58 protein-coding genes, 1 tRNA gene and 2 pseudogenes (1 of these 61 running past the window's edge) are annotated in these 57671 nt (G+C 42.6%); 14 read left to right on the forward strand and 47 right to left on the reverse strand.

All coding sequences use genetic code 11. The annotated features are described in order from the left end of the window. Window positions 1-163: 163 nt before the first annotated feature. Complete coding sequence (locus HZA10_04780) at window positions 164-1132, forward strand: hypothetical protein (GenBank protein MBI5195615.1); 969 nt, start codon at window positions 164-166, stop codon at window positions 1130-1132. Between the two features lie 22 nt (window positions 1133-1154). On the opposite strand, the gene HZA10_04785 is transcribed toward HZA10_04780, so the two are convergent. Beyond that, on the reverse strand, window positions 1155-1916 hold the full coding sequence (locus tag HZA10_04785; GenBank protein ID MBI5195616.1) for a hypothetical protein: 762 nt from the start codon (window positions 1914-1916) through the stop codon (window positions 1155-1157). Window positions 1917-2169: 253 nt separating this feature from the next. Here HZA10_04785 and mtaB point away from each other — a divergent pair, with 253 nt between their 5' ends. Further along, complete coding sequence (gene mtaB / locus HZA10_04790) at window positions 2170-3459, forward strand: tRNA (N(6)-L-threonylcarbamoyladenosine(37)-C(2))-methylthiotransferase MtaB (GenBank protein ID MBI5195617.1); 1290 nt, start codon at window positions 2170-2172, stop codon at window positions 3457-3459. 355 nt (window positions 3460-3814) lie between these two features. Here mtaB and HZA10_04795 read toward each other — a convergent pair whose 3' ends face one another. Together HZA10_04795 and HZA10_04800 are read right to left on the reverse strand one after the other, a co-directional pair. Then, window positions 3815-4174, reverse strand: a complete 360-nt coding sequence (locus tag HZA10_04795) for a DUF5615 family PIN-like protein (protein ID MBI5195618.1) — start codon at window positions 4172-4174, stop codon at window positions 3815-3817. Continuing rightward, complete coding sequence (locus HZA10_04800; protein MBI5195619.1) at window positions 4171-4398, reverse strand: DUF433 domain-containing protein; 228 nt, start codon at window positions 4396-4398, stop codon at window positions 4171-4173. The genes HZA10_04795 and HZA10_04800 overlap by 4 nt, the downstream gene beginning before the upstream one ends. Window positions 4399-4863: 465 nt before the next feature. Here HZA10_04800 and HZA10_04805 point away from each other — a divergent pair, with 465 nt between their 5' ends. Beyond that, complete coding sequence (locus HZA10_04805; GenBank protein MBI5195620.1) at window positions 4864-5514, forward strand: hypothetical protein; 651 nt, start codon at window positions 4864-4866, stop codon at window positions 5512-5514. Window positions 5515-5960: 446 nt separating this feature from the next. Then, window positions 5961-7208, forward strand: coding sequence for an FRG domain-containing protein (locus tag HZA10_04810; GenBank protein MBI5195621.1), 1248 nt, complete (start codon window positions 5961-5963; stop codon window positions 7206-7208). A gap of 527 nt (window positions 7209-7735) precedes the next feature. On the opposite strand, the gene HZA10_04815 is transcribed toward HZA10_04810, so the two are convergent. The 8 genes from HZA10_04815 to thrS form a co-directional block, all read right to left on the reverse strand. Next, window positions 7736-9292, reverse strand: a complete 1557-nt coding sequence (locus tag HZA10_04815; protein MBI5195622.1) for a GAF domain-containing protein — start codon at window positions 9290-9292, stop codon at window positions 7736-7738. A 170-nt stretch (window positions 9293-9462) separates the two neighbouring features. Beyond that, the gene (locus HZA10_04820; protein ID MBI5195623.1) at window positions 9463-10665 is read right to left on the reverse strand and encodes a CCA tRNA nucleotidyltransferase; all 1203 of its coding nucleotides are present in this window, start codon (window positions 10663-10665) and stop codon (window positions 9463-9465) included. Window positions 10666-10809: 144 nt separating this feature from the next. Continuing rightward, window positions 10810-12861 (reverse strand): phenylalanine--tRNA ligase subunit beta, encoded by a 2052-nt coding sequence (locus HZA10_04825; protein ID MBI5195624.1) that lies wholly within the window; start codon window positions 12859-12861, stop codon window positions 10810-10812. Between the two features lie 102 nt (window positions 12862-12963). Continuing rightward, window positions 12964-13980 (reverse strand): phenylalanine--tRNA ligase subunit alpha, encoded by a 1017-nt coding sequence (pheS, locus tag HZA10_04830; protein ID MBI5195625.1) that lies wholly within the window; start codon window positions 13978-13980, stop codon window positions 12964-12966. 91 nt (window positions 13981-14071) lie between these two features. After that, window positions 14072-14422: a 50S ribosomal protein L20 gene (rplT, locus tag HZA10_04835; GenBank protein ID MBI5195626.1), complete on the reverse strand. Its 351-nt coding sequence runs from the start codon at window positions 14420-14422 to the stop codon at window positions 14072-14074. Window positions 14423-14515: 93 nt separating this feature from the next. Further along, window positions 14516-14713 (reverse strand): 50S ribosomal protein L35, encoded by a 198-nt coding sequence (gene rpmI / locus HZA10_04840; GenBank protein MBI5195627.1) that lies wholly within the window; start codon window positions 14711-14713, stop codon window positions 14516-14518. A 36-nt stretch (window positions 14714-14749) separates the two neighbouring features. Continuing rightward, window positions 14750-15250, reverse strand: coding sequence for a translation initiation factor IF-3 (locus HZA10_04845; GenBank protein ID MBI5195628.1), 501 nt, complete (start codon window positions 15248-15250; stop codon window positions 14750-14752). A 3-nt stretch (window positions 15251-15253) separates the two neighbouring features. Further along, entirely contained in the window at window positions 15254-16996 is a 1743-nt protein-coding gene (thrS, locus tag HZA10_04850; protein MBI5195629.1) for a threonine--tRNA ligase, read from the reverse strand. Window positions 16997-17136: 140 nt separating this feature from the next. On the opposite strand from thrS, the gene HZA10_04855 reads away from it, so the two are divergent. After that, window positions 17137-17775: a hypothetical protein gene (locus HZA10_04855; GenBank protein MBI5195630.1), complete on the forward strand. Its 639-nt coding sequence runs from the start codon at window positions 17137-17139 to the stop codon at window positions 17773-17775. A 38-nt stretch (window positions 17776-17813) separates the two neighbouring features. Here the strand turns inward: HZA10_04855 and HZA10_04860 are convergent, their stop codons facing one another. Beyond that, window positions 17814-18122 (reverse strand): hypothetical protein, encoded by a 309-nt coding sequence (locus HZA10_04860; protein MBI5195631.1) that lies wholly within the window; start codon window positions 18120-18122, stop codon window positions 17814-17816. A 385-nt stretch (window positions 18123-18507) separates the two neighbouring features. Between HZA10_04860 and HZA10_04865 the strand changes: the two are divergent. After that, window positions 18508-18672 (forward strand): annotated as a pseudogene (locus tag HZA10_04865) (type II toxin-antitoxin system RelE/ParE family toxin). Window positions 18673-18742: 70 nt separating this feature from the next. On the opposite strand, the gene HZA10_04870 reads toward HZA10_04865, so the two are convergent. The 6 genes from HZA10_04870 to HZA10_04895 all read right to left on the reverse strand — a co-directional run bounded on the left by HZA10_04870 (window position 18743) and on the right by HZA10_04895 (window position 23051). Then, a tRNA-Val gene (locus HZA10_04870) sits at window positions 18743-18817 on the reverse strand. A gap of 200 nt (window positions 18818-19017) precedes the next feature. Continuing rightward, the gene (locus tag HZA10_04875) at window positions 19018-19626 is read right to left on the reverse strand and encodes a hypothetical protein (protein ID MBI5195632.1); all 609 of its coding nucleotides are present in this window, start codon (window positions 19624-19626) and stop codon (window positions 19018-19020) included. Window positions 19627-19832: 206 nt separating this feature from the next. After that, the gene (locus HZA10_04880) at window positions 19833-20756 is read right to left on the reverse strand and encodes a diacylglycerol kinase family lipid kinase (protein MBI5195633.1); all 924 of its coding nucleotides are present in this window, start codon (window positions 20754-20756) and stop codon (window positions 19833-19835) included. Beyond that, window positions 20753-21541 carry a 6-carboxyhexanoate--CoA ligase gene (locus HZA10_04885; protein MBI5195634.1) on the reverse strand — a complete coding sequence of 263 codons (789 nt, stop codon included), beginning with the start codon at window positions 21539-21541 and terminating at the stop codon, window positions 20753-20755. Before HZA10_04885 ends, HZA10_04880 begins: the two co-directional genes overlap by 4 nt. Beyond that, the gene (gene bioB / locus HZA10_04890) at window positions 21538-22506 is read right to left on the reverse strand and encodes a biotin synthase BioB (GenBank protein ID MBI5195635.1); all 969 of its coding nucleotides are present in this window, start codon (window positions 22504-22506) and stop codon (window positions 21538-21540) included. The genes HZA10_04885 and bioB overlap by 4 nt, the downstream gene beginning before the upstream one ends. A 257-nt stretch (window positions 22507-22763) precedes the next feature. Beyond that, the gene (locus HZA10_04895; protein MBI5195636.1) at window positions 22764-23051 is read right to left on the reverse strand and encodes an acylphosphatase; all 288 of its coding nucleotides are present in this window, start codon (window positions 23049-23051) and stop codon (window positions 22764-22766) included. 298 nt (window positions 23052-23349) lie between these two features. Here HZA10_04895 and HZA10_04900 point away from each other — a divergent pair, with 298 nt between their 5' ends. From HZA10_04900 to HZA10_04920, 5 genes are all read left to right on the forward strand, one after another. Beyond that, the gene (locus HZA10_04900; protein MBI5195637.1) at window positions 23350-24564 is read left to right on the forward strand and encodes an FprA family A-type flavoprotein; all 1215 of its coding nucleotides are present in this window, start codon (window positions 23350-23352) and stop codon (window positions 24562-24564) included. 265 nt (window positions 24565-24829) lie between these two features. After that, window positions 24830-24961 carry a rubredoxin gene (locus HZA10_04905; GenBank protein MBI5195638.1) on the forward strand — a complete coding sequence of 44 codons (132 nt, stop codon included), beginning with the start codon at window positions 24830-24832 and terminating at the stop codon, window positions 24959-24961. Window positions 24962-25033: 72 nt separating this feature from the next. Beyond that, window positions 25034-25261, forward strand: coding sequence for a hypothetical protein (locus HZA10_04910; GenBank protein MBI5195639.1), 228 nt, complete (start codon window positions 25034-25036; stop codon window positions 25259-25261). Window positions 25262-25299: 38 nt separating this feature from the next. Beyond that, a complete protein-coding gene (locus HZA10_04915) occupies window positions 25300-25884 on the forward strand; it encodes a rubrerythrin family protein (GenBank protein ID MBI5195640.1) in 585 nt (194 codons plus the stop codon). Window positions 25885-26133: 249 nt separating this feature from the next. Then, window positions 26134-27333, forward strand: coding sequence for an NAD(P)/FAD-dependent oxidoreductase (locus HZA10_04920; GenBank protein ID MBI5195641.1), 1200 nt, complete (start codon window positions 26134-26136; stop codon window positions 27331-27333). Window positions 27334-27341: 8 nt separating this feature from the next. Here the strand turns inward: HZA10_04920 and HZA10_04925 are convergent, their stop codons facing one another. From HZA10_04925 to HZA10_04950, 6 genes are all read right to left on the reverse strand, one after another. Next, complete coding sequence (locus tag HZA10_04925) at window positions 27342-27716, reverse strand: response regulator (GenBank protein MBI5195642.1); 375 nt, start codon at window positions 27714-27716, stop codon at window positions 27342-27344. A gap of 7 nt (window positions 27717-27723) precedes the next feature. After that, entirely contained in the window at window positions 27724-29931 is a 2208-nt protein-coding gene (locus HZA10_04930; protein MBI5195643.1) for a PAS domain S-box protein, read from the reverse strand. Between the two features lie 7 nt (window positions 29932-29938). Next, window positions 29939-30562, reverse strand: a complete 624-nt coding sequence (locus HZA10_04935) for a nitroreductase family protein (GenBank protein ID MBI5195644.1) — start codon at window positions 30560-30562, stop codon at window positions 29939-29941. 119 nt (window positions 30563-30681) lie between these two features. Further along, complete coding sequence (locus HZA10_04940) at window positions 30682-31185, reverse strand: ferritin family protein (protein MBI5195645.1); 504 nt, start codon at window positions 31183-31185, stop codon at window positions 30682-30684. A gap of 145 nt (window positions 31186-31330) precedes the next feature. Then, entirely contained in the window at window positions 31331-31909 is a 579-nt protein-coding gene (locus HZA10_04945; protein ID MBI5195646.1) for a superoxide dismutase, read from the reverse strand. A gap of 82 nt (window positions 31910-31991) precedes the next feature. After that, complete coding sequence (locus tag HZA10_04950) at window positions 31992-32432, reverse strand: FixH family protein (GenBank protein ID MBI5195647.1); 441 nt, start codon at window positions 32430-32432, stop codon at window positions 31992-31994. Window positions 32433-32573: 141 nt separating this feature from the next. Here HZA10_04950 and HZA10_04955 point away from each other — a divergent pair, with 141 nt between their 5' ends. Beyond that, a complete protein-coding gene (locus HZA10_04955; protein MBI5195648.1) occupies window positions 32574-33386 on the forward strand; it encodes a ZIP family metal transporter in 813 nt (270 codons plus the stop codon). A gap of 15 nt (window positions 33387-33401) precedes the next feature. Here HZA10_04955 and HZA10_04960 read toward each other — a convergent pair whose 3' ends face one another. The 23 genes and pseudogenes from HZA10_04960 to HZA10_05070 form a co-directional block, all read right to left on the reverse strand. Continuing rightward, entirely contained in the window at window positions 33402-34253 is an 852-nt protein-coding gene (locus tag HZA10_04960) for a 2-oxoacid:ferredoxin oxidoreductase subunit beta (GenBank protein ID MBI5195649.1), read from the reverse strand. Window positions 34254-34347: 94 nt separating this feature from the next. Beyond that, window positions 34348-36207, reverse strand: coding sequence for a 2-oxoacid:acceptor oxidoreductase subunit alpha (locus HZA10_04965; protein MBI5195650.1), 1860 nt, complete (start codon window positions 36205-36207; stop codon window positions 34348-34350). Between the two features lie 113 nt (window positions 36208-36320). Next, window positions 36321-36512 (reverse strand): ferredoxin, encoded by a 192-nt coding sequence (locus HZA10_04970; protein ID MBI5195651.1) that lies wholly within the window; start codon window positions 36510-36512, stop codon window positions 36321-36323. Between the two features lie 124 nt (window positions 36513-36636). Next, entirely contained in the window at window positions 36637-40629 is a 3993-nt protein-coding gene (locus tag HZA10_04975; protein MBI5195652.1) for a GAF domain-containing protein, read from the reverse strand. A gap of 496 nt (window positions 40630-41125) precedes the next feature. Next, entirely contained in the window at window positions 41126-42340 is a 1215-nt protein-coding gene (locus HZA10_04980; protein ID MBI5195653.1) for a hypothetical protein, read from the reverse strand. Window positions 42341-42350: 10 nt separating this feature from the next. Next, window positions 42351-42497 carry a hypothetical protein gene (locus HZA10_04985; GenBank protein MBI5195654.1) on the reverse strand — a complete coding sequence of 49 codons (147 nt, stop codon included), beginning with the start codon at window positions 42495-42497 and terminating at the stop codon, window positions 42351-42353. 151 nt (window positions 42498-42648) lie between these two features. Continuing rightward, complete coding sequence (locus tag HZA10_04990; GenBank protein ID MBI5195655.1) at window positions 42649-43386, reverse strand: cytochrome ubiquinol oxidase subunit I; 738 nt, start codon at window positions 43384-43386, stop codon at window positions 42649-42651. A 51-nt stretch (window positions 43387-43437) separates the two neighbouring features. After that, the gene (locus HZA10_04995) at window positions 43438-43836 is read right to left on the reverse strand and encodes an Rrf2 family transcriptional regulator (GenBank protein MBI5195656.1); all 399 of its coding nucleotides are present in this window, start codon (window positions 43834-43836) and stop codon (window positions 43438-43440) included. Between the two features lie 3 nt (window positions 43837-43839). Continuing rightward, window positions 43840-44259 (reverse strand): rubrerythrin family protein, encoded by a 420-nt coding sequence (locus tag HZA10_05000; GenBank protein MBI5195657.1) that lies wholly within the window; start codon window positions 44257-44259, stop codon window positions 43840-43842. An 89-nt stretch (window positions 44260-44348) separates the two neighbouring features. Then, entirely contained in the window at window positions 44349-45077 is a 729-nt protein-coding gene (locus tag HZA10_05005; GenBank protein MBI5195658.1) for an ABC transporter ATP-binding protein, read from the reverse strand. Further along, window positions 45077-45841 carry an ABC transporter ATP-binding protein gene (locus HZA10_05010; protein ID MBI5195659.1) on the reverse strand — a complete coding sequence of 255 codons (765 nt, stop codon included), beginning with the start codon at window positions 45839-45841 and terminating at the stop codon, window positions 45077-45079. The genes HZA10_05005 and HZA10_05010 overlap by 1 nt, the downstream gene beginning before the upstream one ends. A 137-nt stretch (window positions 45842-45978) precedes the next feature. Further along, window positions 45979-47055, reverse strand: coding sequence for a branched-chain amino acid ABC transporter permease (locus HZA10_05015; GenBank protein MBI5195660.1), 1077 nt, complete (start codon window positions 47053-47055; stop codon window positions 45979-45981). Continuing rightward, the gene (locus tag HZA10_05020; protein MBI5195661.1) at window positions 47055-47942 is read right to left on the reverse strand and encodes a branched-chain amino acid ABC transporter permease; all 888 of its coding nucleotides are present in this window, start codon (window positions 47940-47942) and stop codon (window positions 47055-47057) included. The genes HZA10_05015 and HZA10_05020 overlap by 1 nt, the downstream gene beginning before the upstream one ends. 125 nt (window positions 47943-48067) lie before the next feature. Then, complete coding sequence (locus tag HZA10_05025) at window positions 48068-48991, reverse strand: HD domain-containing protein (protein ID MBI5195662.1); 924 nt, start codon at window positions 48989-48991, stop codon at window positions 48068-48070. A 4-nt stretch (window positions 48992-48995) separates the two neighbouring features. Then, window positions 48996-49436: a hypothetical protein gene (locus HZA10_05030; protein ID MBI5195663.1), complete on the reverse strand. Its 441-nt coding sequence runs from the start codon at window positions 49434-49436 to the stop codon at window positions 48996-48998. Between the two features lie 235 nt (window positions 49437-49671). After that, window positions 49672-51714: a primosomal protein N' gene (gene priA, locus HZA10_05035; protein MBI5195664.1), complete on the reverse strand. Its 2043-nt coding sequence runs from the start codon at window positions 51712-51714 to the stop codon at window positions 49672-49674. Window positions 51715-51854: 140 nt separating this feature from the next. Continuing rightward, the gene (locus tag HZA10_05040) at window positions 51855-52160 is read right to left on the reverse strand and encodes a UPF0175 family protein (GenBank protein ID MBI5195665.1); all 306 of its coding nucleotides are present in this window, start codon (window positions 52158-52160) and stop codon (window positions 51855-51857) included. Further along, the gene (locus HZA10_05045; GenBank protein ID MBI5195666.1) at window positions 52147-52668 is read right to left on the reverse strand and encodes a hypothetical protein; all 522 of its coding nucleotides are present in this window, start codon (window positions 52666-52668) and stop codon (window positions 52147-52149) included. Before HZA10_05045 ends, HZA10_05040 begins: the two co-directional genes overlap by 14 nt. 99 nt (window positions 52669-52767) lie before the next feature. Next, window positions 52768-52917, reverse strand: coding sequence for a tyrosine-type recombinase/integrase (locus tag HZA10_05050; GenBank protein MBI5195667.1), 150 nt, complete (start codon window positions 52915-52917; stop codon window positions 52768-52770). A 66-nt stretch (window positions 52918-52983) separates the two neighbouring features. Further along, entirely contained in the window at window positions 52984-53409 is a 426-nt protein-coding gene (locus tag HZA10_05055) for a putative toxin-antitoxin system toxin component, PIN family (protein ID MBI5195668.1), read from the reverse strand. Continuing rightward, entirely contained in the window at window positions 53385-53624 is a 240-nt protein-coding gene (locus HZA10_05060; GenBank protein ID MBI5195669.1) for an AbrB/MazE/SpoVT family DNA-binding domain-containing protein, read from the reverse strand. The genes HZA10_05055 and HZA10_05060 overlap by 25 nt, the downstream gene beginning before the upstream one ends. A gap of 130 nt (window positions 53625-53754) precedes the next feature. After that, window positions 53755-53850, reverse strand: coding sequence for a hypothetical protein (locus tag HZA10_05065; protein ID MBI5195670.1), 96 nt, complete (start codon window positions 53848-53850; stop codon window positions 53755-53757). Between the two features lie 23 nt (window positions 53851-53873). Continuing rightward, window positions 53874-54266 (reverse strand): annotated as a pseudogene (locus tag HZA10_05070) (hypothetical protein). Between the two features lie 293 nt (window positions 54267-54559). Here HZA10_05070 and HZA10_05075 point away from each other — a divergent pair. Both HZA10_05075 and mfd read left to right on the forward strand, forming a co-directional pair. After that, a complete protein-coding gene (locus HZA10_05075; GenBank protein MBI5195671.1) occupies window positions 54560-55432 on the forward strand; it encodes a HAMP domain-containing protein in 873 nt (290 codons plus the stop codon). A 44-nt stretch (window positions 55433-55476) separates the two neighbouring features. Continuing rightward, on the forward strand, window positions 55477-57671 hold part of the coding region annotated (gene mfd / locus HZA10_05080; GenBank protein ID MBI5195672.1) for a transcription-repair coupling factor (this coding region is incomplete at its 3' end). 906 nt of the annotated region lie beyond the right edge of the window; 2195 of 3101 annotated nt are visible.

Genomic DNA, 57671 nt, shown 5'->3' on the forward strand with positions numbered 1-57671 from the left:
AAGGTAAATCCGCTTGATGCAGAAACCAAGGCAGTAGTTTCAAAACTTTTAAGAAATATGCCGACCGGACCTGTCATGACAGGAGGCGGCAGAAGGGTTGTCCCTATAGGCTATTAACTGATTTATTTAAAAAATAAATATAAAAATTTAAGGAGAAGATGAAATGCTTAAACAAATAAGTGGACTGATGATTACTGTTTTGTTCGCCGTAAACTTAAGCGGCTGCGCAGCAACTATAAGCGGTTCAGTGAAAGATGACACTACCGTAACTGACGCCTCAAAGGAATTACAGCAGACAGAGAAAGATGTGCAGGCATATAAAGGTCCGAAACTGAGGGTCGGTGTTGTCAATTTTCAAAACAAGACTCCGTCCAGAGTTATGGGCATTGGCGAGTCGGCGGCGGATATACTTGGGACAATCCTTCAAAAAACAAGCCGTTTTATCGTTGTCCCGACGCAGGACCTTCAGTCTGTGCTTGAACAGCAGAAATTCGGCGCTTCAGGCTTGGTAAACCCTGATACTGCAGCAAAAATGGGACAAATACTTGGCTTGAATGCACTTGTTACAGGTGCCATAACCGCTTATTCCGAGGCAGAAGAGGGGAAAGACTTTGTACTTTATCAGCAGAAAGAACAAATAGCCCGCGTGACGGTTGATTACAGGGTAGTTGATACAACTACCGGTGTACAGATAATGGCAGACTCAGGCGCGGGTATTTATAGAAAGACGACCAGTCAGGTGGCAGGAATGGGTTCAAAATCAACATATGATACTGACCTGCGTGATGGAGCGCTCAGGGATGCCCTGACAAAGGCAATGATTAATATGATGAAACAGCTCGGAACGAGAAAATGGGCAGGCCGGATAGCGCATGCAAAGGGCGACCAGATATTCATTAACGCCGGGCAGAAATCCGGCATAAATACCGGAGACAAGCTTCAAGTTTACAGGCCGGGTGAAGAAATAATAGACCCTGTAACCAAAATAAAACTCGGTGTTACGGAAACCAAGATAGGAGAGCTTGTAATCACAAGGAATGATATGGGCGATAATAATGATTTATCGCTTGCAAGCCCCTCCTCAGGCAGGGGTTTCCAGGTTGGCGATATAGTGAAGCTTAAGGAAGATTGATGCGGCTGGAATTTTGAATCAGCTATTGCCTTGAAATAAGATTGCTGAAGGGATATCTAATAGATTTTACTGTCTTATTTTCGTGTCTGATTGGTTTAAAATAGTCTGCAGGAATTGCTGTATTCAGAATCGGATTTTTTATAGTTATTTCCAGCACGGATGACGGATGAAAAACTATCCTCATTTTTCCGGGAATTTTTCCCGAGAAATCTGAAAATCTCATCTCCATGTATTGCATTCCGCCCATATAAGTATAAATAGCAGTATTTAAAAGCGTGTTTTTATCAAAGGAATACTTGCTTGCAAGTTCAACAACTCCGTCATCTGTTTTAAATACGTAAAGGATATATTTGCCTTCCGACTCTTCAAATCTGTAAATATGACCCTCCTCAGGGAGGTCATTAAGCGAAACAATGGGGAGTTTTCCCTCAAAAAGGATATTTGTATGCGGAACATATGCCTGAACAATTCCGTTTGACATTGTTGTTTCCATTAAATTATTACCCTTAGAGCTGAAAATGCGTAAATTTAATGCATCGGGAGACATAAAGGCAAGTATGCCGTCAAACCTGCCAATAAGCTCATTGTCTTTGAAGGTCCTTACGGCAACTTCAGACCTCAGCGTCTTGATATCCTTGAAAACAATAGCATCCCTAAGAGTTTCAACAGATACAGGTCTGCCGGGAAAATTATTTTCTGATTGCTTTTGCGGCTGCGAAGAAGCGCAGGAAATGATACACAAGATTATGAGAATGACACCTGTTTTTATTGAGGTGTTTCTCATGACGGCGGACACTTATGACCCCCCCGTTTACCAATTAAACACATTAATAAAAATATTATGCATTGATTAAATTTAAGATATTATATATTATGATTTTTAAAAAGTAAATATATTTTTATGACTGTGCTTGTCATTCCCGCAAGCGAAGCGCGTCGGGAATCGTTTAGGAAAGATTCCGGACAAGCCGGAATGACGAGTTAGATACCTCGCCCCGAAATGTCGGAACTGCGAGGTAGTTCATTGGAAAAATCTCATGAAAATTTCCATTTCAACATTGGGATGCAAGGTAAATCAGGCTGAGAGCGCCTCAATTGAAGGTATACTGAGAGGGCAGGGGCATGAAGTCGTCCAGCCCTTTCAGTACCTAAGCCCGGATGTATGCATAATCAACACCTGTACAGTTACTGCAAAGAGTGATTATCAGTCAAGACAGTTGATCAGAAGGGCGGTCAGAACCGGGGCCAAGGTAATTGCCACAGGCTGTTACGCACAGTTACGACATGATGAGTTGTCCGGGATAGCAGGTGTAAGCCTGATACTTGGAAATTCATTAAAAGAAAAACTGCCTGAATACATTGATAAGTTGTCAGCAGGTGTAAATACGCCGGCGCTGTCAGATAATTCCACTTATCCGCCGCTTACATTACAACCATATTTTTCCCGCAGGGCGAGGGCCTTTCTCAAGATACAGGACGGATGTAATTTTTCCTGTTCGTATTGCGCTGTTCCTATGGCAAGGGGAAAAAGCCGGAGTTTAAGCCATGAAGATGTTTTACATTCAGTTAAGATGCGTGCCGCTGATGGTTTTAAGGAAATAGTTTTGACCGGAGTTCATATTGGAAATTATGGACTGGATTTGCGTCCAAAAATTTCATTAGTGGAAATTGTGGATAATATTGTAAAGAAATATTCCTCAGTGCGAATAAGGCTGAGTTCAATTGAGCCTCAGGAATTTAAAAAAGAATTATTATCGCTGATTAATTTAAAATCAGTCTGTCCCCACATTCATATTCCGCTTCAAAGCGGCTCTGATAATGTGCTGGAACTGATGAATAGAAGATATAGCGCTGTTTTCTTCAAGGATCTTGTTAACTGTATTGTTGCAACCTGCCCGCAGATTTCAATTGGTACGGACGTGATTGTAGGCTTTCCCGGAGAAACCGAAAAGAATTTTAAAGATACCATTAAAATACTTACCGAGCTGCCGCTGAGTTATATCCATGTTTTTCCGTATTCAAAGAGGAAAGGAACCGCTGCCGAAGCAATGCCCGGACATATTGACAGCGCAGTTAAGCGCAAGCGGCTGGCAACAGTTATGGAACTTGCTGAAATTAAGAAAAATATATATAAGTCAAAGCACTTAGGCGGGATACTTGATGTAATAGTTGAAAATAAGTCACAAACATCTGGTTTTTATTCCGGTACATCAGATAATTACCTCAAGGTTTTGATTGAAGGGGACAACCTGACTGTTGGCGAAAGAATACAAGTAAAGGCAGTTTCTTTTACAAAGAAAGGGTTGCACACAGTACTGTTTCAATAGCTACACTAATACTCCTAACTTTTTGATTTTTATGATTTTTCAAACCTGCCTAAAAATTGTGCAATCCTTGAAAGAGCCTTATTGCAAGCCGATTGGAAAGGGGCAGCACCCTTGATAATCACACCTTTTAAACATTAGCCGTGAATACCTTATGTCTGATAAGATATATTATGTAAAATTAGAGAGTATGAGCTCAGTGTACACGTAATATAAACAATGTCATTCTCCAACTTGATCGGGGAATCAATAAGTTGTTATAACTACTGAATCCGCCAGTTAAACCGGTGGATGACAAATTGACATGTGCAGGTTTTTAATTTTAATGAAAATTGCTGAAGAATAGGAATATTTTGAATTATTGCCTCTTTTTGGCTTTCCACACACTGTGGAACGTGTCATGCATGACAATAGTTAAACCTGACCAGTCACTCTCATTAAATAAGTTCATTGCCTTAATTACTTTTTGGTGAATTTTCAGCCTATTAGGCTGTTTAAGGCGTACAATCAAGATACCATTGTTTTTTTCATTCCTTTTTTGCACAAAACCTTTATCTGTGGAAATCAGAAGCCTTTCATCCTTCTTAACCATTTCCCATATAACATCGTCAGTCATGCCTTCATCTGCTGTACCACGAATGTCTTTAACTTCATGCCCAATCCTGCGTAATTCTTTAACAGTCATTGCAGGAATGTTTTCATCCACAAAAATTTTCATACAACTACTTCGTCCGGAATGACCTGATCTTCTGTCAGCGAAGCAGCATATTCAATACAGGCGAGGATATCTTCATGTTTAAGAGAAGGATATTCCTTAATGAGATCTTCAATAGTATCTCCATTCGCTAACATATGCAAAATCTGGTGAACAGGGATACGTGTCCCTTTGATACATGCCTGTCCATGACAAATCTGCGGATTAATTGTTATGCGTTCAACCATAACCATCCCTCCTCTATTATTTATTGTCTGTAATATATTATATTTTATATAAAAATTTCTACTTTTTCTATGATAATTTTCCCCGCCCTACCCCTTATCATTAACAAATAGCCTCTTTTAGCCTCTTGTAAATTGCGCATAAATCAGTCACTCAGGCGGGCAGGTTTTAAGCCGGAGTTGTAGGGTTTCCCGTGAAAACAGAAACTATTTTTCAGCAGTCCCAAGTTTTCACTTTAACTGTTATTTTTGCTTTAGTTATATATTAATAATTCTTATAAAATATATAGTTTTTATAAAAAACCTTGACAAATCTGGGGGGAGTAGTGTAAGACATATTAGTATAATTCCCTATGTGACAACACTTGGGAAACCTAAAAATTTTTAGAATAACAACAGCCTCAAAGGTCAAGTAAATTCCATTGGAATTTACTTGACCTTTGAGGACAGATAAGGAGAGTGGGAATTATGAGAAAGCGCATAGGTATATCAATTACAATTGGGTTTGCTCTTTTTTGTTTTTCTTGCACACATATGATAGCGACAAGAATGAGTGAAAATTACTGGAAGAAACCGAACACTTCAATCTTGCTTGAGACAAATGATATTATAGTTTTCTCTATGACACCAACCGAATTTCAGGTGTCTGGAGGCTCCTGGCATTCTGAAACAAATTCTTATATTTTCTCTGACAGATTTTTTGAGGTGTTATCTAATCTTGAAAACGTCCCTTCACTTCCTAAGGACTTAAATTTCCAATTTGTGAAAGATATACCATCAGAATGGAAAGAAAAATTGAAACAAGGGGTGTTTGAAAGAGGTAATGCAACTATATATTATAAAGCTCCTGATAGCAAATTTAAATATCTTGGTTTTGCAGCTTATTCTCAAAAAGAGAAAGAAAAACAATTAAAAGTATTAAGGACATTTGATAAAAAAAATTATAAGGTCTTACAAGATTTAGACCCTTCTGGCACACGCCAGATGACACAGGTTGGTGCTTACAAAGTAGGAGTAGCATCAATGCTGATAGGAGCCTTTATAGATAATAGTAGAATAGATTTCTTTTGGACAGGCCATGATAAGAACTTTAAGGTAAAAACATTTAGTTTAGAGTAAATTTTTTTATTGAATGCTGAGCTACAGATGTTTGTTTTGTATGTCATTATTCTTCAGGGTTTATAAATAAAATCTACTAATTTTTATATAGCCCGTTTTGTACTTAAAGGTGAAGCAGGATAAATATTGTCTTCGATAGTAAATGATCTTCTTACTGAGAGATGAAGATGGCAGCGGAGAGAGGAAAATGGATGCAGGTTTTTATTCTTCACTTAAGGAAAATTGTAGAATAAAAAGAGGCAGCAACCTAACAAAACGCTACTTGAACGAGTGCCAAAGGTCGCTTTTTGGACTGAGGATATTTTCAGTCTGCAAAACGTCTTTATCCTTTCTCATATCTTACGGTGGCACTCGTCAGTCATCAGAGCGTTATTTATATATTTGTTGACATTGTCATCTAACCGGTCTCAAAGATTGTGACTACAACATATAGGGGCAACAGAAAATTGAAAGAAACAAAGGTGGTGCAACAAATGACAAAAATAACAGAGTTAAAAGTTGAGCGTTGGAAAGAAATAAGACATATATTTGAGATGTTCAGTTATAAATGGGTTTTCCGAGGCCAGCGCGAAAGCACATGGCAGTTAAGCACTCCGTTCAAAAGAATTGTAGATGGTTTTAATTTTGGGAGAAATGGTAATGGCAGGAAAAATCACTTAAAAAAACTAGAACTTGATATTTTAAAAAATTTTAAGGCACGTGCCCACCATTATCTAAATAATCTTCCAAATGATAATAATTATTTGGAGTGGTTTTCTTTACTGATACACCATGGTGCTCCGAGCAGGTTTTTAAACTGGACAAGATCACCATACGTAGCAAGTTATTTTGCTCTTGAAGATACTACTAAAGATTCAAAAAAAACGAACGGTGAAATAGACTGGTCTGCCGATAATAAGAGCTGTGCTGTCTGGGCATTAAATCTGGAATGGTGTGAAAAAGAGGCATTTAAAACTTTAAGAAAGTGGATGAAGAATAAAAATGTCTTTATTTTTAATCGTCTTAAGGATGTTATTTTTAATAACGATATCCCATTTGTTGTGCCTGTTAAGCCATCACGACTAAATGAAAGAATAACAATTCAACAGGGTATTTTATTGTGTGTTGGTAATTCAGAATCTAATATGGAGGACAATTTAAAAGGATATAGCAATATTAAGAATAATATAATAAAAATAATAATTCCAAAAGCTGTATGGATAGACGGCTTAATGGAACTGAACAGAATGAATATCAATAGAGCCACTTTATTCCCTGGAATTGATGGTTTTGCAGAATCTTTAGGCAAGACATCTATCCCCACATATTGGTATGAACAACATTCACATATTCCAAAGAACCAGCAGGATGGTTTATCACGATTTTTAGGATGTAACCGTACATTTTATATTACCACACCAAATGTCTCGGGTATGTTACATGATATGACAAAGCCTTTTAATGATAGAGACATAAATATCGAATCTATAATACAAACTCAGTTGTCTCATTCACAGCAATGGGTTTTTGATGTACAATTGAAGAAAAAATATAATAATTCTAAAGCCATTAAGCTCATTAAATTTGAATTAGATCCAATTGCATGCAAAGAAGAAAATATAAGTTCTAAATTATGTGGTAAATACAGATGCAAGGAAGCGTTTTGCAAAGAAAAAATTTTTGAAGGGGTAGAAAACAGAAACAGGAAAACTTAACAATTGATGGGATTTCCATCCGCCTGCTTGTAACAGTGCAGTGAAATTGAACCACGGTACACTTTTTTGGCAGGTGATTAGTTTCAGTAGTGCAAATCAGTTTTTTTGCTGTCTGATGAGCTTCAGTGGTTCTATTCGCTGACTTCTACGTTCGCCTGAAAATGAAAGATGAAACACCTTCTTCACATCTTTTGTATGTGGGTGGAAAAAGTCTTTGGCGTATCAGCATGGAAGGTTCTCGTTGGGATAATAGTTTTGATTGTTCTTATTGGGATTTGGGACAGTCTGTCGAGTAATCGGCAACGCAAATAAAAAAATCCTGAAAGACTGGAAATTCGATTTGTGGTTCTGATCAATGCAACGCGGAGGACCGCACGCGTTAACCTGGATGTTCTCCATTCAATTTCTCAGATTATTGACTCGTAGGTGGAATAAACAATGTAACTCGTCTTTTTTATACCCTCCCCCTACCCCTTCATTTTTCGCTTGACAAGCAATAACATATAAGTGGGTTTGGGGGTTTTCCCTTACCCCTTTTGCAGTTTCTCGTAAATCCGGGCATTTTCAATGGCAATGCCGCAGACTTCTGCAAGAGAGGCGGAAAAAGTAATGTCTTCATCTGAAAACTGCCTTGGTGTGTCAGTCAGCAGCCTTAAAACGCCTATAACGCTTCCCTTTGCAGTAATAGGAAGGGTAAGAATACTTTTTATCCCCTCTTTGCGGGCCTCTTTCTGGTAATGGACCCTCGGGTCAGTGGCTACGTCATAAATGGCTACTGGCTTGGTCTGGAGGGCTTCTTTTATGTTTTCCTCAAAATCAACAGGGCCTCTTTTCAGGTATTTTTCACTAAGCCCTGAAGCGGCTACGAGCTCCAGCTTCTTCCCTGTGTCGTCCAAAAGCCTGATGGTAGCTGCCTTGAGCTTCATCACCTCTGGGAGCATTCTCACTATCATATCAAGCACTTCGCTAAATTTTAAGGATGAACTGACAGCCTTAGTAACCTGTTCAAATACCCGCAGATATTCCCTTGCGCGCGAAACTGTAGTCTCAAACTTCCTCGCATTTATAATGCCTATGGCAGCCTGCTCGGCAATCGCAGCCATAAACTTTAAATCTTCATCACTGTATTTCACTGGTTCGGCAGTGTACATCCTTAAAACCCCGATTACTTCTTTTTTGAATTTTACGGGTATTGATAATATGCTTCGTATGCCTTCTGACTCTGCCTCTTCACGGTATCTTGCATTGGCGTCTGATGTAATGTCGTAGATGGAAACCGCCTTGCCTGATAAGGCGTCGTCTATGCTTTTATCATAGGCTACGGGGCCTTTATTAATATATCCGGGGCTGAGGCCGTGGCTGGCGGCGACTTCAAGCTTCTGCGTCTCCTTGTTAAGAAGCCTTAGCATGCTGGCCTTAACATTCATTACCTTAACGGCATTTGTCACAATCAGATTCAACACCTCATCAAGTGAGAGGCTTGAACTGATGGCCTTGCAGATATTTTGATAGCTTTCAAGATAAACCTTTTTTTCAAAAATTTTGTCTGCACAGTCAGGACACATGCCGTGCGTAAAAACGCCAAACCCTTCATCGGTTAAACGCTTCTCAATCTGTTCCCATAAATTTTCATCAATCCTGATTTTTTTGCACCAGGCGCATATCGGTATCAGCCTGTTTTTTCTCTCCCTCCGCATATTGGTTTCCACTTCAGCAAATACCCTGTCATTATTTCTAAGGACGGAAACTGCGCCGACTGTTTTACTTTTTCTGAAGACAGGACTTGATTTCTCCTCTATGCGTTTTCTTTCATTATTTTTATCTTTAAGAAAAAGGTCTTTGACAACCGTCTTCATTGACTGAAGGCAGAGATTTAAAGGATATTCATAGGGTTGAAGCTTTATTCCGGAGTCATCCTCATAAGATAACAGCGCCTCGCAGTTTTTTCCAACAGCCTCTTCAAAGGAGATGCCTGTCAGTATTTCAGCGCTCCTGTTCCAATATGTAATCTTCCTTTCAGTATTTGTGCAATAAACTGCGTCAGGGATATTGTCAAGGATATCAAGGTATATATTATTGAACATTGTATATTATAGCATCTTTTATTTTTCGAACTACCCCGCTGCTTGCAGAGGGGTATCCTAAAGTCTCCCCTTCCTTAACGGGAGGGGATGAAGGGGAGGGTAAAATTACAACCCTCACAGGGGGAGAGAAGTATAAGGACACCCCACAACAGAAACTGTAGGGTAAAAATTTATTGAAAATTATGCAGGAGCCATTTTTTTGTCTCTGTCCGTGTTTTTATTTCGCCTTTAAACTGAGCCTTCTGAACTGCTGACAGTATTCCCCCTATTTTTCTGCCGCGGTATATTTTTAATATTTTTTGTATATCATTGCCGTTTAACAAAACTTTATTTTTTATCTTCAGATATTCATCCGCCCTGCCTAAAAGCGTTTTTCTGTTATATCCTTTTATCAAAGACAAAAGTATGCACACCTCAAAGACCCTGCCGCCCGAGGCATTAAAGATTTTAAAAAGAATGTCTTTGGAGATTCTCCCCCGTGATACAGGAGCCGCTGAATATCCGCAGTGGATTTCTCCCAGGGCCTTTCTGATAGACCTGCTTACCTTCAGGCGTGTCTTCTCCACTGTATCGTCATGGTCCGGCAAAAGCAAGGCAAGCCTTATTAACCCTGCCCTGTCAAGCCCCTGACTTATTTCTCCGCTCAGCAGTTCCTTGATTTTTTTAGAAGCATTCTTTAGATAAACATCAAACCCGGCAAGCAGTTTCATATTTGACAGCCGGCTGTCTGCATGAAATACTTTTTCCAGAACTTTGTCTTTGCGGCACTCACTGAGGCATTTAACTGCATTCTTATTCTTGAGAATTTTGAAAATTTCCTCAGTTATCCTCTCAGACGCCACTTTAGCCAGACCGTTTCTGTAATGTTTCAGGTTTCTCCTCGTATCCGGTTCAATCTTAAAATTCAGCTCTGCGGCAAGCCTGTATGCCCTGATAATTCTTAACGGGTCGTCTGACAGGTTCTTCATTCTCACTGCCTTAATAATGTGTTCGTTAATATCCTCTCTTCCGCCAAACGGGTCAATAATGCCCGATACGGGCGACCAGGCAATTGCATTAACTGTAAAGTCCCGCCTCTTTAAGTCCTCATTTATTGAGCCCTGCAGGTTTGAGAAATCAAGGATTTCTTTGTTTTTTAAAACCACCCGGTATGTCATTTCAGGCTTTAATGTGACAAAGGTCCCACTGAATTTACCGGCAGTTTCCCGTGCAATATTTTCTGCGCTGCCGTGCAGGATGAAATCCTTGTCTTTTGATATTATGCCTCTCAGTAAATCGCGGATGTATCCGCCTACAAGAAAAACCTGCCGGCCGGCAGTTGAAAAAATCCATGTATTGACTGAATTGGACAGGATTGCTGCAGATATTTTCATAAATTGATTATATAGATTTTTTACTGTAAAATACAAACAATCATCTGAGAACTTTTTATGAATCGCGGGTGCAGGATACGGTGCAAAAAATAAAAGTTGAATTAACCCCGCTGGAAGCCGCTTAGAAACACTACACTAACCAGGCTAACTGCGCAGTTCTGCCCTGAATGAATCTGCCAACTGCTTGAGTATCTTTGAGTGTATAAGGTCAACTTCGCTGTCGGTAAGCGTCCTGTCCCCTGCCCTGTAACGTATGGCAAAGGCAAGGCTCTTTTTTCCTTCAGGAATATGGGCGCCCGTATAAATATCAAACAGGCTGACAGACTCTATCATATCCGGCTCAGCGTTTAAAATAGCTGCGCTGACGTCAGCCGATTTAATTTCATTTAAAACAACTATTGCCATATCCCTTTCAACATAAGGATATTTCGGCAGCGGCCTGTAAGTAATTCCTGCTGGGATATTAAGCAAAAGTTTTTCCGCATCAAGCTCAAATAAATATATTTCGCCTGATATGTCAAAGCCCTGTGCCGCGGCAGGATGAAGGGCACCTATTGAGCCTATAACCATATTGCCTGCTCTGACAGCACAGGATTTTCCGGGATGAAGATACGGCTCACAGAATCCTTCAGCGGCAAAAGAATAATCCTGTATCCTTAGTTCAGCAAAAAGACCTTCCAGCGCTCCCTTTAAATCATAAAATCCGTCATGCTTTCCCTGCCACAAAGATGAAGAATCCGCTCCCTTTAAATACACTGCGGATAAACGCAGCGGTTCTGCAGGAAGTTTTTGCCCTGAGGGTAAAAACACCTTTGAAAGTTCAAAAAACCTGAGCGATTTTTCACCGCGGCTCAAGTTTAATCTAACATTTTCAAGTAAGGCGGGAATAAGCGTAGTGCGGAGCGCCTCATCCTCATTTTTCAGGGGATTTCTTATTTTAATCAGGTTCCTTCTCGCATCATCCGGTGAAAGCATTAATTTGTCAAAAGCCGAAGGATTTAAGAAACTGTAGTTGATTGCCTCCGAATATCCTGATTTCCTCAAAGACTCTGTAACCGTCTTGATGAGATTCCGCATGGCAGGAAGCTCTGACTGCATTCTAATCGCAGGCAGTGTGGCAGGGATTTTATCATAGCCGTAAAGCCTCGCTATCTCTTCTATCACATCAATATCGCATCGGACGTCCTGTCTGTAACATGGAGGGACTACCGTAGGCCCGTCCCCTTCCCTCTTTATTTTAAATCCGAGCCGGGTAAGCAACTCCTCTGCCCTCTGCGGATTGATGTCAATCCCCAGAACTGCATTTATCTTTGAAAATTTAAACGGAATCTGTACGGGTATGAAAGAAGCGGGATAGTTATCAGCCATTGCAGAGACTTCCCCGCCGGCAATCTCCGCAATAAGATGAGCGGCCCTGTCTAATGCCTTTATGAGCCCCTCTATATCTGCGCCTCTTTCAAATCTGTAAGATGATTCTGTGCTGAGATTAAGCGTCTTTGAAGTCCTTCTGACTGATGCAGGATTAAAGCAGGCGCTTTCAAGAAGTATATTTACTGTATCTCCGGCAACCTCTGTATTAAGTCCGCCCATGACGCCTGCTATTGCAACAGGTTTTTCCTTATCCCATATCAAAAGCATTTCACTGCTCAAAGTCCTTTCATCATTATCAAGAGTGAGGAATTTATCTGTACTGCCGGCTTGCCTGACGACAATGCTGCTGCCGGAAAGTTTATCAAGGTCAAAAGCATGAAGGGGATGCCCCATTTCCAAGAGAACATAATTGGTAATATCCACGACATTATTCTTGGCCCTTATCCCGTGTAATTCAAGCCTTTCGGAAATTCTCTGAGGCGACGGCGCAATCCTTACTCCGCGGATTATCCTTGCGGAATACCGCATGCAAAGCCCTGCGTCTTTGATTTCAACTGCAGGGCGCTCTACTGCTCCGCTCTCAGAAACAGATATGTGAGGTTGCTTTAACGTCAGTCCTAAGACAGCGGATATTTCACGTGCAATGCCGTTTATGCTCAAACAGTCGGGCCTGTTCGGAGGAACATTGACTTCCAGCAGGGTATCATCTTCGGTCTCCTCCATTCCCTCAACTTCCAGTCCTGACATAGTAAGGGTTTCCGCTATTTCCTGCGGTGTAAGGGAAAACTCAACAAATTCCTTAAGCCAGTTAATAGAAGCTTTCAATTAAACAACTCCTTAAATTGAGTAGGATTCAAGGGGTCAAGGGGTCAAGTAAAAACCTTAAAAATAAACACTTGAATCCTCAAATCCTTGAACCCTGTTGTATCAGAACTGCTCCAAAAATCTCTTATCATTTTCAAAAAATAATCTTATGTCATCAATGCCGTATTTGAGCATTGTAATCCTTTCTATCCCCATTCCGAATGCAAAGCCGGTGTACGCTTCAGGGTCATATCCGACCATTTCAAACACCCTCGGGTTAATCATGCCGGCGCCCAAAATTTCAATCCAGCCGGTGTTTTTGCAAACCTTGCATCCTGTTCCGCCGCATATTACACAGCCGATATCAATTTCCGCCGACGGCTCTGTAAAAGGGAAAAAGCTTGGTCTGAATCTTACCGGGATTTTAGGTCCGAATATCTGATGAATGAATACTTCCAGAACTCCCTTAAGGTCGCTCATTGTGATATGGCTGTCAACCATAAACCCTTCTATCTGCTGAAACATCGGAGTGTGGCTTACGTCTGCATCGCACCTGTATACCTTGCCCGGCGCAATGACTCTGAGGGGCGGGCGGTTTTTCTTCATCACATGCACCTGAACCGGCGACGTATGAGTTCTTAAAACAACATCGTCAGTGATATAAAACGTGTCCTGCATATCCCTTGCCGGGTGGTCCTGGGGCATATTAAGGGCTTCAAAATTGTAATAATCCAGTTCTACCTCAGGCCCCTCTTCTATCCTGAACCCTAAGGACAGAAAGACATCCACAATCTCATCAAGCACCCTGCTTGTGGGATGCTGGTGTCCGCAAGGAATGTAATACCCGGAAACTGTCACATCAATACGGTTGGCTTTAAGGCTGTTTTCCAGTTCAGCGCTTTTAAAAAATTCTTCCTGTTTTCTAAGAATGGATTCTATTTCAGTTTTGACTTCATTGAGGACCCGGCCGTACTCGGGCCGATGTTTGTTCGGAATAGAGTTCAGAGACTTCAGCTTTCCGGTGAGAATTCCTTTTTTCCCTAAAAATTTTACCCTGACAGCCTGAATGGTCTTTGAGTCTTTTGCTTTATTTACTTCTTCTCTAACGAGGTCTTTTATGGAGAGAATGTCTTCAATCATGCGCCAGTGTCAGTAATCAGTTGTCAGTGTTCAGCAGATGCTCTCACTAATCACTCTACTCTACGAGCCGTAGGCGAGTCGTAGACTGATACTATTTACTTTTTATGGTTTCACAAAGCTCGCTGAAGGCCTTCGGGTCAGTTAAGGCTATGTCTGCGAGTGTTTTTCTGTTAAGCTTTATGCCTGCCTTTGACATACCCTTCATAAACTGGCTGTATGTCATGCCAAGCGCCCTGACAGCGGCATTAATCCTTATAATCCATAATGAACGGAAATCTCTCTTTTTTGCCCTTCTGTCTTTGTAGGCATACTGAAGCGCCCTGTCAACCGCTTCCGTTGCAATTCTGTAAAGACGGCTTTTGGCGCCGTAATAACCCGTTGCCAGCTTAAGTATTTTTTTCCTTCTTCTTCTTGTCTTAAAACCACCCTTTGCCCTTGGCATCTATCCTCCATAAAATTCAGAACACAGAACTAAGAACTCAGATTTCAGACTAACTCCCTAATTTGTAAAATATCTGGGCTCTGTATTTATTATTTATCCGTATGGCAACAATCTTTTAATGTTACCACAATCGGCTTTATCAATCAACCCCCTTTTTCTTAGCTGCTTTGTTCTCTTTGAAGGCTTGCCTGTAAGGAGGTGGCTTCTGAATGCTTTACCCCGCTTTATCTTGCCTTTCTTGGTCAGCTTGAATCTCTTTGCCGCGCCTTTGTGTGTTTTTAATTTTGGCATTCTGTTTTCCCCCTGAATTGATCTAATTAACTATACTTAACCTGCTTTAGGCGAAAGCACCATTGTCATGTGGTTGCCTTCTAATCTGGCTTTTTGCTCAATATTAGCCGTCCCGGAAATCTCCTGAATAATTTTATCAAAAAATTTTTTTGATAACGAGGCATGTACAATTTCCCTGCCCCTGAAGAAGATTGTTACCTTTGCCTTGTTGCCTTCTTCTATAAAACGCTTTATATTTTTTATCTTTAAATCAAGGTCGTGTTCATTAATCTGCGGCCTCATCTTTACTTCCTTAACCACGATTATCTTGTGCTTGGTTGTGTTTTTCTTGCTCATCTGATAACGGTACTTGCCGTAATCCATTATCTTGCACACCGGAGGAGTTGCCCCGGGAGCCACCTCAATCAGGTCCAGGTCATGCTCAGCGGCAATATTTAACGCCTCTCTTATCGGCAGAATTCCCAACTGCGCGCCATCGTGTCCTATAACCCTGACTTCTCTGGCCCTGATTCCTTCGTTTACTCTTAGTCCTTTTATAAATTACCTCCTGTCTGTTGTCTCATCCCTAAGGATTGATTTTAGTTTTTCAAGGGGCATTTCACCTAAATTTTCCCCATTTCTTTTTCTGGCATTTACCGTTCCGCCTGCCATTTCCTTATCTCCTATTATACATAAATACGGAATTTTTGAAAGAGTCGCCTCCCGTATCTTATAGCCAATCTTTTCATTTTCCGTATTTAATTCAACCCTGAAGCCGTCTTTCTGAAATAATTCGGCAACGCTTTTTGCATATTCAGCCTGCCGCTCGGAGATGCTCAGTACGCAAAGTTGAACCGGAGCAAGCCACAGCGGAAACATCCCTGCATGGTGCTCAATCAGTATGCCAAAAAATCTTTCAAGGGAGCCCATAAGCGCCCTGTGCACCATTATCGGCCTGTAATCCTTATTATCCGCACCCCTGTAAGTCACATCAAGTCTTTCAGGAATATTAAAATCCACCTGTATTGTACTGCATTGCCACGGCCTGCCGAGGCAGTCTTTAACCTTTATATCAATCTTAGGCCCGTAAAAAACCCCTTCTCCCGGGTCCACACTGTATTGAAGCCCTTTGTGCTGAAGGGCGTTTTTAAGCGCATTTGTAGCCGTTTCCCAAATTTCCAGAGAGCCGACATATTTTTCAGGCCGAGTTGAAAGATAAATATCATATTCATTGAAGCCGAACGTCTTCAGGATAAAAATTGTGAAATCCAATACCCGGAGCACCTCATCCTCAATCTGGTCTTCACTGCAGAATATATGCGCATCGTCCTGCGTAAACCCCCTCACCCTCAGGAGCCCGTGAAGCACGCCTGAGCGCTCATATCTGTATACCGTTCCAAGCTCTGCAAAACGTATGGGAAGGTCCCTGTAACTTCTCAGGCGGCTTTTGTAAATTGAAATGTGAAAAGGGCAATTCATCGGCTTTATCTCATACTCCTGCCCTTCAATCTCCATCGGCGAATACATGTTTTCAGAATAAAAATCCAGATGACCGGTCTTTCTCCACAGGTCCAGTTTTGCCATATGAGGCGTGTACAGGATTTTATAACCTGCTTTCTGGTGCTCATCAGTCCAAAAATTTTCAATAATTTTCCTGATTGCGGCTCCCTTCGGGTGCCAGAGCACGAGCCCTGCGCCTATGTCGTCGTTAATGCTGAAGAGGTCCAGTTCTTTTCCGAGCCTCCTGTGGTCTCTTCTTTTTACCTCTTCAAGAAAATCAAGATATTTTTTCAGCGCATCCTTGTCAAAAAATGCCGTGCCGTAAATCCTCTGAAGCATTTTATTCTTCTCGTCCCCGCGCCAGTAGGCTCCGGCAACAGAGAGGAGCTTAAAAGCCTTAACCTCTTTTGTTGACTTTAAGTGAGGTCCGCGGCAGAGGTCTGTGAAACCTCCTTCTTCGTACACGGAAACAGTTTCATCCTGTATTTCCTCAAGAAGTTCAATCTTATAAGGTTCGCCGAGTTCTTTAAAAAGTTCAACTGCCTCAGCCCTTGAAATATCTTTCCGCAAAAAAGGCCTGTTGGCCTTAATAATTTCCAGCATTTTTTCTTCAATTTTTTTCAGGTCTTCTTCAGCAATCGGCGTCCGACAGTCAAAATCATAATAAAAGCCCTCAGACGTAGAAGGTCCTATAGCGAGTTTTGCATCAGGATAAATTTCCTTTACGGCATGAGCCATTATGTGGGATGTGCTGTGGCGGTAAACCTCAAGCGTTTCGTTGTCTTTTTCCAATTTTTCTATGATTCAAAAACCCCCATTCTTAACCTTAATTTTTAACTTTTAATTTTTAACTTATAACTTTATTCCCATGAAAGTATACCAGAACAACCCCCTAATATTCCAGAGTTTTTTAATTTTTCAATACTTTCTGATATTATATAGGCATGAACCAACGGTGCAGGCAGATATGCGGAGCTGATGTCGGCGATTGTTTTATCAACAACAAAAAGCAGATTGCGTGCATCGCCGACATGGTCATAAACAAGGTATTCGGTATTTCGTCAGTTGTTGAAATAGCGCTTAAGGAAAACCTTAAGGAAGACATCGTTGAACGCCTTGACTTAGCCTTAAAAGAAACGCAGGAGTTAATTGACTGGATTAAATTCCTGCAGATCGCCAATGACCTGAAAACGCTCATTTCAGCATCCGAGTTAAACCGTGAAACAGAAAAGCGGACGGAAATGAGATTTCCCCTGCCTGAAATTTACCGGCAATACTTAGCGCTCAAAATAAACACTTTCGGCGTCTATAACCCGGTAACTCTCTTAAACTTCAGCCGGAGCGGACTGCGATTTAAGTCGCTCTTTCCGTTAGAAATTAACTCTATAAAGGAATGTATACTTGTTACGTCGCATATAATCAGCAAAGAAGTTTCTTTTAATGTAATTATCAGACACTGCACAAAAGATAACAGCGGATATATCGTAGGCGGTCAAATAGAAAAGGTTTCAGACAGCATATCTTTTGACTTTTTTAAGAATATTTACGACTACATAATAGAAATCCTGCGGCACCAGCAGTAACACCGCAGTATACCGTCATCGCGGGTGTTTTTATAAAGTCATTTCCGTTTCTTCCTGATATAATCGTCAAATCTAAGGACCGACATCTCTCCTTCGTGTTCTTTACGCAGCAATTTATAAAAATCACAAACTTCGCAATTCTTGAATTTTTCCCTGTGCGTTTTTGTAAGAAGCTCCGGGCAGAAGGTGCCTGTAATATATACGCACGCCCTGCCGCCGTTTTTTCCGCCGCAGAAACCGTCCGCATCAGTAAATGTCGCCGCAGGGCATACACCGTATATATCGGTGTTTTTACCGCCCGGCTCCCTGCCGCATTTCAGAAATTCCCAGCAATTTTGCTTAGCCATAATTTTTAATGGTAAAAATAATAGGCACGATCCCGAAGTGTCGGGATGACCTCTTCCGTGTCAATGCACTTCATAATTTACCAGCTTTTACTAAGTTATTTCAAATATTAATTTTAAAAAAATTAGTTTACCTGCTTTTACCAGACTTTCAGATGGCAATTAGCACAAAATTAGCACAGTGAAAAAAACAAGAACGGAGCCGACACAATGATTAACCCTGTCTGTCCTTACCGGCAGGCAGGGTTTTTATTATTGACTGATCTTATAACTTTTATGTTATTCTTATATATTGAGCTGGATTATTGATTATTACAAAGATACAAAGGGCGCAGAACCAGTAAAAGAGTTTTTAAATTCCCTGTCATTACCTGCTAAGGTTAAGGTGATGCGTTTAATTGAGTTTTTGGCAGAGCGCGGAGTTTTACTTAATGAACCTCACACAAAACAGATAAGGGGCAAAATCAGGGAATTGAGGGTAAAAGACATACAAGGGGCTGTCAGAATTTTATATTTCACCTTTACAGGCAGGCGTTTTATCTTGTTGCATGGCTTGTTATTAAAATGCAGGCAAAGAGAAGCTGAGATATTTTCAGAATTGGACCTGCCTCTTCACACAAATATGGTAGGCACGAGGGGTATCGAACCCCTGACCTCTTCCGTGTCAAGGAAGCGCTCTCCCACTGAGCTACGCGCCTGCTTAAAAACAGTTATGGGTTAAAAGTTAAGAGTTATTATTAAATACTGCATAAGAAATGTCCACCATGTTGTCATTCCGTGCTTGACACGGAATCCAGTCTGTTCTTCTGGATTCCTGCCTCCGCAGGAATGACAAGACACAATATCAGATGATATTAAAGAAATTTCAGTATCCTTGTCAAGAGAACTGCGGTCATTATTACCTGTGGCAGGTGAGGCACAGGCCGCTTCCGGCATTTGATTTGGCAAGCCTTGCTTTTTCGCTGGAATAAGGGTTATGGCAGGAGATGCAGGTTACTTTTCCGTCAACAAATATCACACGCTTGTCTATTAAGGTTTTAAAATTTTTGCTCTGTATATAAAATATATCAACTGCATGATCTCCTGGCACGCTCACATTACGATTTCCCATAACACCGTCATGACAGGCAAGACAGTTTTGCACAAGAGCTTCAATTTTAGAAGAACTCCCCATGTGAACAACGCCTATCATGCACGCCATTCCCTGAGTGCAGTCATGACAGGCCGTGCATAATTCACGCGTGTTTTTCCTCAGGATACACACTTCATCTTTGCAGATATGGCATGTCATGCAGTCCATCCTGCCGTTGGAATCAAGCGGCAGATTCTCTCTCATATGTTCAGGCGCCGCAAGCTTATGCGTGGGAACTGACCTTGGATGGCAGTTAAGACATTCCTGTGGTAATTTATAAATACTATGGTCAACTTTTGCAATGACTTCTTTATACGCAAAGAAAAACAGCATCAATAGTAAAAATAATAAAACCATTGCCGGCGCTTTTCTCACTGATACCTCTTATAGGTTTTTAAAATCAACCATTGCCTGCTGCGATTAATCTTCCCTGTGGCAAAACCACAGGGAATCTAATGTAAATAATTTTTTATATTCGCTCGCTTGACCCCGTAGCAAAACCACGGGGAATACGCTCACTATCAATTTACGCATAAAGATTAATCTTTACCGCAGAAGTTGTCAAGAGAACTGGGATACTATTACCAGACAAGGCTGAGCGCATCTTTGACCACATCAATTTTCAGCGGCAGCGTCCCGAAATAATCGCCGTCTGTCTGGACATGTACCTCTCTATCGGAGACAATCTCCAATTCCGTAAACTTGCCGTAAAAAACATCATTAAAATTCAGATGATTCTTACTGACAACCCCGTTAACAAACCTTATCAGGTCTCTTCTTGTCTTCCCTCCGAAGAGACAAAGGTCAAGATTCGGCTCAGTAATTGATGCCTTAGGGGTCACAGTGAAATATCCACCGTAACCCCTTGCCTTTCCCACAACTGCCGTATAACCTGTAAGCAGGCCGTTAGATGTATTTACTTTAATCAGGGAAGGGCTGTATTTTGCCAACTGACTGATTCCGGAGAGAATATATGCGCCCTTCCCTGATATTTTTTTTATGCTGTCTCTGACGCCATGAACTGCCGCGCCGTCAAAGCCTATGCCTGCCATTAAACAGAAGTAACGGGTGACAGGCAAAGAATCACGGGTAATAACTATCCTGCCGAGCGATATTCTTTTTGGAAAGCCTGCTAATGCTAATTGAAGCGACTGTTCAATGTCCTCAGGTATGCCGAGCTCCTTTGCTAAAACATTGGTCGTGCCAAGCGGAAGCAGTGCAACAGGAGGCATGACATCAGAGATGCCTGATGCAAGCAGACCATTAATCACTTCATTAATCGTCCCGTCGCCTCCTGCAACGATAACTAACAGATTTGAAATTTGAGATTTGAGATGTGAGATTTCTTTCGCATACGCTTCCGCATCGCCTTTTTTTTGAGTAATAAATGCTGAAAGTGATACTTTATCTTTAAGCAGTTCCACTGCCCTTTTTATTGACCTGAGAGATCCTCTGCCTGCTATAGGGTTGGCAATAAGCCGGACATCAAGAGGCTGATAATTCATTTTTTCTTCCGGAGTATTTCCTCTGTGTCTACTCTGCCCCTGCAGTGATTAATCCTGCTAATTATGACAGGGGTTTGCTGAAGGTATTCAATCAAACCTTTTAATTCGCCGCCTGTGATAAAAAAAGCCCTTCCGCCATAATGGAGCCCGCGCTTTTTAATATGCGGCAGTCTTATATAGCCAAAGGCCCGGCCGGCAATATATCCTGTTGTATAGTCAGGGTCGTCTGAGATACAGAGTTCACCCAAAATCATCGGATGGCGGTTTACCTTGCTTGCCAGGATCAGCGCTTCTTTAACTGTATTATTGTTAATATCCAGCTTGCTCAATTTTTTGGACAGGATTGAATCTGCATTTTCCGTTATCCCCATCCGCGTGACCCTCACACCCCGAAGAAGATCAGGCTCAAGCCTTACGCCCGCTATGTCCATGAGCATTGCCCCCCTCATTGTGATGCCGAGGCTGAGAGACTTAAAAGCCTCTTCAACCGCCCTTTCAGTAATACCTATGGAACGCAATATTTTTATGGATGCTTTTTTTACAGACTCGGGGTTCCTGGTGTTTAAGGTGCAAATAGGCAGTGTTGATATTTTCAGGGGTCTTTCCTTCAGCTCCTCAATGGTAAGGGATATCTCATCGGATCTGCCCTTTTCATGGGACAGCGCCCTTCCGGTATATTTCTGAACTATATTGCTGACATTGTTTTTATCGTAGATTCCCTCTGCGCCCGAGATGTGCATTCCGTCTTTTGAAGCGCGCATTCTTACGCTGTAAAATTTCTTCATAATTCAAGCCCCATATCCCTAAGCATTTGAAGGTCGTCCTGAGGGTTCCTGCCCGGAGTTGTAAGATAATTTCCTACAAGCAGGCCGTTGGCTCCTGCAGAAAAAATATACGGATGCAGATCCCTAAGCGTTGCATTCCTGCCTCCGCATACCCTGATTTCACACTCAGGAAGGATAAGCCTGTATATTGCTATTATCTTAAGGGCTTCCATCGGAGACAACAGTCCTTGGTCCCACAGCGGCGTGCCGCGCACCGGCGTAAAAAAATTAACAGGGACAGAGTCAACCATTAGTTCCTTTAATGCAAATGCCATGTCAATGCGGTCTTCCCATAATTCGCCGAGCCCGAAGAGGCCTCCGCTGCAGACCGACAGTCCGAGCGATTGTGCCGCCTTAATGGTATTCAGCTTTTCTGTATAAGTATGCGTAGTGCAGATTTCGCTAAAAAAGGCCTCTGACGTTTCAAGGTTATGATGGTATCTGTGCAGTCCTGCGTCTTTTAATTTCTTAAGCCCGGCATAATCAAGCAAGCCTAAAGTTGCGCATGGTAATAGCCCCATATCCCTGATGCCGGAGATAAGCCCGCAGATTTCTTCAATCTCATGCTCTGATGTTTTTTTGCCGCTGGTAACAACACAAAAACGCTTTACGCCGTTTTCTCTTGTAGAAGCCGCAGCTTCCATGATTTTCCCCTTGTTTAGTAAAGGATAAACTTTTATATCAGCCTTGCTGTGCGCAGACTGGGCGCAGAAGGAACAGTCTTCAGGGCATGCGCCTGATTTGGCATTGACAATGGAACATAAATCAACCTTATTCCCGCTTAATTTTACCCTGGCCCTGCTTGACAGAGAAAAGAGTTCAAATATATCAGGGCCTTCAAATTTTGACATGAGAAAGGCAAATTCCTTATCAATATTATTAAGCCTTGCTCCTGCATCCATCTGTATTTTTTCGTATAAAGACATGGGATATTATTAATTGAACGGCAGGTAATGTCAATGCGCTGCGAAAAGGAGAAATATTCATTGTAAATTTATCATTGCAAAGTTAGCATTGAAAATTTGCATTTTGAAATGATAATTGATAATTTTGCAATGAAAAAAACTCTGTGCCCTCTGTGGTTAAAAAGTGTTTAATCAGTAGTTAATTACGGTTTACGGCTACTTAAAGTATAACTTGAAACAATTGATATAACTAAAAGTAAATAATAATAAACATAAGGTTAACCAAACCCGTATTTTACTTCAAAACCTGAGAACTCCCCGGTATATCCAAGCCATTTTTCATCAATATTACTTACGCGCGCGCCCGGAGGCCCCTTATGGCACCACGCAACCGCAGTCTTAAGCATATCCTCCATACCTTCCAAAACAACCTCAACACTACCGTCAGGCATATTTCTTACCCATCCGGTCAGCCCAAGCCCGCGTGCCATATCCCTTGTGCTGGCCCTGAAAAACACGCCCTGAACAAAACCCCTGATGCGCAAATGCACCCTGCACTTTTCCATGAAAATTATTATAACAAAAATACTGCATATGATAAAAATCATTGTAATTTTGGAGATTTGATGATGTAATATACTAAACAATTAAGAAAGGCGGTTAGAAAAACAGTTTCTTCCGGCTTTTATGTGGATGTCATTCCGGCTTGTCCGGAATCTTTTTGATATAATAACTGCATGAAGGACAAGTGTTTCGTTGTATACATTTTTATATGAAGACATCACAGGAAAGATTCCGGACAAGCCGGAATGACAAATATAGAATATGTGCCCACAGGAATCCCGGAAGAAACAAAAATTCCCTATGAATGCTGTAGAAATTAAATCAAACATCTACTGGGTAGGCGCTATTGACTGGGGCATCAGGGATTTTCACGGATATATTACCCAGAATGGAACTACTTATAATAATTATCTCATCCTGGATGAACAGGTCACCCTGCTTGATACTGTCAAATATGATTTTGCCGGCACAGCCATTGACAATATTAAGCACGTCGTAGAGCCTTCAAAGATAAAAAACGTAATCATAAACCACATAGAACCCGACCACGTAAGCAGCATTGATAAAATTATGGCGCTGACCCCTGATGCAACCATTTACATCACAGATAAGGGAAAGAAAGGGCTTGACAGGCTTTTTGATACATCAGCATGGAAATTCAGGATTGTTAAAACAGGCGATACATTAAATACGGGCAGATATAATTTAATGTTCATTGAAACGCCGATGCTCCACTGGCCTGACTCCATGATGACCTATGTCAAAGAGGCGCAGCTCCTGATATCTCAGGATGCATTCGGACAGCATTTTGCTTCGGCAGACAGATTTGACGATGAGTTTCTTTCGTGCTTTTCAGCGGCTGAACTTGATGATGCAGTAAAAGACTACTATGCAAACATCCTCATGCCTTTTGGAAAGTTGATTAAATCCAAGATGGCCGAAATTCAGAAACTCGGCTTAGAGATAGACATGATTGCGCCTGACCACGGAATAATCTGGAGGAAAGACCCTGCAAAGATAATCAATATGTATCTTGACATGGCAAACGGGAAAACAGACCTGAGTGTTGTAATTATTTATGATACAATGTGGCACAGCACCGAGCAGATGACGCTCCCGATAATGCAGGGTATCAAAGATGAGGGAATTGAGTGCAAGGTAATTAAATTAAGAGCAGCGCCGATGAGCACAGCCATCAAGGAATTTTGGAAAGCAAGGGGATGTCTTATCGGCTCTCCGACTATTAATAATATTCTGTTTCCCTCTGTGGCGGAGTTCTTATCGCACCTCAGTGGGCTCAGGCCCGCAAACCGCATTGCAGGCGCATTCGGCAGTTACGGCTGGGGCGGCGGCGCGGTAAAAGGCGCTTATGATGAATTCAGGAAAATGGGACTTGAAATCTTTGAGCCCGGCATACAGGTTCTCTACAAGGCGTCATCTGAAGACGAAAAAAGATGTTATGAGTTCGGCCGGGAATTCGCAAAAAAAGTTAAAGAATATCATCGGAAGTTTTAACTAAACAAGGAGTCCTAAGTAAAGCTTCTTAGTTTGTCATTCCCGCAAGCGGAGCGCGTCGGGAATCCTTCTGAAGACAAAGAAAGATTCCGGACAAGCCGGAATGACAGAATAGCCGGGAATGTCGCTTTACTTACGATTTCATTAGTAATAACCAAGACATTCATCATTTTTTAATTTAGTTTTTCTCTGTGTACTCTGTGGTGAAGTTGTTAATTTATAATTTTAGTTAATTGCAGTTTCAGATAAAGGAGGTTAATAGACAATGTGGAAGTGTTCTGTATGCGGCTATGAGTATCACGAAGCTGAAGAAGGCACTCCGTTTGAGCAGCTTCCTGCAGACTGGAAGTGCCCTGTATGCAATGCCCCTAAAGAGGCCTTTGTGAAGGTGTGGTAAATTCTAATACAAAAGAAACAAATACGGGATCTGTTACAAGACAAAAAGTTTAATGAATTAACCGGATTAGCCGTGCAGGAAAGAGGCGTCCTGCGCCTGCTTGTTTCCATGACTTATGATAAGCAAAGCATTATCTCGTGGAGGGCTATAGAGGCTGTCGGCATAATAACAGGCCGTTTGTCAAAGACAAATCCTGAGATTGTCAGAAATCTGATAGGCAGGCTTCTTTGGATGATCCAGAAGGAAATAACTGTCGGAGGGATTGCAAAAGAAGCGATAGAAAAACTTAAGAACCAGTGAACAGTGAATAACTATTAATTAACAAAAGGGAGGTCTAAATGCAACAGACAATTAAAAACCTGACACAGGCATTTATCGGAGAAAGCATGGCGAGGAACCGCTATACGTTTTATTCAAAGACTGCTTTTAAAGAAGGATTGGACCAGATTTCCGAGTTGTTTCTTATCACGGCTGACAATGAAAGGGAACACGCCAAATGGCTGTTCAAACTGATTAATGAATTACAGCAGAAAAACGGAGAGCAACTTGATGAGATAGTGGTTGAAGCTGCAGTTCCGATAACACTCGGCAATACCATTGAAAACTTGAAGGCTGCAATTGCAGGCGAAAATTATGAGAATACAAAAATGTATCCAGAGTTTGCGGATACTGCAGAAAAAGAAGGCTTGCCGGAAATTGCAAAACGGTTAAGGTCCATATCAAAGGCTGAAGTGCATCATGAGGGAAGGTACAGAAAATTGCTGAAGGAGGTTGAGGGCAAGACTGTTTTTAAGAAAGATAAAAATGTCACATGGGTCTGCCGAAAATGCGGATATACGCATGAAGGCAAGGAGCCGCCTGAAAAATGCCCTGCCTGCGATCATGAGGCAAATTATTATATGGTAAAGTGCGAGGAATATTAATACAAACACATTAATTCATGTTAAATAAATCTCCCCTCCCTTGACGGGAGGGGATGAAGGGGAGGGTGAAAAAAAAACTGAAAGCACCCCCACCCTCGCCCTCCCCCGTCAAGGGGGAGGGATTAGTGGAGACCCTGTGGCAAGACCACAGGGAATCTAATGTAAGGAATTTCTATATCATATTCGCTCGCTTAACCCCGTGGCAAGACCACGGGGAATACGCTCGCTATCCATTTATTTGAGGGATGAATGAACTATGTCATTATCGGTAATGGAGTTGCCGGCATAACCGCTGCCGTCAGTATAAGGAAGATAGACAGCGAAGGCAATATAACAGTCATCACTGATGAGGCATACCCGTTTTACAGCCGCATACGTCTCATAGATTTTCTTGCAGGCGGTGCGGATGAAAAATCGCTTGTGCTAAAACAGGATGACTGGTACAGGAAAAATAATATAATTCTTATCCTGAATTCACAGGCAACAGATATAGACAATCAGAAAAAAGAAGTCTTCACCGCTTCAGGCGACAGGTTAAAATATGACCGGCTTCTTATTGCAACCGGAGCCTCTTCATTTCTGCCGCCGGTTCCCGGCTCTGACAAAAAAGGCGTTTTCACACTCAGGACTTTAAAGGACGCCATTGCAATCAAAGAATATGCAAAAAATGCCAAACGCACCCTTCTTATCGGAGGCGGCGTGCTCGGGCTTGAGGCAGGGAATGCTCTGAGGAAGATAGGCAATTCCATTACAGTCGTTGAGTCTTCATCACGCCTTCTTCCGAGGCAGATGGACTCTCAGGGGGCTGAGATATTTCAGGCACAGATGGAGAAAATGGGATTTACTTTTTATCTCGGCGCAAAATCCAAAGAGATACTTGGAGGTAATAAAACAGAGGCGCTTATGCTTGAAGACGGCAGGCGTATTGAGTGCGACATGATAATTGTATCAGCCGGCATAAGACCCAATGCAGCGCAGGCTCAAAAACTTGGTTTAAAAATAGAAAAAGGCTTAATGGTAAATGACAGGATGCAGACAGAATCAGCTGATATTTATGCGGCAGGCGATTTGATACAGCATAGAGGCGTTTTCTACGGCATCTGGCCTGCGGCGGAAAAACAGGGTGAAACCGCAGGCATAAATATGGCAGGCAGAGATGCCGTTTACACCGGCACTATAATGTCCAACACCCTGAAGATTGCAGGGATTGATTTAGTGTCGGCAGGAGCTATTGATGCTGACTGCAAATGCGAGTCAGTCACGGTAAAAGACAGTAAAAATTTCATTTACAAAAAATTAGTTTTTAAAGACAATCGCATTATCGGCGCAATCTTATACGGCGACGCAAAAGACAGGGCAAAGATACTTAAGGCTATCACGGATAAAACAGACATAAGCGGAATAAGAACTGCGCTAATACAGTGGGATCTAAGTGCGCTTGAAAGCTGATGATACCCTTATCCCCTTCCCTGCATAATTGTTTTAACGGCATCTATAATTTCCTGCTGTAAAAGCGGCTTCCTCAAAAACAAATCTTTGCCTCCGGCGTTCAGAAAAGCCATCTGAAGCTTCTCAATCTCACCCGGATGCCCTGAGATCAGCACCACTTCCACGCCGGGATACATCGCCTTTGCCTTACTGCACAGCTCAACCCCGTTCATTTCCGGCATTACAAGATCCGTAAATATAATATCGGGCTTTTCTTTGCTTAATATTTCCAAAGCCTTTGCTCCGCTTAATGCAGTCCTTACCTCATGCCCTTCGGACTCAAGGGGGTACTTCCAGGCATTGAGGACCAGCTCATCATCATCAACTAATAATAATTTTGCCATTAAAGTTTTATCCTTTCATGTTATGCACGGGCAGAAAGATTTTAAACTTGCTTCCTTTCCCCGGCTCGCTTTCAACTATAATTTCACCGTTATGGTTTTTTATAATGCCGTATGAAACCGACAGCCCGAGCCCAACTCCCCGTCCCATCTTTTTTGTAGTAAAAAACGGGTCAAAAATCTTTGTAAGGTTTTCCTGTTCAATGCCTATTCCGTTGTCAATAAATTCCATTATAACATTATTTTTATCTTCTGAATATCCTGTTTTTATTGTCAGCTCGCCTCCGTCCGGCATGGCATCTCTTGCGTTTGTTATCATATTTAAAATTACCTGCTGAAGTTCAGTGGTTTTTCCTGCGACATTCGGAAGATCTTCCGTGTAATACGTGCTTACCCTGATGCCCACCTTCAAAAGTTGTTTTATGCTGAAGCTTAATGTGGCTTCAATAATTTCGTTCAGGTTAATTATATAGATTTCATCCTGAGACTTTCTGGAAAATGCACTGAAATCCTTCACTATCTCAGTCATGTGCCTACAGGCATTAAACATAAGATCTATCTCCTTATGCGCCTCAGCATCTCCTGCGGCTTTCTCCCTGTACTTTTCAAGCATGGGAAGCAGTCCTGCAAGCGGTGTGTTAAGCTCATGCGCCAGCCCTCCGGCAAGCCGCCCCATTGCAGACAGCTTTTCAGCCTGAAAAAGCATTGCCTGTGATTTCTGCAGCTCTTCAGTTTTCTCCTGGACCCTCTTCCCCAGTTCAAGATTCCACTGCTGAAGTTCATCTTTTGCCTTTCTGAGTTCAGCCTCCGACTCTTTTAGCGCCTCCTCCGTCAGCTTCCGGTCAATTCCCATGGATATTCTGTCTGCAATTAACTCCAGTGCGTTGAAAATAAATTCAGTGAGGGGGTGGCGGGCAAACATGGCAATAATACCCAATAGCCGTCCTTTATCAATAAGAGGAAAACCGGCGAACGACACCATCCCTTCCCGCTTTGCCCATTCCTGATCCCCAATGCGGGGATCTCCGATAACAGCATTTGTCAGGTGAGGCTTGCGTTCTTCAGCAATAAGTCCTATCTTAAACATCCCGACAGGCACACGCCCGTGCGCCCCGTTGATGTGGGTATACATACCTGCGCTGGCTTGCAGTTCTAAGACATTCTCTTTCTGATTAAAAGTCCAGATGCGTGCAAACGCCGCATCAAAGTGATGTACTATGGCTTCGGCACTTTCCTGCAGAGCTACCCTAAGCGATTCTTCCTGGGTCCATATCGCGCCTATGTCAGCATTCAACTCAAGCAGCTTTCTTCTCTCCACCAAGGTCTTCTCCGCCTTCTTGTGCTCGGTGATGTCGTTACCGGCGCTCAGGGTACCAGTAATTCGTCCCCGACTATCACGCAACGGTGTATTGTGCCATGCCATCTGCCGCAACTCGCCGCTCCGGGTGATAATGGGATTCTCAAAATATTCCACCGCCTCTATGTCACCTGCTATAATCTTTAAAAAAACAGGATATACGTTTTCCATCCCATCCGGTTGCGGCAAGCATACAGAAAACCAATCTTGACCAATGAGTTCATCTTCGCTATAGCCGAAAAGCCGGCAGCCTTTTCGATTGATTAAAGTTATTCGCCCATTATAATCCAGCGCAACAATAATGGCTTCAACCGTATCCAGATAGCCCTGGGCACGGTCCCGCTCATAACGCAGCGCCTCCTCCGCCTCCCTCCGGGCAGTAATATCGCTGATAAGACCGTCGTAAGAGATTAGCGCACCTGACTGGTCATGATGAAGCACCGGAGTATTTCTGACCCATCGCACCATTCCGTCTTTGCGCCAGAGCCGGTGCTCTATGGCGCCCGGGTCATCTCCTGAAAGAATCCGTTCTGCGTGCCTTTTGACCTCTTCCCTGTCTTCATCAAAGACCATGCGGAACCAGAGATACGGGTCTGCGGCAAATTCCTCTGCAGTATATCCTGTCACTGCTACACAGGCAGGTCCATGCACAGTGTGCACCGTGCGTCCACTTTCAACATCAACAGTAAAAATATAATCCGTAACTGCCGAGACAATCCGGCGGTAGCGCTCTTCGCTTTCACGCAGCACTGTCTCTGTCTTTTTCGTTTCAGTCAGCAAGCCGGATGATTTAAGAGGGCGTTCATCGCGCAGATGATAAGTCTTACCGGCTGTGCTTGTTGTTTTTTTTGTTTTTTTCACTCTACGCTCACTCAAATCTCACAAATTCATCAATTTCCCGTCTGAATGCCCTTGGAAGAAGTGTTATCCCCGATTTCAGATATCCGACAGCGACAAGCATTGGAATTATCTTATCCCCCGGAATATTGAATTCTTTCTTTATGCAGTCCTCATCAAAACCGTCCATCGGATGCGTTTCAAGTCCGAGCCCCCTTGCTGCAATCATCAGGTTCATCGCAAACAATGCGGTGTTTTTTACGGCAAATATTTTTCTCTTCAGGCTGTCAACAGAACCGTAAAGATTCTGCGCCATGCCTTTATAAGTGTTTCTCATCTCCGGCTTCATATATCCGAGTTTCTGCCAGTTGTCAAGCATCCTGTCCATGTGGTCCTCAACAGCATTGGGATCGGCAATCATTATCAATACTGCTGACGCCTCTGCAACCTTCGGCTGATTAAAAGCACACCCTTTCAAAACCTTTTTCCTCTCGGCGCTTTTTACAATAATTGCCTTCCACGGCTGGAGGTTAAATGAAGAAGGCGCAAGGTTTGCAATTTCAATTAGTTCTTTAAGTTTGCTTTCCGGCACATCTTGGCCCAGCTCAAAAAAGTTGATTGAACGTCTTTCTTTAAGTCCCTGAATTAATTCCATGACACCCTCCTTTGTTAAAAAAGAAAGTATGAAATTTACTTCTAACCCCCTTCTGCTTCTTATCTTCTGCTTCTTATCACCGATACTTTGATACTTTGACACTCTGATACTGCCTCTATTCAAGCCCACAGCGTGCCGCCGTCAACAATGCCATGCTCATCCCACATAAACCAGTTCCCTGTGTCAGAAAGGAAGGAATATGTGTTTGAAAACATATTGTAATGTTCCTCCTCTTCTTTAACAAGCCTTTCAAACAGGGATTTCCCTTCTTTTGATTGCAAATCAGAAAGCGCCTTCTTATAAAACTCAATTCCTTCCTTCTCCATCTGCATAGCTATCTTAAAAGCCTCCAGTTCATCTGTAGTTGCCTCAACCCTCTGCATCATCTCATCCCTCATTGATTTAAAAACAGTTTTAACATTTTTTATCGGACTGATGCCCTCATATGACATGTCCAGAGAACCCTTCAACAATCTGGAAAGATTTTCAAGATGTCTTTCTTCATCTTTTGCAATAGTCAAAAACATCTTTCTGCCGACATTGTTTTTTATCCTGCCTGCCGCCTCGCCATAAAACCTTATAGCATCAGTTTCCATTTTTATCGCTACCTCAATGGCATTCATTATCCTCCCCCCTTTTTCTTAAGAAATTTAACCACAGAGAACACAGAGAAAATATTCATTGTAAATTCATTCCCGAATTGTCGGGACAAATTTAGCATTTAAAATTTGCATTTTGAAATGCTAATTGATAATTTTGCAATAATATTTATTGAAGCCGTGCCTCTGCGGCATCCCAGTTTATATTCTTAAAAAATACCTCTATGTAATCAGCCCTCTTTAACCCGTAATCAATCATAAAGGCATGTTCAAATACATCCATTATTAATAAAGGATTACAGCCTGCCGGGTGAGATATATCATGCTCGTTTATCCAGAAGTTAATAAGTTTTTCATTTGAAGTATCCTGATAAAGCACAGTCCATCCGATGCCGCGCATTGCGCCTACTGCCTTAAATTCCTTTTCCCATGCCTCATAACTTCCATAACCCTCTGTCAATTTCCCGGCAAGCCTGCCGTGTTTGTTAATTCCGCCTTTGCCTCCAAGATTTTCAAAATAGTATTCATGAAGCCTCATCCCGTTAAATTCCCAGCCAAGACGCCTCTTTAATTCGGCGAACTCCGGCGTGCCTGTTTTACCTTCTTTAAGCATCTGCTCAAGCGCATCCATAACTTTATTTGTGTTGGTTACATAGCCCTGATACAACGTGAAATGATTTTTAAGCAACGTCTCGCTGAACCCCTCCGTCCCGATAAGTTTTGTATAATCCTTTGCCGTGTAAGGCATAACCCCTCCTTTCACTTTACTACGTTTCTTGTTTACAGCATATTATCAGACAGCATAATCCCCTCTGACCTAAATCATATGTCTATTTTACTTCCACGTCAAATACTGCCCTGTCAATGTCATTATCTTTTGTAACCCTCACCCTGAATTCATACTTGCCCGGTGTGTCATATATCACATTTCTTATGATATATTCCCCCTGTCCCATCTCTATTGTCTTTGGTTTCCCTGCTGACAATTCGCCCTTATCCTTGTTCCAAACTTCAAGCTCAACCTTTGCATCCTCAAGATCCCTTCCTTCTGCATCATGCAGATAGACCTTAACTTTGTTCTTTCCTGTTTTAGGCTGTGCAGGGTCTGGAACTATCTCAATGCTGAACAGTTCATTCTCAGACACCTTTGTCACACCTTCTTTAAAATGCGGAAGGGCTTTTGCTTTTTTCCCATGGGAAAAAACACTTCCAGAGCAGACAATAAATAAAGCGCAAATAAAGACTATCCCAAAAAAACTGTTTTTCACCATCGTTCACCTCCTGATTTCAAATTCATAGGAGAATTCCTATACCCAAAAATGCCTGAATAAAATAAAGGCTGAGTATTTGATTAAAAAATTTTATCACTAAAAGTCCTTTCTGACAACAAGATTCTTGTGTATAATATGAAAATGTTAACTTTCATGGAAAACTTTCATCCCGTGCTTCAGGCGCTCCTTGCCACATGCTTCACTTGGGGAGTTACGGCCCTCGGCGCTGCGTGTGTATTTATTGGAAAAGACATAAGCAGGCGCATGCTTGACGGTATGCTCGGCTTTGCCGGAGGCGTGATGATTGCCGCAAGCTACTGGTCTTTGCTTGCTCCGGCCATTGAAATGTCTCAGGGTAAAGACCTCCCTGCATGGTTTCCGCCGATGTTAGGGTTTTCCGCGGGCGGGCTTTTTTTATGGACGATTGATAAATTACTCCCTCACCTCCATTTGTATATGCCTCAAGGACAAACCGAAGGCATCAGGACAAGCTGGCAAAGGACCACGCTTTTAGTCCTTGCCATTACTCTTCATAACATACCTGAGGGGCTTGCAGTCGGCGTTGCCTTCGGCGCAGCTGCCGCTGGGTTTCCCTCCGCATCAATAGCCGGCGCGATAACGCTTGCCGTTGGCATCGGGCTTCAGAATTTTCCTGAAGGCCTTGCCGTTTCCGTGCCGCTGCGCCGTGAGGGGCTGTCGCGTGCAAAAAGCTTCTGGTACGGACAACTGTCCGCTGTCGTTGAACCCATTGCAGGAGTCATCGGAGCCGCTGCGGTGATTGTATCACAGCCTATCCTGCCGTATGCGCTGAGCTTTGCGGCAGGCGCAATGATATTTGTCGTGGTTGAAGAGGTAATCCCGGAGTCGCAGAAAAACGGCAACACGGACTTTGCAACCCTCGGCGCCATGTTTGGTTTTGTCGTGATGATGGTTCTTGATGTGGGACTTGGATAGATTATGTCAGTATCTTTAATAAAACTCCTCCAGCGTGTTTTTTAATTTTGAACTATCAAACAACTGCCTTACAAGCGGTTTGTCTGCAATTACCGGAATCCTGTCTTCTAAAACAGGACGGTGGTTTTTGTAAATTATCCCTATCGGTATGCGGTCGCCCCATTCAAGGGCTTTTTTAAAAGCGCCTGCCCTGTCTTCCGGGTTATATTCAGGCTCTATGTGATAGACCCTTTGCCTATACCATTCGTATGTGTTAATTTTATTAAAAGTTACACATGGTTGCAGTATATCAATTAAAGTAAATCCTTTATGATTTAATGCCTCTTTTATAAGCCCTTTTAGATGCTCCATATCTCCTGCAAACCCTCTTGCCGCAAAACTGCAGTCAAGGGCAACTGCAAGAGCAACCGGATTTAATTGTTCGGAAAACACGCCAAACGGCTGATTTTTCGTTACCATGCCTTCCATGCTTGTCGGAGACGCCTGCCCTTTTGTAAGCCCGTATATCTGATTGTCATGGACAAATAGTTTCACATTGATATTCCTTCTCATGGCATGAATGAAATGATTGCCGCCCTCGCCGTAGCAGTCGCCGTCTCCTGCAACCGCTGCTACAACCATGTCATGGTTGGCAAGTCTTATCCCTGTTGCAACAGGAAGCGTCCTGCCGTGAAGCCCGTTAAAGGTATTACATTTAAGATAATGCGGAAATTTTCCCGCCTGCCCGATTCCAGAAACAATTGTAAACCTGTGCGGCTCTAGGCCAAGCTCTGACACAGCTTTTTTAAATGCGTTTAAAATCCCAAAATTGCCGCAGCCCATGCACCACGCAGGTGTTTGTCCTTTATAGTCACTTAAATCCGGCATGTTCTATCCCTAAACGCTCCCTTTTCTAATTTTATCCGTTTATTTTTTGCAAGTATCAAAGTGTCAAAGTATTAAAGCCTGCCGATTCTATCTACTATTTCCCACATTTTTTTATCTCTTCAACCAACTCTTCAAGCAAAAACTGCCTTCCGTCATATCTGTTAATTTTATTTTTAAATTCATATCCTGTCTCCGCCCTCATAAGGCGGGCAAACTGCCCTGTTGCATTGTTTTCAATGCAAATAGTAAGTTTTGCATTGTTCAGAAGGCTTAAGTAATCAAATTTTTCTGCCCCTATTTTGTCATTCCTGCGCAGGCAGGAATCTATACCTCCTGGATTCCCGTTTTCGCGGGAATGACAAGAGACCGATAATGGAAAGGGATATATTTCGCTGAAATGAAGCATGGCTATTTTTTTAATAGAAAATCCCCCCTCACCCCCCTTTGTCAAAGGGGGGACGGGAGGATTTTCTAAAAAAGCATCCACCACTTCTTTCATAACCCCGTATGTTGAACCCCATCCTGCAATCAATATATCAGGTTCATCATCGCCGTAAAAAACCGGCGGCTCCATTTCCTGCCTGATTAGCGCGAATTTATTAAATAGCCTTTTCTGCACCATCTTTATCCTTGTCTCGGCGTCCTCAATAATATGCCCTTTTTCATCGTGCTCATCGCTGTCTGTCACAACAACGTGCGCCGAATCTCCGGGAAGGCCTAAAGGCGATACGCCTGTTTCTGTAAAGGCATAGCGTTTGTATTCAGAAAGATTTTTAAACGAATCGTCCCTCAGCTTGTAATCCATAAATTTAATCCTGTTTAAATCAAAACCGTCAAACGTCCATTGGGAGTCGGCAAGATACTGGTCAAATAGAATGAATGCAGGTATCTGGTATTTCTCCGCGATATCAAACGCCTTATTCGTAAGGTAAAAGGCCTGTTCGGGCGTGCCGGGCGCAAAGATTACACGGGGGAATTCCCCGTGCGCAGTGTAAAGTGCAAACTGCAGGTCAGCCTGCTCTGTCCTTGTCGGAAGACCTGTGGCAGGTCCGGGACGCTGTCCTAATGCAATAACAACAGGCGTCTCTGTCATGCCGGCCAGGGAAAGCCCTTCAACCATCAATGCAAATCCTCCGCCTGAGGTCCCTGTCATGGCCCTTACTCCTGCAAACGAAGCGCCGAGCGCCATATTAATAGCCGCAATCTCATCCTCTGCCTGTTCAACAACGATTCCGTATTCCTTTTCCTTTCCTGCAAGATAATTCATAATGCCGGTTGAAGGCGTCATGGGATAGGCCGAGTAGAATTTACATCCGGATGCAACTGCACCGAAACCGATTGCTTCAATACCAGAAATAAGCATCTTTGATTTTGATAACGGCGCGGCTGAGAAATTGCATTTAAGACATTGTTTTACGGCATAATCATGCCCTGCCATGACAGCGTTTATATTTGACTTAATTATATCTTCGCCCTTCTTTTTAAAGGTATCCCTTATAATCTCAAATAAAATATCCGGCTCCATCCCCAGCATGCCAAGCACAGCGCCGATTGCAACAGTATTAGCCATCAGCTTATTTCCGCCGTGCTCTACTGCTAATTTTGTAAAGGGAATATCTAAAATCCCCCCACGCCCCCCTTTGTCAAAGGGGGGTGAGGGGGGATTTGTAGAAGCATCATAAATAATCTGTCCGTTTTCTGAGAGTTCTCTTTCATGCAGAACGAGGCTTTCTTTATCAAATGCAACCAGAATATCAATCTTCTTCCTTGAAGCCGCCACGGGCTTATCAGAGAATCTTATCTGAAAAAAATTATGTCCGCCCCTGACACGGGACTCATAATCCTGATGCGTAAAGACATGCCGGCATGCTCTTGAAAATACCTTTGCAAGCGTATCGCCTATGGTCTGGATGCCCTGCCCCGCCTCACCGCATATTTTTATTGAATAATCCATTAATCGCTTATCTCAACCCTGTTTTTGCCTTCATGTTTGGCCCGATACAGCGCTTCATCCGCCTTTTTCTATTATCCCCTCTTTGCCGCCTCCCCCGCTTTAATAGATTTTTTCTATTCTTCTGTTATTGTGATTGCCTGCACAGGACAGATATCTGAGGCTTCGCGGCAGTCGCAGGTATCGCATTTGTCCTCAACTAAAACATATGCCTTACCGTCATCCCTGAGTTCAAAAACTTCAGGGCAGACATCCGCGCACGAACCGCACCCCTCACAAAGGTCCCAATTAACTACTGCCTTTAACATAGTTCCCCCCCTTAACTATAACAAGACCATCTGACAAAGCAATGCTTTATTCCTGATTTTCAAATGCTACCAAACCGTGTATGCCTTGTCAAATGATTTTAGACATAGATATACAGATGTTACTTTACACGGCAGTTTTATTTTCTAAACAATGGAGAAATGCCTCAACTATCTTGGGGTCAAACTGTGTGCCTGCACAGCGTTTTAGCTCTGTGATTGCATATTGTTTTCCTGGAGATGGTCTGTAAGGTCTGTCTGCGGTCATTGAGTCAAATGAGTCAGCAACAGCAAGTATCCTTGCACATAAAGGTATATCCTCGCCTTTGAGCCCTTCAGGATAGCCTTCCCCATCATACCTTTCATGATGAAAGTGAACTCCGAGGCTAACATCCTGTAATTGTTCTATAGGCTGGAGTATCTCGGCGCCTTTCTCTGGATGTCTCTTTATAAGTTCAAACTCCTCATCTGTAAGTTTACCTTCTTTGTTAAGAAGCACATCATAAGTTCCAATCTTTCCAATGTCATGTAACAATCCGCAGAGCTTTATATGTTCTATATCTTTGCTTTTTAAACCCATCTCTTTTGCAATCTCAATAGCAAATTTCGTAACCCTCTCTGAATGACCTTTAGTCCATGGAGATTTAGCATCAATTGCAGATGCAAGTGATGTTATCGTGTTAATCAGCAGTTGTTCAAGGTCTTTGTAAAGCCTTGCATTCTCAAGCGCTACAGTTATCTGTGAAGCAATACGTTCTGCTGCTGATAAATGAGAAGGGGTCAGCCTCCCATAATATATAGAGCCGATATCAAGCGCACCTATAACTTCACCCTTACTGATAAGCGGTATTATAATGGACGATTTAATCCCGAGGGCATTCAGTTCTTTGTGGTATTGACACTCAGTTCTGTCCTCAGATAGATTGGGAATAAATAAAGAGCTGTGTCTAATTTTGATTCTTTCAAAATAAGAATTTTGGGGGTCATAGGCTTTACCTTGGAATTCACCCATACCCCACTCTGAAATCACCTTACACATATCCCCTTCTTCCAGGAGGACTGCCACCCTCTCACAGGGTATTATCCTGCTCGTCAATGCAGTAGCTGTTTTTAAAATATCAGCCCGATTAAGTGAAGCGAGAATCTCCCTGTCAATCTCACTTATAGCCTTTATCGTCTCAATCTTGTTTGACAATTCCATCATCCTCTCAATGGATTCCCTATAGAGTTTGCTGTTTTGAAGGGCTATCCCTATCCCGTCTGTAAGTCCTTTTAAAAGCATTATGTCTTTTGACTCTATGGGTTTAACGTTTTTATAGTCGCAGAATATTCCACCCCTTACCTTCCCACTGAAAGAGATCGGGGCTAATATACCACTGCCTATGTTAAATGTATCAACTAATTCTTTGCTTAAAAGGTCGCTTTCTCGGGCATTTTCAACAATTACGTACTGCCCTTTGAGAACTTTGGTAATTATAGGCATATCTGTTTCTTTAAAAGTTTTTGTTAATAAGATTCCTTCTTCCACAAGACTTAGGCCATATCCTCCTACGAATACAAAACCTTTTAGTTCTTCGTCATACAAAAAGAAAGACGTTCTCTCAAATTTCAGATATTTTGGGACAATATTTAAAATATTTTTTATAAGATCCTTCTCATTAAGACTGACATTCAATGTCTCAACTATTTGAAGGAGAGACTTTGATGTTTCTGCCTCATTTTTTACATTCTCGTAAAGTAGTACATTCTCTATTGTAACCCCTATCTCACTCCCGATCGTTTCAAGAAGGTGTCTCTGCCATTCATCAATAACCGTATCAGGCGGGAGATATGTAAAAAGCACACCTACTATTTTAGCTTTTGATTTTAAAGGCACATTAAAATGGCCATGTAAGGCCATCCCGGAAGGCCGGGTAGTATGCCTTTCATCCTTAAAGCAGTCTGTGGATATTATCGGTTCTCCAGTCTCTGCTACAAGACCGCATAGACACTGTCCAAATTCTATCCTGCTTTCAAGTTTAACAAATTCTTCAGAAAGCCCTTTGTGTGCTACAAGTCTCAGACACTGCTGCCTCTCCTCAACAAGGAATATCCCTCCTTTTGCCTGTATCTTTAAAAAGTCAAAATGAAATAATTGTTCAAGCGCCTCATTGAGGATTGTCTGAAGGTCAAGGGTTTTACCGAGTGTTGTAGAAATGCTGTGTAGAACCTGTAGTTCTAATGTCTTTTTTCCGACAGCCTCCTCTGCCCTCTTTCGCACAATGACACCGGCAAGCGTATGTGCAATTGCGGTAAGAAATGTCACCTCTTTTGGATTGTAAGTATGTCCTTCTTTTACATATACATTAATCACGCCGAGTGTCTTATCCGCGTATACTATAGGGACACAGTAGTGACCATGTGGAATAATTCCGTCATATGTGATTGTATGAAGTTCATCAATATGGTCAGCAAATTGTATCTCCTGTGTTAATGCCGCATTTCCACAAAGGCATCTGCCAAATGGGACCCGAGCACATGCCTTTTGTATCGGCTCGGCAAGTTTGACCTGAGCTTTCATTACCAAAACTCCGGAGCTATTTTCAACAAGGAATATGCCGCCCTTTGATTGGACAATCAGCCATGGGACTGACAGGATAAAGTCAAGTGCGTTCTTCAGTATATCTTCAAGAGAGATATTTCCCAGTGAAAGAGAAAGAATTGCGTTTATCACGCTCTGTGTATCATAACTCTGTTTAAGTTCTTCCTGAATACGTTTGCGATTGGTGATGTCCAATAAAGTCCCTAAAATCGCTGGTCGTCCTTGATATAAGCATTGAGAGCCGTAAACCTCTACGTTGATAATCTCTTTATTTTTTTTCATCCCCCTGAAATTATACTGAATGGATTTGACTTCTCCGGATGTCCGTTTCCGAAGGTTTTCTTCTACAATTGGGTAATCTTCCGGCAGAGTTAGATCCTTTGGTCCCTTTTTGTCTACCAATTCCTCAACTCTATAGCCGAATATCTCAGCAAGTTTTGGATTGACATATTTAAATATTCCATCCTGTATACTGTAGATGCCAACAAGTGATTCCTCTGCTAAGCTTTTAAATTTATTCTCAGATTCCTGTAACGCATCTTCTGCCTGTTTGCGTTCTGTCACATTATTAAGAGAAAAGATTAAAAATTCTACTTCGCCTGCATTGTCCAAAATAGGAGTTAATATCCAGTCCCAATAAGTTATTCCCCATTCAGGATGATCGGGAAAGATAAAAGGTCTTGCAATTGCATGGAAAGGCTCTTTTGTTTCAACCACTCGTTCAAATATTGCCTTGGCAGCAGATGGGTAAAATTCAAAATGGTTATGTCCATAAAATTCCGACATATCGCGCTGGCAGACTTTGGCATATGCTTCGTTGACTCGGATAAAGTTGAAATTTCTATCAAGAACTACTAAAGGAGTAATTATATCTTTGAAAAACGCATCTAATATCCACGTATGTTCAGCCAAAATCTTCTCTGCCTGTATGCGTTCTACAATTTCTCTTTGGAGTTGCTCATTAGACGCTTTTAGTTCAGAGGTCCGCTTTATTACTTCTACTTCTAATTCATTGTGGGCTTTCTGTAATGCCTTCTCTGATTCTCTTGCCGTGCGAATGGGCAGAATATACATCATAAAGAAAATAGCTGATCCAATAAACAAACCAAGCAGCACAGCAATTCCAGTATTTATTAAAAGTGGACGCAAAGATCTCAAAACCTCAACCTTTCCTACTACAACGCCTGATTTAATCAGGTTGTGCGACTTACTCATCACTGGCGACTTTAATATAATGTTACCTCTCTCAGCTATAACCTTGTTATTATTGTTAATGATTCTATATGTATCGTTATACGGCTCTGGATGTTGTGACAGCAGTTCATTAAACCTTTCTTGCACATATGGCCATGTGTCTGGTTTCCTGCCTATTTCATCTGAAATAATACTTGCAAGCATCTCTGCATCTGCTTCAAGATGTGCTTTAATATTTTCATGGGAAGGGACCAAGTAACCTGTTGGGATTATAATAGCAACCAAAAAAGAAATTACTATGGCAATGAAGGTAGTAACTGATGTGATGGTGCTTATATTTTTCATGATTTTACTTTTTAATTCATATTAATTCATAAAACACAAGAGAAAAACTAAATGTTATTGTAACATGAATCCTGCGTGAAAATGTCATTCCCGTGAAGACGGGAATCCAGAAAATGATTGAAAATACTGGATTCCTGCTTTCGCAGGAATGACAAATTGGGTATTTCTTAACCTAACTAAAAGGTAGGTTAAAATTATACCCATAAAATAATGGTTATTAAATTTTCAATACCCCATCCCGAAAGCCTTCGGGACTGTGGGGTATCCTTATACTTCCCTCCCCTTTGACGGGGGAGGGCGAGGGTGGGGGTGATTAAGATGTTTTTTTCACCCTCCCCTTCATCCCCTCCCGTCAAGAGAGGGAAGACTTTAGGATACCCCGCCGTCTCTGCGGCGGGGAGGTTCACTATATGAAATTTCTAAAGTTTGCGTAGAAAATCAGCGATAATGTCACAAAGCAGCTAAAAGTATTTTCAACATCTTCCTTTTCGTTATCTTACAGATAATTTCTCACTGAAATTATAATTCCCAAACCTGCAACAATAACAATCCACATCAAAAGCAGGACTATGCTTGCCCTGCCCCACTTATGCATTGAAGGTGTTGCATCGTACGGCCCTGCCGTTCTGCCGGATTTGTATGCAATTGAAAGGAGATAAGCAATTATTATCAATCCCATTACAAAAGTGCCGAGGAATAAAACAGTGCTTCCCCAGTCAATGTTCAATTTATAATCAAAGATTGAATAACCAAAACGGCCAGCATACTTCATTCTTAAGGCCTCTCTGGCATAAGACATCCCCAAAATGGTCAAAAAAGCTCCGGTTACAGCCGGCACTGCATATTTCAGGGGGGCGTTTTGCGCCTTATAAAGCAATGCCAGCAGTACAATGCCGAGTCCCGCCCCGGACATGAATATCGGATTTGAGATAAAGTTAAACTCGCCGGGCAGACTCAAAAGCCACCAGAAGCCGATAACCGCCTGTAACGCCGTAAAGAGAAATGCCATCTTTGCGCCGATAACGCCGACCCGGTCAAGGTATCCCTTGTCCATGTCCTCCCTCTTTTGAAAATACCATGCATAAAGCATCAGAAAAATCCCTGTCATCGCAAAAGACGGGATAATAAAATGCAGGAATCTCGGAAGCTGAAAGGCATGCAGAGAAGTCCCTGAAGTATTCACGGCATTCCCCTTCATATACCAGCCCAGCCACTTATCAGGCTGAAGGGCCTGATAATTAAGGGCGTGCATGATAATGCCTGCGAGGAAGAAAAGGCCAAAGGCTGTAATGCCGGTTAAAGCAAAGCCCTTTCCCCTCTGGGAATCCCTTTTAAGATAAAATACATAGGTTAAACCATACGCGGTCATCATTATAAAGATGAACCCTATAACCCATACGCCGGAGAGGGCGTTGGACACATACCAGAAAGGGTCATAGACCACCTGAACAAAAAGCAGAGGCGCAACCCCCAAAAGCATTGCCATGGATATATTGGCTGTTGTTGCCTTAACCATTGATTTAGAAAGGCGGCCCCAGAATTCTCCGCCCTTCAGATATCCGTACAAAGATAAAAAAGTCGTCCCGATGGTGAAATTCACAAACATAATGTGAAGGGCAAAAGTAAGCACCATCAGCGCCTGAAAGACTATCGGATAGAATGGTATGCCCATCGGGTCTTGTAATGTCTTCAGCATTGTTGCAATTTCCATGATTTCCTCCTTACCTGTTAAGCGAAACTAAATAGTTTGCAAGGGCGTTTTTTTCCGCCTCTGTCCCGACAAACGGCGGCATATAAAAATATCCGTCCAGACCTTCTAAAAAGCCCTTCATTTCTTCCGCATCTGTAAAGCCCCGCCTTTCAACCATCTGACCAGATACCGGCAAAAAGGACAGCAATTGCTAAAACCGCTGTGACAAGCCTTATAGTCAGGGGTTTTAGATTGGCATATATAAAATAGAACAACAGCAAGACAAAAGATACGATTATCCCTGTCTTAAGCCCTTGCGGGGCAAGCGTCTATATCAGTTCATGCCCTGCTGCCGGGATGGTCTTCAGATACCAGAAAAATGCCGTCCCGCCAAGCAGTAAGCCTGCAATGCCCCATTTAGATGCTGTCTTTATTATAAATTTTCTTACATCTTCATTCTTAAGCCTTGCCGCCGCTGCAATAGCGTAAACTGCTGCAATGGCAAACATCAAAATTGTCCTGACTAAAAGCTGTGACCAATATGTCTTGTTAAAAAATCCGTCAAAGAAATTTCCTGTCTCAATCCACTTCCCGGGTGAAAGCATAAAAGCCAGAATGCCGACGATTACCACCATCGTAGTCCATGAGCCGATGGTAAAGATCCAGCCTATTTTTAAATGGGTTTTTCTATCTACCTTGCCGAACGTGAAGTAATAAATAAATATCCCTGTAACTTCAATTATGAAAAATACCCATTCAGTAGCCCATCCCCAAACATAGTTGTGAATCAATCCCGATATGCCCCTCGGATTGGCGACCGTGGCGGCATACCATATTCCGATACCGCTGAGGGAGCCGAGAACATATGCGAAGACGAGCAGAAGCAGGGTATACTTTTTGACGAATTCCAAAAGCTCATGCCTGTTTTCCCTGTACGCCTTTGTCTCAATAAAGACATTAAAACACATGGCGCTCGTTGAAAGATGAGACGGCAGGATATGAAAGGTTGCAATAACCGCAAGAATAATACCTGCAGTTAAATTTGGCGCTTCCCATATTGGATACATGTTAAATCCTCCTTATACTGTTCAAGCATTAAAAGCTTAAAGCAAATTCTATCACTGTTTTGATAGTCTGGCAAAGTTATTTTTTCTAAGCTCCTGTTCAACTTTTTTACGTATTTTCAGCCAGACAGGATGAACTGCACACCTGGCGCTCAGGCTGCACTTTCTTTTGTCAATTGCGCATATATTTGCCGCCGATTGCCCCTGTATGGCTTCTATTACCTCCAACAGATTGATATTTTGAGGGTTTTTAGCAAGTTGAAACCCGCCTTTAACTCCCCGCACAGAGCTTACAATCCCTGTCTTCATCAGACGCTGAAGGATTTTTGCGAGAAATGACCTGGGAACATGCACTGCCCTTGATATCTCGTCAACACTTGCCAGCCGCCGGGCATTTCGTGACAGGTAAAGAACACAGCGGATAGCATAATCTGCCTTTCTCGTTACAAACATAGCTTATTTGAAAAATCTCTCAAGCAGTCCCTTGAGCATCATCGCATGCCTTGCCTCATCCCGTGAAGACTCGTCAAAAAAATCATGCGCCTCGTCCACATTCACCTCTTTTGCCTTGAGCGCCGCTTCTCTTTTGCCTTTGTTTGCCCCTATCTCTCCGTTAAGCATCTTCTCAAGGTTTTCTTTAGTGCTCTCAGAGATAAGTCCGTTAAGCTCAGCGTATCTGGCGGCATGTTCCGCCTCCTCGGATGCAATCCGCTTAAGGGTCTCAGCTATCTCAGAGTAACCCTGCCTCTGAGCCTGACGCGCCATTGCAAAATAAAGACCAACTTCATGCGTCTCGCCATTGAAATTAGCCGTCACAGCGGCTTCAACCGGGGTGCCTTTGCTTATGCCGAGCATGTTTACATTAATAAGTTCCATCGTTTGCCTCCTTTTTATAAAACAGGACTATTTTAGTCCTATTTTATAAATAATAAAACTTTTTATGATATTTGTCAAGCTGATGCTTTTTATTCCCCCAGATACGCCTTTTTGATGTCAGAATCATAAAGCAGGTCGCCGCCCTTCCCTTCTTTTACAATCTTCCCTGATTCCAAGACATACGCCCTGTGAGCTAATCTCAAGGCCGCCTTTGCATTCTGCTCCACAAGCAATATCGTAAGCCCTTCTGCATTGAGTTCTCTAATCGTCTTAAAAATCTTTCCTACAATAATTGGCGCAAGCCCTAAAGAAGGCTCATCCAGCAAAAGCAGTTTCGGCGCTGACATGAGCGCCCTTCCGATTGCAAGCATCTGCTGTTCCCCTCCGCTCAATGTACCTCCGGGCTGCTTCTGCCTTTCCTTAAGCACAGGGAAAAGCTCAAAAACAGTTGCCAGTTGACTGTTGACAGTTGACTGTCTTCTGTTAACCGTGAACTGTTCACTGTTCACTGAGTACGCTCCCATCTCAAGATTTTCCATCACAGTAAGTTTTGGGAATATCCTCCTTCCTTCAGGGACCTGTGAAATTCCCCTTGCAACAATTTTATGCGGAGGCATGCCGTGTATTTCTTCGCCTTTAAAAATTACAGAGCCGGTCTTTGGTTTTAACACCCCGGATATAGTCATCAGGGCAGTGCTTTTGCCTGCGCCGTTGCTTCCTATGAGGCATATGATTTCACCCTTATCCACATAAAGGTTAATGCCCTTGACAGCCTCTATGTTCCCGTAAAATGTGCGTACGTCTCTAAGTAAAAGCATCAGAAAATATGTTCCTTCCCCAGATATGCCTCTATTACATCATGGTTGTTTTGTATTTCCCCTGGATTCCCTTCTGCAATTTTAATTCCGTGGTCCAGAACAACAATATGGTCGGATATGCCCATCACAACCTTCATGTCATGCTCTATGATTATCACAGTCTTGCCCCATTCCTTTATTTTTTTTATCAAATTCATTAATTCACTGCTTTCCTGCGGGTTCATGCCTGCCGCCGGTTCATCAAGCAATAGGATTTTAGGCTCTGTCGCAAGCGCCCTTGCAATCTCAAGACGCTTCTGGCCGCCGTAGGGAAGGCTTTCAGCAGGCATATCAGCATAATCCTGTATGCCGGCAAATTCAAGATACTCATAAGCCGTTGATCTTATCTCAGCCTCTTCTTTTTGGAATTTTCCTGTACGCATCACTGCTGTTATGATTCCTTCTTTTGAACGGGTATGCTGGCCTATCATCACATTTTCCAAAACGCTCATGCTGCCGAATATGCGTATGTTTTGAAAGGTCCGCACAATTCCCCTTGCGGTTATTTCACAAGTTTTTTTGTCTGTTATGTCCGCGCCCTCAAAAAATATCTGCCCTTTTGATGGAGGATAAAAGCCTGTAAGACAATTGAAAAGCGTTGTCTTGCCTGCGCCGTTAGGCCCGATAACCCCAAGAATAATACCCGGCGCAACTTTAAAGTTCACCTGCTCAACTGCCTTAAGCCCGCCGAATGTTTTTGTCAGTTCCCTTATCTCTAATATCATTGCCTTAAACTATTTGAACAATTTTCTAAAAGTCCATATTCGTTGTCATTCCCGCAAGCGAAGCGCGTCGGGAATCCTTCATTAAAAATGATTCCGGACAAGCCGGAATGACAAATAATACTGAATTTATTTTTAAACTATCTGTTTTTAATAAGCCCCCCAGGTCTGAATACCATCATGAGCACAAGTCCGGCGCCGAGCGCAAGCATTCTGTAAAGCTGAAATTCTCTAAGCATTTCAGGCAGAATAATAAGGATAAATGCGCCGAGAATCACGCCCGGGATGCTGCCGAGCCCGCCAAGTATAACCATGCAGGCGATTAGGACAGACTCCATGAATGAAAAACTTTCAGGCGACACAAACCGCATCTTGCCTGCAAAGAGCGCGCCTGCAAGCCCGGCCCAGAATGCGCCGAAGGTAAACGCAAGAAACTTGAAATTTGTATTGTTAATGCCCATGGCTTCTGCCGCTGTTTCGTCCTCTCTTATGGCAAGCCACGCCCTGCCGGTCCTTGAATAATAAACGCGTCGGACCACAAACACGGCAATAATGACAAAAATCAGCACGAGATAGTAATAATGCATAAGCGTATTCAGTTTAAATCCGAAGATAAACGGCGCCGGTATTCCTGTAATGCCGTTAGGCCCTTTTGTAAGACTGTCCCAGTTATTTAATATGAGCCGTACAATCTCACCGAAGCCGAGGGTCACTATTGCCAGATAATCGCCCCTCAGCCTTAATGCCGGAAATGCAAGTATAAGCCCTGACAGCGCTGTGATAATTACTGAAAGAGGAAGCGCGCTCCAGAACCCTAACCCTGCCCTCGTTGTAAGAAGGGCGCAGGAATATGCGCCAACTGCGTAAAAGGCGGCAAAACCCAGATTTAAAAGTCCGCTGAATCCGAGGACCACATTAAGCCCAAGCGCAAGTATGATGTAAATCCCCGCAAGGATAATAACGTCAATGTAGTAATCATTAAGAAAAAGCGGCAGGGCCAGCAGGATAATAATACTCAAAACATATGCGGCCTTCTTGTTAACGGAAATCTCCGGCAGTTTGATTTTTCTGAAATGCACAGACAGCCGTTTAATTATGACAAATGCGCCGTAAGCAAGACAAAGTCCCGGAAACAGCAGCAGCGCGCCTTTTGTTCCCATAAAAGGAGTGCTTAAAAAAGAAATCCAGAGTATGAATAACACTATTTTATTTTTCATTACGATTTTCCCAGCAGACCTTTGGGTCTTATCAGAAGTATGATAATTAAGACCACAAACGCATAGGCATCCTTGTATTCGCTTGAAAGAAAACTTGCGCCGAGGCTCTCTATAATCCCCAGCACAAAACCTCCTAATATTGCGCCGGGAATGCTCCCGATGCCTCCTAACACAGCGGCGGCAAATGCCTTTATGCCAACAATATAGCCTATGGAATAATTGACAAGCCCATAATACATAGCTACCATCAGACCCGCCACTGCAGCAAGTCCAGAGCCGATTATAAATGTAACAGAGATTATCCTGTCAATATTTATTCCGAGCAAAGAAGCCATGACCTTGTCCTGAGCCACCGCCCTCATGGCTTTCCCGGTCTTTGTCTTCATGACAAAAATGTGAAGTAATCCCATGAGTAAAAGAGACGTGATGATGATAAAGACCTGAAGAGTAGTCATTGTTGCATTAAAAAATTCAATCCTGTGCGTCTCTAAAATATGCGGGAATACCTTATCGGTCGCGCCCTGAGTGAGCATTACATAATTTTGCAGAAAGATTGACACCCCGATGGCGCTTATCAGGGGGCTTAACCGAGGGGCATTTCTTAAAGGCTTGTACGCAAGTTTTTCTATCGTAAAACCATATGCCGAACAGAAGAAAACCGAAAATATAAATGTCAGCAAAAGTGAAAGAGTAAGGCTGTACTCGGTAAGCCCCAGAGTCGTAAACACGCCTAAGAATATTATCCCTAAGTATGCGCCTATCATATAAATTTCGCCATGGGCGAAATTTATCAGCTCAAGTATGCCGTAAACCATTGTGTAGCCGAGGGCAATGAGCGCATAGACGCCGCCCACCGTAAGCCCATTGATTACCTGCTGGAAAAACATAGGGCAATTTTAACAAAAAACCTGTGCCATAATCTATGGAAAGATATTTTAGTATGATATAATATTCGGAAGAATTTGAGCTTTGCGTTAATTACTTCAGAAACAGCAAAAAGTAATCCTATCTGCTATTTTTCTTCGTCGGCGAGGATGCCGTAAACGTTGTCCTTCGGGGGTGTGCCTCTTTTCTCGTCAGAAACCCTGCACTCGCTGTAGCTGGGTCTGTCCTTGCGGTTATAAGCCACCAATGCCTTTACAATATCCCTGCTTATTTTATTCTGCTCTGCCAGCATTGTCATCTCCTCAATTGCCGTCCGGTTATTAAATGCAATGGGGCGGTAAGGTCTCGGCGATATAAGCGCATCATAAATGTCGCTTACGGCAACAATTTCAACCATCCGGTCTTTAAGGGATATGCCGCGCGGATAACCCGAACTGTCCTTTCTTTCATGATGGTACCTGGCAACTGCAGAAAAAAGGTGCCCTGCATCTTTAAGATAATAACTCAGCAATACAAAGCCCGCTGTCGTATGATGTCTCAGAATATAAAGCTCATCTTTTGTGAGCGGAGTGGATTTTTTTAAAATATCAAGCGGGACGCAGATTTTGCCGAAATCATGAATAGGCCCTGATGTAACTTCCCTGATGCGGTCATAATAATCCGATACCAGATCAACCGCCAGGATGGAAGAAAGGGCAAATACCATAAGAATATGCCTGTAGGTATAAAAATCATTTGTTTTAAAATAATCTAATGACTGAAGAACCGGCATAGAAAGCCTGACGCTTTCCATTAGGCTTATGATGCGGGAAATCTGCCCGCCATGGGCAAAGATTGTGTCATAAGGCGGGATATTCAAAAATTCATGGAGATCCTTTTTTACTGAACCGTACCCCATAAGAGAGTATTCCCGATAGGGCATGTCCCTGTTTGATGAAATAAGGGCGTCCAATGCCTTTTCTGAAAGCGCACTGCCTGCAGGAAGCAGGAGTTGATTTTCCAGAGTATGAACAGGGTATTGAAGCGTAAGTTCTTTATGCCTGCCGCTCATATGCTTATTCCTCAAATTTCTGCGCCTTGACAGACAGATAATATGCAGCCATCAGGGTTATAATAACTGCGGCGCTCAGCCCTGTTTCATAAAGTTTTTCAACAGGGGTATGTTCCATAAGGGAGGCCTGCGCCTCTATCAAAAGTATCCTCCTTACCGCGGCAATTATGCCGATTGCAAGGAAGGGTCCCAAAAGGAATTTCTGTTTCTTTAAAAACCTGATAACAGTCCAGAGAAGTTCAAGAATGATAAGCGACAGCAGGACATCGTTTACAAGGGCGATTATTGCAAAGCGTGACGGCTCCATTAAATTCAGGAAAGCATAATACATTATAAATCCGCAGGCAGTGAGAAGCAATAGCGCAGCTATTATGTGGAATATTACGTCTATCTTAACAAGAAATCTCCGGAGCGTTTCTATCATATCCAGCTTACCCTGTTCCATGATGCTGTTATTTTATATCAAAATCCTGCTTTTATCTATAAAAAAGCATACCCGTTATTTACTAAGGAGTTTATAAGTAAAACCACATAGTTTGTCATTCCTCCCGAAGTTTCGGGATCGGGAATCCTTCTTCGGAAAGATTCTGGACAAGCCAGAATGACAAACATAGACAAGCCGGCATGACAGTAATGATTACAGGAATGTGGCATTACTTATGACCGCATTAGTAAAACCCTCACATGAGATTCACAGGGTCCACGTCTACGTCAGTTTTCATATCCTTAATATCCTCTACAGCATCCAAAATCTCAAGCGCCTTTTGCCTTAAAGATTTTGAAGCGCTTCCCTTAAGAATTAAATGCCACCTCCAGAGGTTTCTGATTTTTTCAACAGGCGCAGGGGCAGGCCCAAGTATTTCTATCCCCCCTGCTCCCCCCTTTGCCAAAGGGGGGGCCGGGGGGATTTTTCTTATCCTTCCTGCAACATTCTTCATTGTTTTTGCCGCGCCCTCTTTATTTCTGAAACTGAAAACAATCCTGAGCAATCTGCCAAACGGCGGATAGAACAGCTCCTTTCTTAACCCTATTTCTTTTTCGTAGAATCCCTGATAATCATGGTTTCTTACGTAGTCAAAAATATAGTGGTGCGGTTCATATGTCTGGATGTATACCTTACCGGCAGCTTCGCCCCTGCCAGCCCTTCCTGCAAGCTGAGTGAAAAGCTGAAACGCCCTTTCTGACGATCTGAAGTCAGGCAGGTTCAATGCGATGTCTGCAAACACAACAGCAGACAGCGTTACTCCGGGAAAGTCATGCCCCTTGGCAACCATCTGAGTGCCCAGAAGCACATCAAGCTTTTTATTTTCCATGTCTTTCACAATCCTGTAATGCGCGAGCTTTTTCCTTGTCGTATCATGGTCCATTCTTTTTAATGAGATTTCCGGGATAAGGCTGTTTAACTCTTCCTCAACCCTCTGCGTACCGATGCCAATGTGTTTTGTTTTAGTGCCTTTGCATTCAGGGCAAACGGCGCGGGGAATTAAAAACGAACCGCAATAGTGGCATTTCAGGGTCTTTGTGTCTTTGTGATATGTGAGAGTGATACTGCACGCAGGGCATTTATAAGTATGTCCGCAGTCCGTGCACATGAGAAACGGCGAATATCCCCTCCTGTTAAGCATTATGAGGGACTGATGACCGCGGGACGCATTATCTTTCATGGCGCATAATAATTTATCCGAAAAAATCCACGTCATTTTATCCGCTTTTGTCATGTCTATGATTTCCACAACCGGCATGGGCTTTTCTTCCACGCGGGATTTAAGCTCCAGATATTTAAACTTACCCTTCTTTGCATTATAAAAAGATTCCAAGGAAGGCGTGGCTGAACCTAAGATTATCTTTAGGCCCTCAAGTTTGGCGCGCGCAAGCGCCACGTCCCTCGCATTGTATTTAAACCCTTCAAATTGTTTATACGAGGTTTCCTGCTCTTCATCAACTACAATAAGCCCTAAGTTTTGAAAAGGCGCAAAAACAGCGCTCCTTACGCCGATGGCAATCCTGACTTCGTTGTTTTTTATCTTCCGCCATTCTGCTAATTTTTCTCCGGGCGTAATCCCGCTGTGAAAAAATGCAACCTCTTTATCAAAGCGGCTCCTGAACCTGTCTATGAACTGCGCCGTAAGGGCGATTTCAGGCACAAGCACAATGGCTTGCTTATCCGCGGGAAGCGCCTCAACCGCCCTGATATAGATTTCAGTTTTCCCGCTGCCTGTAACGCCGTGCAGGAGAAACGCCCCTGACTGCACGCCGTTAATCTCAGTCAGCGCCCTTTTCTGTTCAGGGGTCAGGGTGAAGGTTTTTTCCGTCACTATATTTTCATCATAGGTAATCCTGACTTTGCCGCTTTTCCTGCTGTCAAGAATGCCCTGCGGCACTGCATTTTTAAACGCCAGCCCCGCTGTTGAAAGGTAATACTGCCCGGCCCACTGAATCAGTTTCAGTAAATTTTCAGGGATAAGCGGTTCGTCGTCCAGAACATCCTCAATAGTTTTGAGGGGTATGTCTTTTTTGTCATTGCGGGGAGTTCCGATAATCGGAACTCCCCGCAATGACACCGAAGCGTTTTCTCCAATCCCAACAACTATGCCGGCTTTCTTTGATTTCTTAAACGGCGCAAGCACACGAACACCGGCTTTGATTTTCTGCTTAAGTTCTTCAGGAACTAAATATGTAAACGCCTCCGCGTTTATGGGGAATAAAATATTAACCTGCATCATATGCCTGCCTTCTCAAAATAATACCCTCTCATGTCAAAGGATAACATTTCAAACTGTCTATTTTCCTGATGCGTTTTATGGCAAACAGAGGCAGTGGTTTAACGATTAACCGTAGTTATGCAAAAAAGGTATATTTCAGGCTACTGCCTTAATCTGCTTTTTGCAAAAGATAAAGAAGAGGATACTGGAATATCACGTTTGTCAAGTTCTGACTGGAATTCCCAATAATCAAGATTGCACATTTCAGCGGCTTTTCTGAAGGGAAGCCCTTCCTGAAATTTTTTGACTGCAAGGGCAATTTTTTCTTCAGATAAAGATTTCTTTATGAGCTGTCTTATTGCAGTAGACCTGTCTTCTTCAAGCGCTTTTGCAAACTCATCTATTCCCCTGAGCAATTGCTTTTCCATCATTATATTTGTTCTAATCAACTCTTTAGCTTTTGGCATATTTTTTACCCTCCATTGAATAAAATTCTGCGATTGCTGATGTTATTCTTTTTTCTACGACAAGATTTTTAAGAAAAAACTCATAATCTTCAAATTTCATAATTTTAGACCGAAGTCCTTCAAGGAGAAGGTCGGGAGAGGCGCTTACCTTGATGCCTAAAGACGCTGCAATTTTGCCCAAGCCGTCGTCATTTGTAATTATTTCTAATATTTTCTCCTGCACGGCGGCTGCCATTACTGCCTCATCGCCCGCGGCAAGATTTTTGCTTACCCTCTCTTTTATAAGATTTAATGAAAACTCCTTAACAGCGATGTGCCTGATATTATTATCCTTGATGAAATTTTTAATTACAGTTGCATCAGTTAATGATTTTTCCTCTCCCTTAAGAACAGTCTCGCCGTATACGGTTTCCGGAATAAGAATTTCTCTTTTCAACTTCTTTAGAATTTCAAGGAAATTGATTTTTGCAAGCGATATTAATGTTGAGGTGTCAATAACTGTTTTCATGGATATTATTTTATAATATTTAGTGTGTATTAGTCAAGAAAACATTTGCAGCCTAAATTACATGCGAGGCAGGTCCTTATTCCTTTGTGTTGATGTATATTAAAAATCCAGCGGACTCTTCATCTCTTTTACAGTTTTGCTCGGCATGCAGTGAGTATAAATCATAGTAGTTCTGACGTCACTGTGACCGAGAAGCGTCTGGATTGTCCGTATGTCGTAATTTGCCTGAAGCAAGCAGAAGGAACGGATTGGGGTTAGGTCTTGTTTCTTGCATTTTTAAAGTTTATATAAAGACACTTCCCGCATTTTTGCAACTTAAATCATCTTCAAAAATTCCGCGGCTGCGATTATTCTGACAGACTTGTACTTGCCAATATTCAGCAAATCATTATCTCCACTGACGATAAAATCTGCAGATGAAGCTAAAGCGCAGGCGATGAATTTGTCGTCAGCAGGGTCCCTGCAAACGCCGCTGATTTTATCCGAAATCTCTACAACCTCAAAAAAAGGCAAAACTTCTTCCTCAATAATCATCTTAATCTCCCGACCTGTCAAAGAGAATTTCGGATATTCAAGAACAGTGCGGAATTCTTCAAAGGTTTCTCTTGAAAACACGGGAGCAATCCTGCCCTTTTCCCATAGATCAGCTATTTTTGATAATTCGCCTTTAAAAATCAGGGCTGATACCAGTATGTTGGTATCAAGAACAACTTTTTTTACCGCTTTTTCTTTCTTGCCCAAGCTACTGCCTCATCCACATCTGTCCCGTTAATGCCGAGTTTTTTCATCTTATCCCTTATGCCTGAAAGCGTCATATCCGCAGGGGTTATCCTGACCGGCAGAAGAACTATTTTTCTGTCCTTTACGGAAACGTCAAAGTATTCAGTATTGGGAAACGACTTGACGATTTCCTTGGGTAATGTAAGCTGGTTTTTTGATGTCTTCTTTGCAAGCATGTTTCCTTACCTCCTTACTATAAGGATACATTACTAATCTTAAAAATGCAAATAAACCTCTCTGCAGTCCCGATGTTTCTGTACCGGGCATCTTTATCCCCCCTACCCCTGCCTACCGGCAGGCAAGCTCTTAACTTTTTCTCCTCTTCCACCACTTCTCTATCTCCACTGCAAAGAAAATCACCGATGACAATGCAAGTGTTAGCAGCAGTTCACTCAGCGTCAATGGCTCTGTTTTAAATACAGTGTTCAGCGCAGGGCAGATAAAGTTTCAGGCAGGCAGTTCCTCATCACAGTTGCAGAAGGCGCCGCCATTGCCTTAAGCGCCGCCATTGCCTTTTCCGCACGTTATTCCTGAACAAAACCAATAGCCGCATTAAGGACCACAATTACAACTATGGCGATGGTATCAGATAATTCTCCTATGAATCCGGAAATAACTGCAGCTGCAATGAGGACCAGTATCATGAAGTCATTGAACTGGTCCAGGAACATGGCCAGGGGTGTCTTTTTCTTTTTTTCTATTAATTCATTGGGGCCGTATTTATTCAGGCGTTTCTGTGCTTCTTCAGGGGAAAGCCCGTTTGATGACGACTGCAGATGTTCAAGGACATCCTCTATGTTTTTTTGATGCCAGCGCATAAGTCTTTACCTTTTGAAAATTATAACAGGTTGCTGAAAAAGTTTTTTGCTGTGCCCTGCAAGCAGGGCCTGCAGAAAAAATGATATAATACTTCATACGTTGTTAAATGGATAGCGCGCGTATTCCCCGTGGTCTTGCCACTGGGTCAAGCGAGCGCATATGATAAAGAAATTCCTTACATTAGATTCTCTGTGGTCTTGCCGCAGGGAATATCAATTTGACAAGTATAGTTTTTTTGAATAAACTTTAAGAAATGCCAAGCAATTTAATTGTAATACAGAAAGGAAGATAAATGCATCTGAAGATACGCACAAAACTGCTTTCCGGTTTTTTTGCCATAATATTTCCGTTCCTGTTCATCATCGGCATTATCATAGTATACAACCAGAATGCGCTTAACAATGCCTTTAAGACTCTTGAAATCATGTCTATAGAACTGAACACCATACATGATCTCCGCTCGGCAATGGAAATGGGCTTGATGCCGGGCAACGATTACCTTATAACCGGAGATAAGCGTTATATTGAGAATTTTCACGGCTATGCCGAGGATATAGAGGAACGCTTGAAAGATGCAACCGATATATTAATCCGCCTTGAGAAACTGGAAGTTTCCGAAGGAACCGAAGAAAAGGCAATACTGAATGAGGAAAGGATAATATTATCCGAGGTCAAAACCGCATGGCAGAATATGAGAGAGCTTTCCTTGAAGATATTTGAACTCCCTAATCCGATTGGCAATAGAACTGCTGCAAAACTTATGGAGGAGATGGATTATAAATGGGTCTACCCTGCCGCTGAACGGCTGAATAAATGGCTCGCAATAGATTCAGAGGAATATAATGAGGCGTTGAATATAGTCAATAATGTATGGGAAAGATCCTGGATAATCATGTTCGCCGGCTTTACCGTACTTGTCGTGGCAGGCGTTTTATTTTCATTTTACTTTGCCGAACAGTTTGTAAAACCCATAAATACCCTCAATGAAATGGGCCACGCCGTAATCAGCGGCAATTACAAAAGCAGGGTTGACGTTAAGTCAGGCGATGAACTTGAACAGCTTGCAGCCGCAATGAACAAAATGGCCGAACAGATTGAATCGCTGCAGTCTACCGCTGAAAATATGATTGTTGTGGGACGGCAGAAGGCAAAAGATACTAATTAACAAAAATCCGGTAAATAAGAAATCATATTTTTACATCTTAAGCAGTGCCTTTTAATTTTTCCATTTTCTATAATGCCGCACACTTACTTGAAGAAAGAAAAGTAAAAGGCTTCACATCGCTTCAAGGCTCCTCAGGCGCCCTCCTTTTTGCATTGATAACCAAGCCGTGCCTTCTTGTCTGCCCTTCTGAAAATTCAGCGGCGGAATTTTACTCAGACGCCGTTTTCTGGGCCAGGGCGCTGAAGGCCGGAGAGCCGCTGCTCATACAGGGCCAGGAGGACCCGCTGAGGCTTAAAAACCTTAAAAATTTTTACGAAAAAAATAATACAGGCATCATTACATCTGTTGACGCAGCGCTTTCACCTACATGGAAATTAGACGGATTTCCGCTGATAGAAATAATGAAAAACACAGAAATCAACAGGGACTCGCTTATTGAACGGCTTAAGGATTCAGGTTATCATCCGGTATCTGTTGTTTCAGCAGAGGGAGATTTAAGTGTAAGGGGCGGTATCGTGGATGTCTTTCCGCCCGGAGAGGAATTCCCTGTAAGAGTAGAATTCTTCGGGGACTCAGTTGAATCTCTGAGGTTTTTTGACACAGGCACCCAGAGGTCTGTTAAGGAAATAGAACAAATATCCATAGGCCCTTCGGCTGAACCGGATAAAGGGCCCTGTCTGCTTGACGCCTTATCCGGCAGGATTTTGATATTAAACGAACCCGATGACACTAAAAGACAAAACCCCGGATTCATTCAGGCCGTCCAAAGTCAGGAGCCTGTTTGTTTTACATCACTTCCCCTGCAGGGCGAAGGCTTTGATTTAAATATCAGCGGTACAGGCGGTTTCGGACTGCTGCGTGAAGAAAGAGCTTCACTTGAAGATTTTGTTAAAAGAGCCGGCGAACTTAAGCAAAAGTACTTTATCATGACAGTTTGCCCGTCCGCAGGACAGGCCAAAAGGCTCAGGGAATTGTTTTCAGAAAAAGAAATAGAAGCGCCGGTGCTGTCAAGCGATACCGCGGTAAAATATTCCCGCAGTCCGGTTATCACCACCGGTGAATTAAGCAGGGGTTTTGCGTTTAAAGAAATTATCGTTCTTACGGAAAGAGATATCTTCGGGGAGCGTCCTGCATTTAAGCCGGTTAAGCAGTCAAAAATTTCACAGCTCTTATCTTCTACCGAAGAATTACAGGAAGGCGATTATCTGGTTCACAAACAGCACGGCATCGGCAGGTTTCTTTGCATTCAAAGGCAGAGGGTAGGAGATTACGAAGGCGACTTTTTGATAATAGAATATCTCAGCGGAGGCAAGCTGCACATACCGCTTGAACGCATTGACCAGATTCAGAAATATCACGGCCCTGAGGGCGTCATTCCAAAAATGGATAAACTCGGCGGCAGGACCTGGCAGAAAACAAAACAAAAGGTCAGCGACAGGATAAGGGACATGGCGGAGAAATTGCTGAAACTCTATGCCAGACGCACTTCAGATAAAGGCTTCGGCTTTTCTGCCGACACAGAACTCCATAAGGAATTTGACGGATTTTTCCCATATGAAGAAACCCCTGACCAGATTACTGCCGTTTCAGGGATAAAGCAAGATATGGAAGAGCCCGCGCCTATGGACAGGCTGCTTTGCGGAGATGTCGGGTACGGAAAGACAGAGGTGGCAATGAGGGCGTGTTTTAAAGCAGTTTACGATTCCATGCAGGCCGCGGTCATTGCGCCCACTACTATCCTCGTAGAACAGCATTACAACACCTTTACCGCAAGGTTTTCAGCCTTTCCGGTCAGGATAGATTTCCTCAGCCGTTTTAAAAGCAAGGCTGAGCAGACACAAACCCTCAAGGCGCTTGCCGCAGGTGAAATAGACATAATCATCGGGACGCACAGGCTGTTAGCCAAAGATGTAACTTTTCATAATTTAGGGCTTTTAGTCATTGACGAGGAGCACAGATTCGGCGTTACGCACAAGGAGAAATTAAAAACATTAAAGACCAATGTTGACGTCCTTTCGCTTACAGCCACGCCGATACCGAGGACGCTTCATATGGCGCTTTCAGGGATAAGGCAGATGAGCGTTATAGAGACCGCGCCCGAAGAAAGGCTTGCAGTAAAAAGTTTTGTCGTCCGGTTCGGGGCGCAGGTAATCAAAGATTCCCTGCAGAAAGAACTGCAAAGAGGCGGGCAGGCCTTTTTTGTCCATAACCGTATTGAAGACATTTACAAAATGGCCAA

Source organism: Nitrospirota bacterium (assembly GCA_016212185.1).
In the GTDB taxonomy this organism is placed as follows: domain Bacteria; phylum Nitrospirota; class Thermodesulfovibrionia; order UBA6902; family DSMQ01; genus JACRGX01.

What these genes read in the sequence shown, in the direction of transcription:
- rpmI (MBI5195627.1), bottom strand. Translation starts at nt 14,713, where the DNA reads ATGCCAAAATTAAAAACACACAAAGGCGCGGCAAAGAGATTCAAGCTG.
- HZA10_04905 (MBI5195638.1), top strand. Translation starts at nt 24,830, where the DNA reads ATGTGGAAGTGTTCTGTATGCGGCTATGAGTATCACGAAGCTGAAGAA.
- HZA10_04780 (MBI5195615.1), top strand. Translation starts at nt 164, where the DNA reads ATGCTTAAACAAATAAGTGGACTGATGATTACTGTTTTGTTCGCCGTA.
- HZA10_04920 (MBI5195641.1), top strand. Translation starts at nt 26,134, where the DNA reads ATGAACTATGTCATTATCGGTAATGGAGTTGCCGGCATAACCGCTGCC.
- HZA10_05025 (MBI5195662.1), bottom strand. Translation starts at nt 48,991, where the DNA reads ATGAGCGGCAGGCATAAAGAACTTACGCTTCAATACCCTGTTCATACT.
- HZA10_04950 (MBI5195647.1), bottom strand. Translation starts at nt 32,432, where the DNA reads ATGGTGAAAAACAGTTTTTTTGGGATAGTCTTTATTTGCGCTTTATTT.
- HZA10_04915 (MBI5195640.1), top strand. Translation starts at nt 25,300, where the DNA reads ATGCAACAGACAATTAAAAACCTGACACAGGCATTTATCGGAGAAAGC.
- HZA10_05010 (MBI5195659.1), bottom strand. Translation starts at nt 45,841, where the DNA reads ATGATATTAGAGATAAGGGAACTGACAAAAACATTCGGCGGGCTTAAG.
- priA (MBI5195664.1), bottom strand. Translation starts at nt 51,714, where the DNA reads ATGATGCAGGTTAATATTTTATTCCCCATAAACGCGGAGGCGTTTACA.
- pheS (MBI5195625.1), bottom strand. Translation starts at nt 13,980, where the DNA reads ATGATTGAAGACATTCTCTCCATAAAAGACCTCGTTAGAGAAGAAGTA.
- HZA10_04960 (MBI5195649.1), bottom strand. Translation starts at nt 34,253, where the DNA reads ATGCCGGATTTAAGTGACTATAAAGGACAAACACCTGCGTGGTGCATG.
- rplT (MBI5195626.1), bottom strand. Translation starts at nt 14,422, where the DNA reads ATGCCAAGGGCAAAGGGTGGTTTTAAGACAAGAAGAAGAAGGAAAAAA.
- HZA10_04955 (MBI5195648.1), top strand. Translation starts at nt 32,574, where the DNA reads ATGTTAACTTTCATGGAAAACTTTCATCCCGTGCTTCAGGCGCTCCTT.
- HZA10_04965 (MBI5195650.1), bottom strand. Translation starts at nt 36,207, where the DNA reads ATGGATTATTCAATAAAAATATGCGGTGAGGCGGGGCAGGGCATCCAG.
- HZA10_04815 (MBI5195622.1), bottom strand. Translation starts at nt 9,292, where the DNA reads ATGTTCAATAATATATACCTTGATATCCTTGACAATATCCCTGACGCA.
- HZA10_04980 (MBI5195653.1), bottom strand. Translation starts at nt 42,340, where the DNA reads ATGGAAATTGCAACAATGCTGAAGACATTACAAGACCCGATGGGCATA.
- HZA10_04940 (MBI5195645.1), bottom strand. Translation starts at nt 31,185, where the DNA reads ATGAATGCCATTGAGGTAGCGATAAAAATGGAAACTGATGCTATAAGG.
- HZA10_04800 (MBI5195619.1), bottom strand. Translation starts at nt 4,398, where the DNA reads ATGGTTGAACGCATAACAATTAATCCGCAGATTTGTCATGGACAGGCA.
- HZA10_04970 (MBI5195651.1), bottom strand. Translation starts at nt 36,512, where the DNA reads ATGTTAAAGGCAGTAGTTAATTGGGACCTTTGTGAGGGGTGCGGTTCG.
- HZA10_04925 (MBI5195642.1), bottom strand. Translation starts at nt 27,716, where the DNA reads ATGGCAAAATTATTATTAGTTGATGATGATGAGCTGGTCCTCAATGCC.
- HZA10_04895 (MBI5195636.1), bottom strand. Translation starts at nt 23,051, where the DNA reads ATGGAAAAGTGCAGGGTGCATTTGCGCATCAGGGGTTTTGTTCAGGGC.
- HZA10_04805 (MBI5195620.1), top strand. Translation starts at nt 4,864, where the DNA reads ATGAGAAAGCGCATAGGTATATCAATTACAATTGGGTTTGCTCTTTTT.
- HZA10_05045 (MBI5195666.1), bottom strand. Translation starts at nt 52,668, where the DNA reads ATGAAAACAGTTATTGACACCTCAACATTAATATCGCTTGCAAAAATC.
- HZA10_05040 (MBI5195665.1), bottom strand. Translation starts at nt 52,160, where the DNA reads ATGCCAAAAGCTAAAGAGTTGATTAGAACAAATATAATGATGGAAAAG.
- HZA10_05060 (MBI5195669.1), bottom strand. Translation starts at nt 53,624, where the DNA reads ATGCTTGCAAAGAAGACATCAAAAAACCAGCTTACATTACCCAAGGAA.
- HZA10_05020 (MBI5195661.1), bottom strand. Translation starts at nt 47,942, where the DNA reads ATGTTTTTCCAGCAGGTAATCAATGGGCTTACGGTGGGCGGCGTCTAT.
- HZA10_04900 (MBI5195637.1), top strand. Translation starts at nt 23,350, where the DNA reads ATGAATGCTGTAGAAATTAAATCAAACATCTACTGGGTAGGCGCTATT.
- HZA10_05075 (MBI5195671.1), top strand. Translation starts at nt 54,560, where the DNA reads ATGCATCTGAAGATACGCACAAAACTGCTTTCCGGTTTTTTTGCCATA.
- HZA10_05030 (MBI5195663.1), bottom strand. Translation starts at nt 49,436, where the DNA reads ATGGAACAGGGTAAGCTGGATATGATAGAAACGCTCCGGAGATTTCTT.
- HZA10_05005 (MBI5195658.1), bottom strand. Translation starts at nt 45,077, where the DNA reads ATGCTTTTACTTAGAGACGTACGCACATTTTACGGGAACATAGAGGCT.
- HZA10_05000 (MBI5195657.1), bottom strand. Translation starts at nt 44,259, where the DNA reads ATGGAACTTATTAATGTAAACATGCTCGGCATAAGCAAAGGCACCCCG.
- HZA10_05015 (MBI5195660.1), bottom strand. Translation starts at nt 47,055, where the DNA reads ATGAAAAATAAAATAGTGTTATTCATACTCTGGATTTCTTTTTTAAGC.
- HZA10_04935 (MBI5195644.1), bottom strand. Translation starts at nt 30,562, where the DNA reads ATGGAATTAATTCAGGGACTTAAAGAAAGACGTTCAATCAACTTTTTT.
- HZA10_04990 (MBI5195655.1), bottom strand. Translation starts at nt 43,386, where the DNA reads ATGTATCCAATATGGGAAGCGCCAAATTTAACTGCAGGTATTATTCTT.
- HZA10_04855 (MBI5195630.1), top strand. Translation starts at nt 17,137, where the DNA reads ATGAACCAACGGTGCAGGCAGATATGCGGAGCTGATGTCGGCGATTGT.
- HZA10_04995 (MBI5195656.1), bottom strand. Translation starts at nt 43,836, where the DNA reads ATGTTTGTAACGAGAAAGGCAGATTATGCTATCCGCTGTGTTCTTTAC.
- HZA10_04975 (MBI5195652.1), bottom strand. Translation starts at nt 40,629, where the DNA reads ATGAAAAATATAAGCACCATCACATCAGTTACTACCTTCATTGCCATA.
- HZA10_04880 (MBI5195633.1), bottom strand. Translation starts at nt 20,756, where the DNA reads ATGAATTATCAGCCTCTTGATGTCCGGCTTATTGCCAACCCTATAGCA.
- HZA10_04985 (MBI5195654.1), bottom strand. Translation starts at nt 42,497, where the DNA reads ATGGTTGAAAGGCGGGGCTTTACAGATGCGGAAGAAATGAAGGGCTTT.
- HZA10_04885 (MBI5195634.1), bottom strand. Translation starts at nt 21,541, where the DNA reads ATGAAGAAATTTTACAGCGTAAGAATGCGCGCTTCAAAAGACGGAATG.
- HZA10_04860 (MBI5195631.1), bottom strand. Translation starts at nt 18,122, where the DNA reads ATGGCTAAGCAAAATTGCTGGGAATTTCTGAAATGCGGCAGGGAGCCG.
- HZA10_04820 (MBI5195623.1), bottom strand. Translation starts at nt 10,665, where the DNA reads ATGAAAATATCTGCAGCAATCCTGTCCAATTCAGTCAATACATGGATT.
- mtaB (MBI5195617.1), top strand. Translation starts at nt 2,170, where the DNA reads ATGAAAATTTCCATTTCAACATTGGGATGCAAGGTAAATCAGGCTGAG.
- HZA10_04785 (MBI5195616.1), bottom strand. Translation starts at nt 1,916, where the DNA reads ATGAGAAACACCTCAATAAAAACAGGTGTCATTCTCATAATCTTGTGT.
- HZA10_04945 (MBI5195646.1), bottom strand. Translation starts at nt 31,909, where the DNA reads ATGCCTTACACGGCAAAGGATTATACAAAACTTATCGGGACGGAGGGG.
- HZA10_04795 (MBI5195618.1), bottom strand. Translation starts at nt 4,174, where the DNA reads ATGAAAATTTTTGTGGATGAAAACATTCCTGCAATGACTGTTAAAGAA.
- bioB (MBI5195635.1), bottom strand. Translation starts at nt 22,506, where the DNA reads ATGTCTTTATACGAAAAAATACAGATGGATGCAGGAGCAAGGCTTAAT.